General features: G+C 62.9%; 63 protein-coding genes, 1 tRNA gene and 1 pseudogene (1 of these 65 running past the window's edge). 10 read left to right on the top strand and 55 right to left on the bottom strand.

Annotated features, from left to right (window positions below; translation table 11 throughout):
- The 3 genes from secY to ACP16H_RS18235 all read right to left on the bottom strand — a co-directional run.
- A protein-coding gene (gene secY / locus ACP16H_RS18225; RefSeq protein WP_425073684.1) for a preprotein translocase subunit SecY crosses the window boundary here: on the bottom strand, nt 1-976 show its 5' portion. 392 nt of this gene lie to the left of the window's left edge; the window shows 976 of its 1,368 coding nt (coding positions 1-976); the start codon lies at nt 974-976; its stop codon lies beyond the left edge, outside the window.
- Nucleotides 977-1,112: 136 nt separating this feature from the next.
- Nucleotides 1,113-1,589, bottom strand: coding sequence for a 50S ribosomal protein L15 (gene rplO / locus ACP16H_RS18230; RefSeq protein WP_425073685.1), 477 nt, complete (start codon nt 1,587-1,589; stop codon nt 1,113-1,115).
- Between the two features lie 130 nt (nt 1,590-1,719).
- On the bottom strand, nt 1,720-2,478 hold the full coding sequence (locus ACP16H_RS18235) for a hypothetical protein (RefSeq protein WP_425073686.1): 759 nt from the start codon (nt 2,476-2,478) through the stop codon (nt 1,720-1,722).
- Between the two features lie 373 nt (nt 2,479-2,851).
- Between ACP16H_RS18235 and ACP16H_RS18240 the strand changes: the two genes are divergently transcribed.
- Nucleotides 2,852-4,168: a DEAD/DEAH box helicase gene (locus tag ACP16H_RS18240; RefSeq protein ID WP_425073687.1), complete on the top strand. Its 1,317-nt coding sequence runs from the start codon at nt 2,852-2,854 to the stop codon at nt 4,166-4,168.
- A 131-nt stretch (nt 4,169-4,299) separates the two neighbouring features.
- Here the strand turns inward: ACP16H_RS18240 and ACP16H_RS18245 are convergent, their stop codons facing one another.
- From ACP16H_RS18245 to rpmC, 15 genes and pseudogenes are all read right to left on the bottom strand, one after another.
- Entirely contained in the window at nt 4,300-5,442 is a 1,143-nt protein-coding gene (locus ACP16H_RS18245; protein ID WP_425073688.1) for a cytochrome P450, read from the bottom strand.
- Complete coding sequence (locus ACP16H_RS18250; protein WP_425073689.1) at nt 5,439-6,644, bottom strand: cytochrome P450; 1,206 nt, start codon at nt 6,642-6,644, stop codon at nt 5,439-5,441. Before ACP16H_RS18250 ends, ACP16H_RS18245 begins: the two co-directional genes overlap by 4 nt.
- Nucleotides 6,645-6,817: 173 nt before the next feature.
- On the bottom strand, nt 6,818-7,609 hold the full coding sequence (locus ACP16H_RS18255) for an MBL fold metallo-hydrolase (protein ID WP_425073690.1): 792 nt from the start codon (nt 7,607-7,609) through the stop codon (nt 6,818-6,820).
- A gap of 87 nt (nt 7,610-7,696) precedes the next feature.
- Nucleotides 7,697-8,212 carry a hypothetical protein gene (locus tag ACP16H_RS18260; protein ID WP_425073691.1) on the bottom strand — a complete coding sequence of 172 codons (516 nt, stop codon included), beginning with the start codon at nt 8,210-8,212 and terminating at the stop codon, nt 7,697-7,699.
- Between the two features lie 133 nt (nt 8,213-8,345).
- The gene (rpmD, locus tag ACP16H_RS18265; RefSeq protein ID WP_425073692.1) at nt 8,346-8,534 is read right to left on the bottom strand and encodes a 50S ribosomal protein L30; all 189 of its coding nucleotides are present in this window, start codon (nt 8,532-8,534) and stop codon (nt 8,346-8,348) included.
- Nucleotides 8,535-8,537: 3 nt separating this feature from the next.
- A complete protein-coding gene (gene rpsE, locus ACP16H_RS18270; protein WP_425073693.1) occupies nt 8,538-9,107 on the bottom strand; it encodes a 30S ribosomal protein S5 in 570 nt (189 codons plus the stop codon).
- Between the two features lie 171 nt (nt 9,108-9,278).
- The gene (gene rplR / locus ACP16H_RS18275) at nt 9,279-9,638 is read right to left on the bottom strand and encodes a 50S ribosomal protein L18 (protein WP_425073694.1); all 360 of its coding nucleotides are present in this window, start codon (nt 9,636-9,638) and stop codon (nt 9,279-9,281) included.
- Nucleotides 9,639-9,650: 12 nt separating this feature from the next.
- Nucleotides 9,651-10,184 carry a 50S ribosomal protein L6 gene (gene rplF, locus ACP16H_RS18280; RefSeq protein WP_425073695.1) on the bottom strand — a complete coding sequence of 178 codons (534 nt, stop codon included), beginning with the start codon at nt 10,182-10,184 and terminating at the stop codon, nt 9,651-9,653.
- A gap of 12 nt (nt 10,185-10,196) precedes the next feature.
- Nucleotides 10,197-10,589, bottom strand: coding sequence for a 30S ribosomal protein S8 (gene rpsH, locus ACP16H_RS18285; RefSeq protein ID WP_425073696.1), 393 nt, complete (start codon nt 10,587-10,589; stop codon nt 10,197-10,199).
- Nucleotides 10,590-10,602: 13 nt separating this feature from the next.
- Nucleotides 10,603-10,908 (bottom strand): 30S ribosomal protein S14, encoded by a 306-nt coding sequence (rpsN, locus tag ACP16H_RS18290; protein ID WP_425073697.1) that lies wholly within the window; start codon nt 10,906-10,908, stop codon nt 10,603-10,605.
- Between the two features lie 11 nt (nt 10,909-10,919).
- Nucleotides 10,920-11,501, bottom strand: coding sequence for a 50S ribosomal protein L5 (rplE, locus tag ACP16H_RS18295; protein ID WP_425073698.1), 582 nt, complete (start codon nt 11,499-11,501; stop codon nt 10,920-10,922).
- Nucleotides 11,501-11,806: a 50S ribosomal protein L24 gene (gene rplX, locus ACP16H_RS18300; RefSeq protein ID WP_425073699.1), complete on the bottom strand. Its 306-nt coding sequence runs from the start codon at nt 11,804-11,806 to the stop codon at nt 11,501-11,503. Before rplX ends, rplE begins: the two co-directional genes overlap by 1 nt.
- Nucleotides 11,806-12,174 carry a 50S ribosomal protein L14 gene (gene rplN / locus ACP16H_RS18305; protein ID WP_425073700.1) on the bottom strand — a complete coding sequence of 123 codons (369 nt, stop codon included), beginning with the start codon at nt 12,172-12,174 and terminating at the stop codon, nt 11,806-11,808. Before rplN ends, rplX begins: the two co-directional genes overlap by 1 nt.
- Nucleotides 12,175-12,354: 180 nt before the next feature.
- Nucleotides 12,355-12,576 (bottom strand): annotated as a pseudogene (gene rpsQ, locus ACP16H_RS18310) (30S ribosomal protein S17); the annotation flags it as partial.
- A gap of 4 nt (nt 12,577-12,580) precedes the next feature.
- Complete coding sequence (gene rpmC / locus ACP16H_RS18315) at nt 12,581-12,790, bottom strand: 50S ribosomal protein L29 (RefSeq protein WP_425073701.1); 210 nt, start codon at nt 12,788-12,790, stop codon at nt 12,581-12,583.
- Nucleotides 12,791-13,204: 414 nt separating this feature from the next.
- Between rpmC and ACP16H_RS18320 the strand changes: the two genes are divergently transcribed.
- Nucleotides 13,205-13,456 (top strand): hypothetical protein, encoded by a 252-nt coding sequence (locus ACP16H_RS18320; protein WP_425073702.1) that lies wholly within the window; start codon nt 13,205-13,207, stop codon nt 13,454-13,456.
- Here the strand turns inward: ACP16H_RS18320 and ACP16H_RS18325 are convergent.
- The 3 genes from ACP16H_RS18325 to ACP16H_RS18335 all read right to left on the bottom strand — a co-directional run bounded on the left by ACP16H_RS18325 (nt 13,453) and on the right by ACP16H_RS18335 (nt 15,241).
- Entirely contained in the window at nt 13,453-13,926 is a 474-nt protein-coding gene (locus tag ACP16H_RS18325; RefSeq protein ID WP_425073703.1) for an acyl-CoA thioesterase, read from the bottom strand. The genes ACP16H_RS18320 and ACP16H_RS18325 overlap by 4 nt on opposite strands.
- A gap of 64 nt (nt 13,927-13,990) precedes the next feature.
- Nucleotides 13,991-14,518 carry a hypothetical protein gene (locus ACP16H_RS18330; protein ID WP_425073704.1) on the bottom strand — a complete coding sequence of 176 codons (528 nt, stop codon included), beginning with the start codon at nt 14,516-14,518 and terminating at the stop codon, nt 13,991-13,993.
- 99 nt (nt 14,519-14,617) lie between these two features.
- Complete coding sequence (locus ACP16H_RS18335; protein WP_425073705.1) at nt 14,618-15,241, bottom strand: TIGR02466 family protein; 624 nt, start codon at nt 15,239-15,241, stop codon at nt 14,618-14,620.
- Between the two features lie 129 nt (nt 15,242-15,370).
- On the opposite strand from ACP16H_RS18335, the gene ACP16H_RS18340 reads away from it, so the two are divergent.
- Together ACP16H_RS18340 and ACP16H_RS18345 are read left to right on the top strand one after the other, a co-directional pair.
- Nucleotides 15,371-16,531: a calcium-binding protein gene (locus ACP16H_RS18340; RefSeq protein WP_425073706.1), complete on the top strand. Its 1,161-nt coding sequence runs from the start codon at nt 15,371-15,373 to the stop codon at nt 16,529-16,531.
- Nucleotides 16,532-16,594: 63 nt separating this feature from the next.
- Nucleotides 16,595-17,155: a hypothetical protein gene (locus ACP16H_RS18345; protein ID WP_425073707.1), complete on the top strand. Its 561-nt coding sequence runs from the start codon at nt 16,595-16,597 to the stop codon at nt 17,153-17,155.
- Nucleotides 17,156-17,244: 89 nt separating this feature from the next.
- Here the strand turns inward: ACP16H_RS18345 and rplP are convergent, their stop codons facing one another.
- From rplP to rpsL, 16 genes are all read right to left on the bottom strand, one after another.
- The gene (gene rplP / locus ACP16H_RS18350; protein WP_425073708.1) at nt 17,245-17,658 is read right to left on the bottom strand and encodes a 50S ribosomal protein L16; all 414 of its coding nucleotides are present in this window, start codon (nt 17,656-17,658) and stop codon (nt 17,245-17,247) included.
- 2 nt (nt 17,659-17,660) lie between these two features.
- Nucleotides 17,661-18,380 carry a 30S ribosomal protein S3 gene (gene rpsC, locus ACP16H_RS18355; protein ID WP_425073709.1) on the bottom strand — a complete coding sequence of 240 codons (720 nt, stop codon included), beginning with the start codon at nt 18,378-18,380 and terminating at the stop codon, nt 17,661-17,663.
- Entirely contained in the window at nt 18,380-18,760 is a 381-nt protein-coding gene (gene rplV / locus ACP16H_RS18360) for a 50S ribosomal protein L22 (protein WP_425073710.1), read from the bottom strand. Before rplV ends, rpsC begins: the two co-directional genes overlap by 1 nt.
- A 3-nt stretch (nt 18,761-18,763) precedes the next feature.
- The gene (rpsS, locus tag ACP16H_RS18365; RefSeq protein WP_425073711.1) at nt 18,764-19,042 is read right to left on the bottom strand and encodes a 30S ribosomal protein S19; all 279 of its coding nucleotides are present in this window, start codon (nt 19,040-19,042) and stop codon (nt 18,764-18,766) included.
- Nucleotides 19,043-19,045: 3 nt separating this feature from the next.
- Nucleotides 19,046-19,888: a 50S ribosomal protein L2 gene (rplB, locus tag ACP16H_RS18370; RefSeq protein ID WP_425073712.1), complete on the bottom strand. Its 843-nt coding sequence runs from the start codon at nt 19,886-19,888 to the stop codon at nt 19,046-19,048.
- A 279-nt stretch (nt 19,889-20,167) separates the two neighbouring features.
- Nucleotides 20,168-20,662, bottom strand: coding sequence for a hypothetical protein (locus tag ACP16H_RS18375; protein ID WP_425073713.1), 495 nt, complete (start codon nt 20,660-20,662; stop codon nt 20,168-20,170).
- A gap of 127 nt (nt 20,663-20,789) precedes the next feature.
- On the bottom strand, nt 20,790-21,104 hold the full coding sequence (locus tag ACP16H_RS18380; RefSeq protein WP_425073714.1) for a type II toxin-antitoxin system RelE/ParE family toxin: 315 nt from the start codon (nt 21,102-21,104) through the stop codon (nt 20,790-20,792).
- Entirely contained in the window at nt 21,094-21,318 is a 225-nt protein-coding gene (locus ACP16H_RS18385; RefSeq protein WP_425073715.1) for a type II toxin-antitoxin system ParD family antitoxin, read from the bottom strand. Before ACP16H_RS18385 ends, ACP16H_RS18380 begins: the two co-directional genes overlap by 11 nt.
- A 396-nt stretch (nt 21,319-21,714) precedes the next feature.
- Nucleotides 21,715-22,011, bottom strand: coding sequence for a 50S ribosomal protein L23 (locus tag ACP16H_RS18390; RefSeq protein WP_425073716.1), 297 nt, complete (start codon nt 22,009-22,011; stop codon nt 21,715-21,717).
- On the bottom strand, nt 22,008-22,625 hold the full coding sequence (rplD, locus tag ACP16H_RS18395; protein ID WP_425073717.1) for a 50S ribosomal protein L4: 618 nt from the start codon (nt 22,623-22,625) through the stop codon (nt 22,008-22,010). Before rplD ends, ACP16H_RS18390 begins: the two co-directional genes overlap by 4 nt.
- Nucleotides 22,622-23,344 (bottom strand): 50S ribosomal protein L3, encoded by a 723-nt coding sequence (gene rplC / locus ACP16H_RS18400; protein WP_425073718.1) that lies wholly within the window; start codon nt 23,342-23,344, stop codon nt 22,622-22,624. The genes rplD and rplC overlap by 4 nt, the downstream gene beginning before the upstream one ends.
- Nucleotides 23,345-23,353: 9 nt before the next feature.
- Nucleotides 23,354-23,659 (bottom strand): 30S ribosomal protein S10, encoded by a 306-nt coding sequence (gene rpsJ / locus ACP16H_RS18405; protein WP_017467315.1) that lies wholly within the window; start codon nt 23,657-23,659, stop codon nt 23,354-23,356.
- Between the two features lie 363 nt (nt 23,660-24,022).
- Nucleotides 24,023-25,198: an elongation factor Tu gene (tuf, locus tag ACP16H_RS18410; protein WP_425073719.1), complete on the bottom strand. Its 1,176-nt coding sequence runs from the start codon at nt 25,196-25,198 to the stop codon at nt 24,023-24,025.
- Between the two features lie 57 nt (nt 25,199-25,255).
- Entirely contained in the window at nt 25,256-27,373 is a 2,118-nt protein-coding gene (fusA, locus tag ACP16H_RS18415) for an elongation factor G (protein WP_425073720.1), read from the bottom strand.
- Nucleotides 27,374-27,551: 178 nt separating this feature from the next.
- On the bottom strand, nt 27,552-28,022 hold the full coding sequence (rpsG, locus tag ACP16H_RS18420) for a 30S ribosomal protein S7 (RefSeq protein ID WP_425073721.1): 471 nt from the start codon (nt 28,020-28,022) through the stop codon (nt 27,552-27,554).
- Between the two features lie 24 nt (nt 28,023-28,046).
- Complete coding sequence (gene rpsL, locus ACP16H_RS18425) at nt 28,047-28,418, bottom strand: 30S ribosomal protein S12 (RefSeq protein ID WP_005862801.1); 372 nt, start codon at nt 28,416-28,418, stop codon at nt 28,047-28,049.
- Nucleotides 28,419-28,779: 361 nt separating this feature from the next.
- Between rpsL and ACP16H_RS18430 the strand changes: the two genes are divergently transcribed.
- Nucleotides 28,780-29,346, top strand: coding sequence for a hypothetical protein (locus tag ACP16H_RS18430; RefSeq protein ID WP_425073722.1), 567 nt, complete (start codon nt 28,780-28,782; stop codon nt 29,344-29,346).
- A gap of 55 nt (nt 29,347-29,401) precedes the next feature.
- The gene (locus tag ACP16H_RS18435; protein WP_425073723.1) at nt 29,402-30,208 is read left to right on the top strand and encodes a putative rhamnosyl transferase; all 807 of its coding nucleotides are present in this window, start codon (nt 29,402-29,404) and stop codon (nt 30,206-30,208) included.
- Here the strand turns inward: ACP16H_RS18435 and ACP16H_RS18440 are convergent.
- From ACP16H_RS18440 to ACP16H_RS18475, 8 genes are all read right to left on the bottom strand, one after another.
- The gene (locus tag ACP16H_RS18440; RefSeq protein WP_425073724.1) at nt 30,178-31,101 is read right to left on the bottom strand and encodes a DMT family transporter; all 924 of its coding nucleotides are present in this window, start codon (nt 31,099-31,101) and stop codon (nt 30,178-30,180) included. The two genes, ACP16H_RS18435 and ACP16H_RS18440, sit on opposite strands and share 31 nt — an antisense overlap.
- Nucleotides 31,102-31,235: 134 nt before the next feature.
- Complete coding sequence (rpoC, locus tag ACP16H_RS18445; RefSeq protein ID WP_425073725.1) at nt 31,236-35,483, bottom strand: DNA-directed RNA polymerase subunit beta'; 4,248 nt, start codon at nt 35,481-35,483, stop codon at nt 31,236-31,238.
- 95 nt (nt 35,484-35,578) lie between these two features.
- Nucleotides 35,579-39,712, bottom strand: coding sequence for a DNA-directed RNA polymerase subunit beta (gene rpoB / locus ACP16H_RS18450; protein WP_425073726.1), 4,134 nt, complete (start codon nt 39,710-39,712; stop codon nt 35,579-35,581).
- 568 nt (nt 39,713-40,280) lie between these two features.
- Nucleotides 40,281-40,658 (bottom strand): 50S ribosomal protein L7/L12, encoded by a 378-nt coding sequence (gene rplL, locus ACP16H_RS18455; protein ID WP_425073727.1) that lies wholly within the window; start codon nt 40,656-40,658, stop codon nt 40,281-40,283.
- Nucleotides 40,659-40,730: 72 nt separating this feature from the next.
- A complete protein-coding gene (gene rplJ, locus ACP16H_RS18460; protein ID WP_425073728.1) occupies nt 40,731-41,243 on the bottom strand; it encodes a 50S ribosomal protein L10 in 513 nt (170 codons plus the stop codon).
- A 294-nt stretch (nt 41,244-41,537) separates the two neighbouring features.
- Nucleotides 41,538-42,386, bottom strand: coding sequence for a DUF4105 domain-containing protein (locus ACP16H_RS18465; protein WP_425073729.1), 849 nt, complete (start codon nt 42,384-42,386; stop codon nt 41,538-41,540).
- Between the two features lie 77 nt (nt 42,387-42,463).
- The gene (locus tag ACP16H_RS18470) at nt 42,464-42,781 is read right to left on the bottom strand and encodes a hypothetical protein (protein WP_425073730.1); all 318 of its coding nucleotides are present in this window, start codon (nt 42,779-42,781) and stop codon (nt 42,464-42,466) included.
- A 3-nt stretch (nt 42,782-42,784) separates the two neighbouring features.
- The gene (locus tag ACP16H_RS18475; protein WP_425073731.1) at nt 42,785-43,588 is read right to left on the bottom strand and encodes a hypothetical protein; all 804 of its coding nucleotides are present in this window, start codon (nt 43,586-43,588) and stop codon (nt 42,785-42,787) included.
- A gap of 508 nt (nt 43,589-44,096) precedes the next feature.
- On the opposite strand from ACP16H_RS18475, the gene ACP16H_RS18480 reads away from it, so the two are divergent.
- Both ACP16H_RS18480 and ACP16H_RS18485 read left to right on the top strand, forming a co-directional pair.
- Nucleotides 44,097-44,864 (top strand): hypothetical protein, encoded by a 768-nt coding sequence (locus ACP16H_RS18480; protein WP_425073732.1) that lies wholly within the window; start codon nt 44,097-44,099, stop codon nt 44,862-44,864.
- 218 nt (nt 44,865-45,082) lie between these two features.
- Nucleotides 45,083-45,304 (top strand): hypothetical protein, encoded by a 222-nt coding sequence (locus ACP16H_RS18485; protein ID WP_425073733.1) that lies wholly within the window; start codon nt 45,083-45,085, stop codon nt 45,302-45,304.
- Between the two features lie 296 nt (nt 45,305-45,600).
- On the opposite strand, the gene rplA is transcribed toward ACP16H_RS18485, so the two are convergent.
- The 8 genes from rplA to secE all read right to left on the bottom strand — a co-directional run bounded on the left by rplA (nt 45,601) and on the right by secE (nt 51,575).
- Nucleotides 45,601-46,299 (bottom strand): 50S ribosomal protein L1, encoded by a 699-nt coding sequence (gene rplA / locus ACP16H_RS18490; RefSeq protein ID WP_425073734.1) that lies wholly within the window; start codon nt 46,297-46,299, stop codon nt 45,601-45,603.
- A gap of 5 nt (nt 46,300-46,304) precedes the next feature.
- Nucleotides 46,305-46,757, bottom strand: a complete 453-nt coding sequence (gene rplK / locus ACP16H_RS18495; protein ID WP_425073735.1) for a 50S ribosomal protein L11 — start codon at nt 46,755-46,757, stop codon at nt 46,305-46,307.
- A gap of 243 nt (nt 46,758-47,000) precedes the next feature.
- Nucleotides 47,001-48,155 (bottom strand): winged helix-turn-helix domain-containing protein, encoded by a 1,155-nt coding sequence (locus ACP16H_RS18500; RefSeq protein ID WP_425073736.1) that lies wholly within the window; start codon nt 48,153-48,155, stop codon nt 47,001-47,003.
- A 115-nt stretch (nt 48,156-48,270) separates the two neighbouring features.
- Nucleotides 48,271-48,549: a hypothetical protein gene (locus tag ACP16H_RS18505; protein ID WP_425073737.1), complete on the bottom strand. Its 279-nt coding sequence runs from the start codon at nt 48,547-48,549 to the stop codon at nt 48,271-48,273.
- Nucleotides 48,546-49,313, bottom strand: a complete 768-nt coding sequence (locus ACP16H_RS18510) for a hypothetical protein (RefSeq protein ID WP_425073738.1) — start codon at nt 49,311-49,313, stop codon at nt 48,546-48,548. The genes ACP16H_RS18505 and ACP16H_RS18510 overlap by 4 nt, the downstream gene beginning before the upstream one ends.
- Before the next feature lie 176 nt (nt 49,314-49,489).
- Entirely contained in the window at nt 49,490-50,659 is a 1,170-nt protein-coding gene (locus tag ACP16H_RS18515) for a hypothetical protein (protein ID WP_425073739.1), read from the bottom strand.
- A 2-nt stretch (nt 50,660-50,661) separates the two neighbouring features.
- A complete protein-coding gene (gene nusG, locus ACP16H_RS18520; protein WP_425073740.1) occupies nt 50,662-51,195 on the bottom strand; it encodes a transcription termination/antitermination protein NusG in 534 nt (177 codons plus the stop codon).
- A 176-nt stretch (nt 51,196-51,371) separates the two neighbouring features.
- Nucleotides 51,372-51,575 (bottom strand): preprotein translocase subunit SecE, encoded by a 204-nt coding sequence (secE, locus tag ACP16H_RS18525; protein ID WP_425073741.1) that lies wholly within the window; start codon nt 51,573-51,575, stop codon nt 51,372-51,374.
- Between the two features lie 464 nt (nt 51,576-52,039).
- On the opposite strand from secE, the gene ACP16H_RS18530 reads away from it, so the two are divergent.
- Nucleotides 52,040-52,504, top strand: a complete 465-nt coding sequence (locus ACP16H_RS18530; protein ID WP_425073742.1) for a hypothetical protein — start codon at nt 52,040-52,042, stop codon at nt 52,502-52,504.
- Between the two features lie 116 nt (nt 52,505-52,620).
- On the opposite strand, the gene ACP16H_RS18535 is transcribed toward ACP16H_RS18530, so the two are convergent.
- Nucleotides 52,621-52,696, bottom strand: a tRNA-Trp gene (locus ACP16H_RS18535).
- A gap of 398 nt (nt 52,697-53,094) precedes the next feature.
- Between ACP16H_RS18535 and ACP16H_RS18540 the strand changes: the two genes are divergently transcribed.
- Nucleotides 53,095-53,319: a hypothetical protein gene (locus ACP16H_RS18540; protein ID WP_425073743.1), complete on the top strand. Its 225-nt coding sequence runs from the start codon at nt 53,095-53,097 to the stop codon at nt 53,317-53,319.
- Between the two features lie 76 nt (nt 53,320-53,395).
- Here the strand turns inward: ACP16H_RS18540 and ACP16H_RS18545 are convergent, their stop codons facing one another.
- Entirely contained in the window at nt 53,396-53,680 is a 285-nt protein-coding gene (locus tag ACP16H_RS18545; protein ID WP_425073744.1) for a hypothetical protein, read from the bottom strand.
- Between the last annotated feature and the right edge of the window lie 494 nt (nt 53,681-54,174).

Below are 54,174 nucleotides of genomic sequence, written 5' to 3' on the forward strand. Positions count from 1 at the left end.
TGATCATGGCCCCGAAGAACAGCAGGTACAGCGGCTGCCCCGGACCAAAGTAGGCGAGGATCGTCGACATCACCGGGCCGGTGGCATCCGACCCCGAGAAGGTCGAGATCGTGATCGGCAGCAGCAGCAGCGACGACGCAAAGATCGCCGGGATCACGCCCGCCGGGTTGACCTTCACCGGCAGGTGCGACTGCTGCGCCTCGGTCATCTTCATGCCGACCTGGCGGCGCGGATACTGGATGGTGATCTTGCGCAGCGCGCGTTCCATGAACACGACGAAAGCGATCAGGGCCGCAAGCCCGAGGATCACGCCCACCACCACGGCGGGGCTCAGCGCGCCCGATTGGCCAGAGGCAAAGAACTGCGCCAGCGCGGCGGGCAGTTCGGCCACGATGCCGACAAAGATGATCAGCGAAATGCCGTTGCCGATCCCGCGCGAGGTGATCTGCTCACCCAGCCACATCAGGAACATCGTACCGCCGACAAGGGTAATCACGCAGGAGGCGCGGAAGTACCAACCGGGATCGGTGACCATGTCGCCGCCTTCAAGGCTCGCCGCCAGACCATAGGCCTGCAAGGTCGCCAGCAGCACCGTGCCGTAGCGCGTGTACTGGTTGATCTTCTTGCGCCCGGCCTCGCCCTCTTTCTTCAGCTGTTCCAGCGACGGCACCATGGCCGTCAGCAGCTGGACCATGATCGAGGCCGAGATATACGGCATGATCCCCAGCGCGAAGATCCCCATGCGCCCCAGCGCGCCGCCGGTGAACATCGACACGATGCCCGCCACGCCGCTCGACGCCTGCTCGACAAAGTCGCGCAGCGCCGCACCGTCGATGCCCGGAACCGGGATGTAGGTGCCAAGGCGATAGACGATCAGAAGGCCGAGGGTGAAGAAGATGCGGTTGCGCAGGTCGGTTGCCTTGCCCAGGGCCGCCCAGCTGGTGTTGGCGGCCATCTGTTCTGCTGCGGATACCATGCGGATCTCTCTTTTCAGACAAACGCCGCCCGGAGCGTTTTCCAGCTCGGGCGGCGTGAAGGGAAAACTTAGCGCCTAGTTAAGCGGAGTAGCCTCCGCTCACAAGGCGCTTTCACTGTGCTTGGCACAGCTGTGATTATTCCGCTGCTGCCTCGGCCGGTGCCTTGACGGTCAGCGAACCGCCCGCCTTCGACACGGCTTCGACCGCCGACGCCGATGCGCCGGTCACGGTGATGGTCAGCGCGCGGGTCACGTCGCCCTTGTTCAGGACGCGGATGCCGTCCAGCTTGCGGCGCACCAGACCGGACGCGACCAGCGAGTCCTCGGTGATGTTGGCGGCGTCCAGCTTGCCGGCTTCGACGAACTTCTCGATCAGGCCGAGGTTCGTGACGGCGTAATGCAGCTTGTTCGGCTTGTTGAAGCCACGCTTGGGCAGGCGCTGGTACAGCGGCATCTGGCCGCCTTCGTAGCCATTGATGGCCACACCCGAACGCGACTTCTGACCCTTGATACCACGGCCAGCGGTCTTGCCCTTGCCCGAACCCGGGCCGCGCGCAACGCGCTTTTTCTTCTTGGTTGCGCCTTCGTTGTCGCGCAGTTCATGCAATTTCATGTCGCTTCTCCTTGCCGGATGTGACCCCCGAAGCGGTACTGGATCAACCACGGCTTTTCTTGGTTATGGAATCGAGCCCACCCCTGCGGGGCGGATCACCGGGCGCGTATAGCGGTGTGCCGTGCGCGGATCAAGCCTCGACTTCTACCCGGTACAGACCGGTTTCGTCGGCCACGTAAGGGCGCACCGGCCGTGATCCACCAGCCGGACGCGCCAACAGGCCGTCTGGCAGCGGCGCATCGGCTCCCCAAAGCGCCCGAATGCCCGCCCTGATCGCTTCGGCGTCCACGGCATCGTCGGTGGCAAAGGACGTCGGGACGAATCCCTGCGCCCGGTCGCGGTCGATGATGGCGGCCACCACGTCACGAGACGGATCATCCGCAATGCCTTGCGCCACGCCCGGGGCAAGAATGCGCAGCACATCCAGCGCCACCACGTCCGGGCAGGCTGGATGCTCCACCATGAAACGCGCCAAGCCATAGGCCTGCGGCAGATCCCAGTGCATCATGCCGCGTGCGGCGATCCAGATCTCTGGTGCGCGGTTCTCATCAAGGAAGGGCTGGATGGTCGCCCAGTCGGCCACCGGCTGCATTCTGTAAAACAGCCGGTGCTGCAGCGCGAAACCGATGCGGTCATCCGCGTCCTCGGGCAGGACAAGCGTCTCGGGGACCGCGTCGGCCTCTTGCGCCATGGCTGTCGCCGTTTGCGCGCGGCGTTCCAGCGCCTTCACGAAGCCCCATGACAGCAGACACAATACAACGGCGGCTGGAATACCCACCTTCAGGAACCCGATCTGGTCGCCCAGGCTCCACATGCGCATCTGCCTGTTCATCCAGATCGCACCGACCGTGATGGCGGCAACCGCCAAAAAGATGATAACCTTGACCATATTGCCACTCATCCAAAGGTCCCGAACACAGAGTTCACCATGTTTGCGGCGTCACTTTGGCGCGAGGGCCGTCGGGGGTGCGCAACGGCAGGACATGCGGCACAGCCTTGACTTTCCGCACCGCAGCGTCCATATGCCCCTCAGCCGCACCCGCCGCGTGAGCGGGCAGCCGGGCAATAAGTGCAGAAACCGCCTGCGCCCGAACGGCACACATCTCCCAACCGACCCCACATCACGCATGGGTTCAGATCCGCGACAGGGTTTCCGCATTCGGCGGGGGTCCGGTGTTCGTGGTCCCCTTGCGTCCGTGCCAATCGTGGCCGGGCCACATGCGCCCATCCGGCGCACGAAGGATATTCTTTTGGATTTCGACATGCTGGGACTGCCGTCCCGTCTTCAGGCGAACCTCGCCACAATGAAAATCACCGAACCGACCCCGATCCAGAAACAGGCCATCCCGCACGCCATGAATGGCCGTGACGTGATGGGCCTCGCGCAGACCGGCACTGGCAAGACAGCCGCTTTCGGCTTGCCGATCCTGTCTGCCCTGCTCCGAATGGAAGGCAAGCCCGCGCCCAAGACGGTGCGCGGCCTGATCCTCGCGCCGACGCGTGAACTGGCCAAGCAGATCGTTGACAACCTCCGCCTCTATGCCGAAGGGACGCAGGTCCGCATCGGTGTCGTTACCGGCGGCGTGTCGCTGTCGGGGCAGGAAAACCGCCTGTCGCGCGGCACCGACCTGCTGGTTGCCACGCCCGGTCGCCTCATCGACCTGATGGAGCGCCGCTCTGTCCGCCTGGACGAGACGAAGTTCCTCGTGCTGGACGAGGCCGACCAGATGCTCGACCTCGGGTTTATCCACGCGCTGCGCCAAATCGCCAAGGCCCTGCCGTCCGAGCGTCAGACCATGCTGTTCTCGGCCACCATGCCGAAACAGATGGCCGAGATCGCCGAGGCCTACCTCACCGACGCCATCCGCATAGAGGTCACCCCTCCGGGCAAGCCCGTCGACCGCATCGACCAGTCGGTGCACTTCGTCGAGCAGAAGGACAAGCTCGACCTGCTGATGAAGCACCTCGACGCGCACCGCACCGAGGCCGCGCTGGTTTTCTCGCGCACCAAGCACGGTGCCGAGAAGATGAAGAAGGTGCTCGAGGCGCGCGGTTTCGCCGCCGGTTCGATCCATGGCAACAAGAGCCAAGGCCAGCGCGACCGCGCCCTGACCGCCTTCCGCGAGGGCGAGCTGATGGTGCTGGTGGCGACGGATGTGGCCGCGCGCGGCATCGACATCCCGCTGGTGCGCCACGTCTACAACTACGACCTGCCGAACGTGCCGGACAACTACGTCCACCGCATCGGCCGCACGGCCCGCGCCGGGCGGGACGGCTCGGCCATCGCCTATTGCTCGCCCGACGAGATGGGCGAATTCAAGGCCATCGAAAAGCTGATGGGCCGCCAGATCGACGTCGCCGGGGGTGAGCCCTGGATCGACTTCAACGCCAAGAAACCCGCGCGCGGTGGCCGTGGCCGCTCGGGCGGCGGTGGCTTTGGCGGCGGTCAAGGCAAGGGTCAGGGCCGTGGCGAAGGCCGTGGTCCCGGTCGGGGTCATGGCAAACCCGCCGAGGGTGCGGCCAAGCCGTCGCGTCCCCGTCGCAACCGCGCCAAGGGGCGCGGGCGTCAGGCGGCCTGATCCGTCATATGGGTTTCGCTTGCCTGACGGCAAGCGACCCGCGCGGGCTGCGCCCGCGCTGACCGGGGGAAGCGCTGCTTCCCCCGAACCCCCATCGCGGTATTTTCGTCAAGATGAAGGTGAAAGGTGGCTTACCAAGTCACCGTCACGGATTTCGGGCCACGGAAGGCCCAGCCGGAAAAGATGACCTCGTCAGACAGGCGCATGTCCGGGAAGGTTTCGAACAGCATCGGCAGCGCGACTTCGGACACGAGGCATTTGGAGGCCGCTGCCCCGGCGCAGAAATGCGGTCCCGCGCCAAAGGAGATGCTCTTGCCTGTGTCCCGCGTCAGGTCGAACTGATCCGGGTGGTCAAATATTTCCGGGTCGCGGTTGCCGATCCCGAACATCAGGAACACCCGGTCGCCCTTGTGGAAGGTCACGCCGTCCACTGTATCCTCGACGGCCACTTCGCGCGGGGACATGCCGATGGGCGCCATCCAGCGGGCGTATTCGTTGAACACATCCTGCCATGAGGCTTGCCCTTTCCGCACCAGTGCCAGTTGGTCTGGGCGTTGCAGCAGCGTCGCGGCACAGCCTGCGATGACGTCGCGGGGTTCGTTCTGCCCGCCTGAAATGGCCAGCTTGATGTTTGCACGCACCGTCGCCTCGGGCAGACCCGCCGCCAGCTGGACGGCCAGCAAAGACGCCTCGGGCGGGTCGCTCCACGCGGCATCGATCGCCGCGTCGATCCGGGCGGTGGCAGCGTGGCAGCGCGCCTCCACCGCCGGGTCGCCGGTGTAATTGGCGATCCCGTCCATCATGCCCTGGCTGACCGCGTCCATCTCCTGCCAAGCCAGATCGTGCAGCCCGGTGATGGCCCGCAGCGCTTCGCCGGACACGCGCATCGCGTAGTCGCACACCAGATCGGCGCCGGGCGCCAGATCCGCCAGCGCCTCGGAACAGGCGGTTTCGAATTGCGCCTTCCAGCGCTGTTGCACCGTGCGCGGCGAAAACGCCGGAAAGCAGGCCTTGCGCTCTGCCTGATGGTCCGCCCCGCCCTTGCGCATCATGTTCTCGCCCATGAGCCGCGTCATCAGGCCGCCCGGCTGACGGGACGAAAACACCTCGATCCGCTTTTCCTGCGCAAAGATCGTGTCGCGGCGACAGATCAGCGTGGCATTCAGCTCTGGCACGAAGGCAATCGGTGTCTCGGCCTGCAACCGCATCAGCTGGGGATAGGGGTCAGCCACCAGCGCGGCCACATCCAGTGAGACACGGGGCGCGTTGCTCATACCGTCACCGGCAGCGTTCCCCAGCCGCGAAAGCGCGCCAGCGGGACGCGCTGACGGGTGCCGTTCGCCGCGATTTTCGGAAAGCGCCGGACGAGGCGACCGATGGCGATCCGCCCCTCGACCCGTGCGAGCGTCGCGCCCAGGCAGACGTGAATACCGGTGATAAAGGCGATATGCCGGTTCGGTTTCCGAGCAATATCAAACATATCCGGGTTCTCGAACACCGCCGGATCGCGGTTTGCCGCCGCAATCGAGGTGTGGATATAGGTCCCCTTCGGCAACACCCCGTCGTGCAAGACGATGTCCTCCCCCGCCAGCCGGTTGCCGATCTGCAAGGGGCTGTCAAAGCGCAGCACCTCCTCGACCGCCGTGTCGATCAGGCTAGGGTCGTCCAGAAGGCGTCGGTGCTGGTCCGGATGGTCGAGGAACAGGCCGACCGCATTCCCGACCAGACTGGTCGTCGTCTCATGGCCCGCGTTCAACAGGAAGATGCAGTTCTGGATCAGTTCGTCCTGCGTCAGCCGCCGCCCCTGATGCTCGCCGAAAATGAGCGATTCCAGCACCTCGCCCTGCATCGCGCCGCCGGGATTGGCGCGGCGATGGTCGATCAAATCCCCGAGGATCTCGCCGAACTCCTCCACCGCGCGGTTGCCTTCGGCAATCCGATCCTCCGGCACCACCGGGTCCAGCGCGCCGAGGATCGCCAGGGAATAGCCCCGCAGCCGCGCGCGATACTCTTCGGGAATGCCCAGCATGAAAGAGATGATCTCCGTCGGCAGCACCTTGGCGAAATCGTCGATCAGGTCCAGCGTGCCCAAATCCTCCACCCGGTCCAGCAAGCGGTCTACGATCCCCTCGATCAACGGCTCGAACTCCGCCAGTTTTCGGGGCGTGAACGCGCCCGAGATCAGCTTGCGCACCACCGTATGATAGGGCGGATCGTTGAAGATCAGCGAGGTCGTGTGATGCTTGTGCAGCGGACACTGGCCGAATTTCTCGCCAAAGGCCTCGGTCTTGTCCGACAGCATGTCCCGCGACTGGTAAACCTTCAGGCAGTCGTCATGCCGCGTCAGATAGACCGACCCGTCCGCATTGCGAAAGATCGGTCGCTCTGCGCGCAGTTGGTGCAACAGCGGATGCGGGTTTTCGATGAACCGCGCGTCGATGCGGTTCAGATCGAACGTCGAAACGTCCAGTGGCATGGCGGTGTCCTCCCGCCGACATGGTGCGTCAGCCCTGCGCGACCCGCAACACATTTCCGACCGGGCGGTCGGGCCAAATGCAATGAAAAGGGCCGCCTCGCAAGGCAGCCCGATCCGCGCGCAACTGGAAACTTCTAAAGTTTCCGGACCGAAGTCTTTTCAAGACTTCGGGGTCACCCCAATTCGCCGGGCTTGTACCAATCGGCGATCTTGACCTCGGACACGTCGCCGACCATCTCGGCGTAGGCGGCCGGATCCTGCGTGCCGCCGTCGCGCCCACGGAAGTGATAGGGGTACACGACCTTGGGCTGGAAAGCCTTGGTCGCCTCGGCGGCCTGCTCTGTGGTCATGGTGAACGGCAGGTTCATGCACAGGAAGGCCACGTCGATGCCCTCCAGCGCTTCCATCTCCGGGGTCGGCTCGGTGTCACCGGACACGTACAGGCGGAAGCCCTCCATCGACAGGACATACCCGTTGTCGCGCCCCTCGGGGTGGAAGTTCATCCGGTCCTCGGTGGTGTTATGCGCCGGAATCGCGTCGATGGTCAGATCGCCGAAAGCCTTGCTGTCGCCGTTCGCCATGGCCTCCGCCGAGGGCTTCAGGTCCTCGTTCAGCATGTCGAAGACCGCCGGGTTGGTGTAGATCGCCACCGGCTTGTCCGTGGGCTTCAGCGCCGACAGCGTCTCGGCGTTGTAGTGATCGCCGTGCTCGTGCGTGATGAGGATCAGGTCCGGCGCAGGCAGTCCCTCGTACTCCGCCGCATCGCCCACCGGGTCGACGTAGATCACACCGACCGGGCTTTCGATCACGATGGAGGCATGATGCACCGGGTGGATCGTCACCGGCCCGAGGTCGGTCTCGAAAGCGTCGCCCATATGCGCCTCGGCGCGGGCGGCGAATGGAATGAAGGTCACGGTGCCCACTGCTGCGGCAGTGTGCAGGAAAGTCCGGCGATTGATCGTCATGGTTGCGCTCCCTGGAATATCGGTGACCCAAGGGTAATCCGGCGCCGGGTTTTGGCAAGGTGACGAATTCGTGACCGGCTGACCGTCTCAGGCCACGCTCGCAGGCGGGCTCTCGCCGTGAAGGACGCGCAGCGCCCTTTGACGACAGGCGGGGCAGACCGAGTACCGCTGCCCCCTGGCATACCCACCTCTCGGAATGCGATGCGGGTGCCAACCGCCCCCCTGCTCCACATCGAGACATTGGGAACAGACCACCGCATCAGGGGCGGCCTCCGGCACGGGCAAATGCGGCTTGCGAACCATCTGGGAATGCGTGACCCGCAAAGCCCCGTTGCCGACCGGAGCGATATCCATGACGAAGCAGCGCCATTCGGTCGGCGAGTCGCACCGGTAAGGCCAGGACAGCAGTCGCCCCTCCACGCGGGCCGTGTAAAAGGAACTGTTCATGAAGGATTGCGTGTCGAGTCCGGCAATGAAATCCATGACGGACAGGTTCAACACCGCGCGCGAGATCAATCCCGGTGCGCCACACGCCCGCGCGGCGTTGTCCCATCGTTCCGAGACGGCGCGCAGGATATTCCGGTCATCCACCAGGTACCACATCACCGACTCCCTTCGGCAAACTCAGGGACGTGCGCGTGATAGCAAAAACAGGCCGAAAAATCCAGTTCCGCAACGCAGAACGCCGCCCCGGTCCGGGACGGCGTTTAGTTGTTTCGTCAACCGTCAGAGGCGCTTAGCCGCGCTCTTCGATGATCTTCACAAGGTGCGGGATCGAACGAACCATGCCGCGGACCGAGGGAGTATCCTCCAGCTCACGCTCGCGGTGCATCTTGTTCAGGCCCAGGCCGATCAGCGTCTGACGCTGGATCTTGGGGCGACGGATCGGCGAACCGACCTGCTTCACAACGATGGTCTTGGCCATGGATTACGCCTCCTCGGAGACTGCGTCAGCGCCTTCGCGCTTCGGCAGGATGTCTGCGACCTTCTTGCCACGACGCTGGGCCACCTGACGCGGAGAAGTCTCCTTGCCCAAGCCTTCCAGAGTGGCGCGGATCATGTTGTAGGGGTTCTGCGAGCCGGTCGACTTGGCGACCACGTCGTGCACGCCCAGCATCTCGAACACTGCGCGCATCGGACCACCGGCGATGATACCGGTACCCTGCGGCGCGGTGCGCATCACAACGCGGCCTGCGCCGTGACGACCTTCGATGTCGTGGTGCAGGGTGCGGCCTTCCTTCAGCGGCACGCGCATCATCTTGCGCTTTGCCTGCTCGGTGGCCTTGCGGATGGCCTCGGGGACCTCCTTCGCCTTGCCCTTGCCGAAACCAACGCGGCCCTTCTGATCGCCAACGACGACGAGCGCGGCAAAGCCAAAGCGCTTACCGCCCTTCACGGTCTTGGACACACGGTTGATCGCGACGAGACGATCGGCGAACTCGGGCGCCTGCTCTTCGCGGTCGCGGCGGTTGCCGCGGCGGTTTTCACGTTCTGCCATGAGGCATTCCTTCAATTGTGGGTCCAAGAGACCCGTTGGTCCAATCCTGGTGCACGTCCAAAAGGACGAAAGCCCGGATCATCGAGGCAGCTATGCCTGCAAAAGCGAAGGTGCGCCGAAGCGCACCCCGCCGGTATCTTGGGTAGGGCGGGTTTGCAACCCGCCGCGCCCTTAGATCTTCAGACCGCCTTCACGCGCGGCGTCGGCGAGGGCCTTCACCTTGCCGTGGAAGAGGAAGCCACCGCGGTCAAAATACGCCTCGGTGATGCCTGCTGCCTTGGCACGCTCGGCAATCGCTGCGCCGACCTTGGTCGCTGCTTCGATGTTGTTCTTGCCGACGATACCCAGTGCCGGCTCCATCGAGGACGCGGCTGCCAGCGTGCGGCCGGCGACGTCGTCGATGAGCTGAACCGAGATGTTCTTGTTGGAGCGGTGAACCGAAAGGCGAACGCGACCTGCGTTGACCTTGCGGAGCTTGTTCCGGACGCGCATACGGCGCTTGAGGAACAACGTGCGTTTGTTGTTTGCCATATCCTGTCGTCCTTACTTCTTCTTGCCTTCCTTCTGGAAGATGTACTCGCCCTTGTAGCGAATACCCTTCCCCTTGTACGGCTCCGGGCGGCGCCAGTCGCGGATGTTCGCGGCGACCTGGCCCACCTGCTGCACGTCGTGACCTTCGATGATGATCTCGGTCGGCTTCGGCAGCGTGACGGTGATGCCTGCGGGGATCGCGAAATCCACGTCGTGCGAGTAACCCAGGTTCAGCTTGAGGGTGTTCCCTGCAAGCGCGGCACGATAACCGACACCCTGGATTTCCAGCTCTTTCTTGAAGGTGTTCTGCACGCCATGCACCAGGTTGGCGACGACGGTGCGGGACATCCCCCACTGCTGGCGTGCACGCTTCGAGTTGCCGCGCGGCATGACCGACACAGCGTTTTCCTCGACGGTGATGGTCACGTCGTCAGTGGCGGTAAAGCTCTGGGTCCCTTTCGGACCCTTCACTTCGATGGTCTGGCCGGACACCGATGCAGAGACGCCCGAGGGCAGCTCGACCGGCTTCTTACCAATACGAGACATATTCAGGCCTCCTTAGAACACGGTGCAGAGCACTTCGCCGCCAACATTGGCCGCGCGTGCGTTTGCATCCGACATCACCCCCTTGGAGGTGGAGACAATCGACACACCCAGACCCTGACGGACCTGCGGGATGTCATTGACGCTCATGTAGACGCGGCGACCGGGCTTGGAGACCCGCTTCACTTCGCGAATGACAGGAGTGCCGTCGAAGTACTTCAGGCTGATCTCGAAGGCCGGGTGGCCGTTCACGTCCGTGGTGCTTTCGTAGCCACGGATGTAGCCTTCGTCCGCGAGCACGTCGAGGACCCAGCCGCGCAGCTTGGACGCCGGGGTCGAGGTGGTCGACTTGCCGCGCATCTGAGCGTTGCGGATACGGGTGAGCATATCGCCGATAGGATCGTTCATCTTATACCCTCCCTTACCAGCTGGATTTCACGACGCCGGGCAGCTTGCCGTTCGAGCCCAGCTCGCGCAGCATGATCCGCGAAATGCGGAGCTTGCGGTAATACGCGTGGGGACGACCAGTCAGCTGGCAGCGGTTGTGCAGACGCGACGGTGCGGAGTTGCGCGGCAGGGCGGCCAGTTTCAGGCGTGCCTTGAAGCGCTCTTCCATCGACTTCGACTCGTCGACTGCGATTTCTTTCAGTTCGGCGCGCTTGGCTGCATACTTTGCCACCAGGCGCTGGCGCTTCTTTTCGCGCTCGACCATGGATTTTTTCGCCATGTTCTCTCTCCTTACGCCTTGGTGAAGGGCATGTTGAATGCAGCCAGCAGGGCTTTCGCCTGCGCGTCCGCGGTGTGCTCGCCGAATTCCTTGGCGTTGGTGGTGATGATGATGTCCATCCCCCACACTTCGTCCACCTTGTCGAACTCGATCTCCGGGAACACGATGTGTTCCTTCAGGCCCATGGCAAAGTTGCCGCGGCCATCGAAAGAGGCCTTCACACCACGGAAGTCACGGATACGCGGCATCGCGATGGTGACCAGGCGGTCAAGGAATTCGTACATGCGCACGTCACGAAGGGTGACCTTCGCGCCGATAATCATGCCCTCACGCAGGCGGAACGCCGCGTTCGACTTCTTTGCCACGGTGCCGACGGCCTGCTGGCCGGCGATCTTCGACAGTTCCTCGACGGCGTTCTTCGCCTTCTTGGAATCGCGCACGGCCTCGGTGCCGCAGCCGATGTTCAGAACGATCTTTTCCAGACGCGGGATCTGCATGTCGTTCTTGTAACCGAACTGCTCTTTCATCGCGGCCCGGATGGTCTCACGGTACTGAGACTTCAGGCGCGGGGTGTAGTTCGCGGTATCCAGCATCAGATCACGTCTCCCGTGGTCTTGGCAAACCGGACCTTCTTGTCGCCTTCCATGCGGAAGCCAACACGGGTCGCCTTGCCGTTTGCATCGACGATGGCCAAGTTCGACAGGTCGATCGGCAGCGCCTTGGGCAGACGGCCGCCCTGCGAGGTCTGCGACTGGCGGGTGTGACGGATGGCGATGTTCACGCCGTCCACGACGGCCTTGCCGGCCTTCGGGTCAACGGAAACGATCTCGCCGGTCTTGCCCTTGTCCTTGCCGGTCAGGACGATGACCTTGTCACCTTTTTTCAGCTTGGCAGCCATTACAGCACCTCCGGAGCAAGCGACACGATCTTCATCATGCCCTTGGCGCGCAGTTCACGCACGACCGGGCCGAAGATACGCGTACCGACCGGCTCACCCGAGTTGTTCAGGATCACGGCGGCGTTGCGGTCGAAACGGATTGCGGTGCCGTCTTCACGACGGACTTCCTTTGCGGTGCGCACGACGACGGCCTTGCGGACGTCACCCTTTTTCACGCGACCACGCGGAATCGCCTCCTTCACCGACACCACGATGATGTCGCCGACAGAGGCATAACGGCGGTGCGAACCGCCCAGAACCTTGATGCACTGAACTCTCCGAGCACCGGAGTTGTCAGCGACATCCAGATTGGTCTGCATCTGGATCATGTCTAGTCTCCCGACGTCCCGGACCGCTCTGCAGAGAACATTGATCCGGGGGTTTCGAATAATCTCGGGGCCGCGAATACGGCCCCGAACCTGCCCTTAGTGGGCGGCAGCTTCCTGCTTCTGAGCTTCGGCAGCGGCCGCGGCGCGGGCTGCGTTGTGCTCTTCCAGCATGGTCTCGGTCATGACTTCCCAGCGCTTGGTCTTGGACTTCGGCGCGCATTCGCGGATCATGACGGTCTGGCCGACGTTGAACTGCTCGTGCTCGTCATGAGCGCGGTACTTCTTGGACTTCTTGATCGTCTTCTGAAGAACCGGGTGCTTGAAGCGACGCACGACCTGGACGGTCACGGTCTGCTTGTTCGCGGTGGAGGTGATGACGCCTTGCAGGATACGCTTGGGCATTGTCTTACGCCTCCACAGATGCGGCCGCGCGGGCCTTTTCGTTCAGGATGGTGTTGACGCGTGCAACTTCGCGGCGCACCTGACGGATGCGGGCGGGGTTTGCGACTTCGCCGGTTGCCATCTGGAAGCGCAGGTTGAACGCTTCTTTCTTCAGTTGGACAAGCTGATCCCGGAGCTGGTCCGGGGTCTTGTCACGGAGTTCTGCGGCGCTCATATGCGCTCTCCTTTTCAATCAACATCACTGGAGGGCCCCTGCCTGCCTTGGCTGCAAGGTCACCCTGATTCCAGTGGAGTCCGTGGATGAGCGGCCCCTATACGCGCGAATCCCCAACATGGCAAGGGCCTTGCGTGGCATGGTTTGCGGGACATTTGCCCCTGCGCGCTTTCCGGCCTGCTCCCGGGAAAAGACGCCCTCCGGCGCGGGGCGTTCTGCCCATTCCCGGGAATACCGTCAAGGACACGCCGGGCCGGTGGCCACGCTCAGCCCTACGCCGCGTGCTGTGTCCGCACTTGCCATACGACAGTCGCACGGCCTTCGGGATCCACGCTTCCCGGCCCGGCGTCCAAAGGCACGACGCACGCGCGAACAAGACTCCGAAAAACGCGAAAACCGTGCTATGCTCCGGCCATGCGCTACGTCATCGCTCTTGTCCTGAGCCTGCCCGGCCTCGCCTTCGCGGACGAGGCCCCTGCCGATTGCGCCTGCATCAACCGCAACGGGGCAAAGGTGCCGCTTGGCCAACTCGCCTGCCTCACGGTCGGGGACACATCCTTTACCGCACGCTGCGCCATGTCGCAGAATGTCCTGACCTGGCGCAAGGTGGCCGACGGCTGCCTCTCCGCCACGGTCCGTCCCATCACGCCGATCCCGCGCGGTTAACCTTCCGCTGCCTTCGCCAGTTCTTCCTCGAACTGCTTGCGCAGCTTCTTGCGGATCTGCGCCGCGCGCTGCCGCTTGGCCTCCACCTCGCTCAACACCTTCAACTCCGGCACCTCGGTGGATTTCCCGGCATCATCCACGGCGACCATGGTGAAGTAACACGAGTTCGTATGCCGCACCTTGCCGGACCGGATGTCCTCCGCCTCCACCCTTATGCCGATCTCCATCGACGTGCGCCCGGCGTAGTTCACCGCCGCACGAAAGGTCACCAACTCCCCCACATTGATCGGCTCGCGGAACACCACCTGATCCACCGACAAGGTCACCGCATAACGCCCAGAGAACCGCGAGGCGCAACTGAAGGCCACCCGGTCGAGAAGGTTCAGCAAGGCGCCGCCGTGGACCTTACCACTGAAGTTCGCCATATCCGGTGTCATCAGCACCGTCATTTCCAGTTTCCGCGAGTCCATGCCCTGCCCCATCCGTTACCTTCGGATCGGGGTAACCCATTCACGCCTCCCGCAAAAGCGTCCCTTACTTCTGCAACAGCGCCAAAGCGATGCTTGCCGAAGTATAGGTCATCTGCGCCGAAACGAACATCGCCGCACCCTGGTATCCCTGCGCCGCTGCGCCCACATCATCCGCGTCGCCATCACTCTCGGCAACCTCCGTGGCCTCCTCGGCGGAGGGTGCCATCGCCACATCCCCTGACGCTGGCGCAGCCACCACAACGTCATCGGCATCCCTGTCGTTCTCGGAAACCTCCGTGGCCTCGGCAGCCCAAGCCGCCGCCGGTTCCGCCGCATCACTCGCGCGCCCCGTCACCGAAACCGCCGCAAATGTCATGGTAAAGCTGACAAAGACCGCCGAGACCACGGCGGAGTAACTGTCACCCCCGTACTCCCGACCGCGGGCGATCCGCGATGCCGCATCGCCCTGCCGTTCGCCCTCCTGGCGTTCGACCTTCGCCCGATGCCCCACGGACTCGTCCGATCGTCCACGCACCTCATGGTCATGATGATGCCGGTGGACCGGTTGCTGTGTTGCGGACGATGCCTGCATGTCTCTACCCCTTCTTGCCCCGGCAAAAGCCTGCGCGACAGGAGTAAAGACATGTCTAAGATTGCCGAACGAACCCGGCCAATTCGAACCGAATGCGGCTCAGTCGCCCCATTTGTAGTTGAACGACACCGAAACCCGCTCGTCCTCGTCCGCCATGTTCAGCGGCACCTCGTGACGCAGCCAGCTTTCCCACAGCAGGATATCGCCCACCTCGGGCTGCACGTAGATGAACGGCCGCAGCTCCTCGCGCGCATCCTTGCGCCGCGCCGGGGCCGCCATCATCATCTGCAACCGCGGGTCCTCCAGCTTCAGCGCCGACGCGCCTTCGGGCATGGCCACGTAGGTCGTACCCGAAATCACCGAGTGCGGGTGGATGTGGCTGGAATGCGTCCCGCCCGGCGGCAGGATGTTGATCCAGATGTCCTCCAGCACGATCTCCTTGTCGCCCAGATCGAAATCCAGCTCGGCGACAAACGCCTTCACATGCTGGTCTATCACCTTCACCAGGTCCGCGAAGATCGGGAAGCGCCACGGCAGATCCGTCAGCGACGCATAGGACGTGTACCCCGGATACCCTTGGGTTTCACACCATTCCTGCCCCGCCTCGTCATCCTCGGCGATGGAAAAACAGGACGCCTCCAACTCCTCTGCATCCACCTGGCCATGATCGGCCAGTCGGGCATGATAAAGCGGCGTCGCGAAGAGGTTTCTGATCTGTGCCATGCCCGCCTCATACGCCATCCCGCAACCGGAGGCGAGACCGTTTCGCATCGGGAAACCTCGCCGATTCAGGGAAAATTGACGGGTTTGCCCCACAACACTCCGCAACAGTGAGTCGCCAGGAGCAATGTCATGTCCCCCCTCATCATCCTCGGCCTGATGACCGCAGGCCTGTTCGCCATTGCCCTCAACCAGATCGACTACACCACGAACGAGGATTACGGCGACGGGTCGGGCGGGGACAGCAGCGATCCCACCGACATCGGCAGCGTGGATGAAAGCCTGACCGGCGGCGTCACCGACAGCGGCAATACCGACAATGACATCCTGACCATTGCCGCCGGCGGCACCCTCACCGGCACCGAGGGCAACGATACCATCGAAATGGACGGCCCGGCGGGCGATCCGATCAGCGTGGACGCGCTGGAAGGCAACGACCGCATCGACCTTTATGAAGAGGACGCCGTCGCCAGCGATGCCGAGTTCCTCAACCAGCAACTGGTCGGGTCGACCATCGACGGTGGCTTTGGCAACGACCGTATCGACGCAGCTACCTTCAATTCGACTGTTTCCGGAAACTACGGCAACGACACGATCACTGGCACACATGACAATTCGCTGATCGACGCGGGCGTGGGCAATGACCGGGTCGAGATCGACAGCTTCGGGGAATCCGCCACCACGGTTCTGGGCGGCGACGGGGCGGACATCATCGACGCGCGCATCAACGGGGGCACCGTGGACGGCGGCGCAGGCAATGACGTCCTGCACGCCTATTCGGGGGGGACGGCGGTCACCTCGGTCAGCGGCGGTGCGGGGATCGACTTCTTCGATATCGACGCCACGGACCTGCCCGTTGCAGCCGGCGAGGTCGGTTTCAGCGTCACCGGCGGCGCGGGCGTCGATGTCTTTCAGGTGGCTGTGAACGAGGGCGTGCAGGATACGTCGTTCTGGCTGGGTGAAAACGTCTCTGTCACGCCCGAGGGCGCGCTGCGCGTCGACACCGGCGAGATCACCGACTTCACCCCGGGCGAGGACCTGCTGGTCATCGACGGCGCGCCCGCAGCAGGCGGCATCGCGCTGTCCTCCATCGACCTCGAAGAGGTCGCGCAGGCCGACGCCATTTCGACCCAAGTGACGCTGACCTACAGCTCGACCACACCGGGGGTGCTCACGCGCGAGGTGGTCTTTACCCTGAACGGGGCCTCGGGCCTGAGCGCGACCGACATTCAGTTGATCGGCACCGATCCCGGCGTGTTGGAGTTCGTCCCCCTCCCCGAGGCCGCCGCCTGATCTTGAGGGCGCGGTCCCAGCGCCCTACAGTTTCGGCAGAGGACCCCTTGTTCGTGGCCTGCCGTGCCCAAAGACCTGACACTCCCAGAGGCCGCCGCCCTGTTGCCACAGGTACGGCGCATCTGCGTCATCGGCACCTCCGGCGGAGGCAAATCCACCCTGTCCGCTGCTCTGTCCGCCCGGCTGGACCTCCCGCATATCCCCATGGATCGCGACATCCGTTGGCTGCCCGGCTGGCAGGTCCGCCCAAAGGCCGAACAGCGGACGCGCCTGTCGGCCCTTGTCGCCACGGACCGCTGGATCATCGACGGCACCTCGGTGTCCTCGCTGGACCTGCGCCTGCCGCGCACCGATCTGGTGATCTGGATGCGCCCGACGCGCCACACCGCCCTGTGGAACCTCGTCCGTCGCGTCGCGCGCCACCACGGGCAGACGCGCCCGGATATGGCCGAAGGGTGCGCCGAACATCTGCCCGACCGCGCCTTCCTCTCCTACATCTGGCAGTTCGAGCAACGCGAAAGCCCCCGGATCACCGCGGCCCTGGCGACCCACGGGCCGACCGTCCCCCTGCTGACCCTGCGCGGCCACCGGGACACCCGCGACCTGCTGTCGAGGCTCGCCTGACCCCGACCCACCAAAGAAAAGCCCCCGGCGCATCTCTGCACCGGGGGCTTTCGATTTCCGTAGGGTGGGTTTGAAACCCACCGACCGGCTTACCAGTCTTCGCGGACCACGACGCGGGTCTTGATCGGCAGCTTCATCGCGGCCAGGCGCAGCGCCTCGCGGGCGATGTCCTCACCGACGCCGTCGATCTCGAACATCACGCGACCGGGCTTCACCTTGCAGACCCAACGGTCCACGGAACCCTTACCTTTACCCATACGAACTTCGATGGGCTTCGCGGTCACCGGGGTGTCCGGGAAGATACGGATCCAGACGCGGCCCTGACGCTTCATGTGACGCGTCATGGCACGACGTGCGGCTTCGATCTGGCGTGCGGTGACGCGCTCCGGCTCGGTGGCCTTCAGGCCGTAGGTGCCGAAGTTGAGGTCGGAACCGCCCTTCGCTTCACCCTTGATCCGGCCTTTGAAGGCCTTGCGGAACTTCGTGCGTTTCGGCTGAAGCATTGTTACCTCCGGTCGTCACGACGGCCACCGGCGCCACGGGGGGCCGGACCGTCCTGAATTTCCTGGCTCTTGCGATCGCGGGCCTGGGGATCATGCTCCATGATCTCGCCCTTGAAGATCCAGGTCTTGATGCCGATGATGCCGTAGGGGGTCGAAGCCTCCACATGGGCATAATCGATGTCGGCGCGCAGCGTGTGCAGCGGCACGCGGCCTTCACGGTACCATTCGGTACGCGCGATTTCCGCACCACCCAGACGACCCGCAACGTTCACCCGGATACCCAGGGCGCCCATGCGCATCGCGTTCTGCACGGCCCGCTTCATCGCGCGGCGGAAGGAAACGCGGCGCTCCAGCTGCTGTGCGATGGACTCGCCAACCAGCTGTGCGTCGAGTTCCGGCTTGCGCACTTCGACGATGTTCAGGTGCAGTTCAGAAGCGGTCATGCGGGCGATCTTCTTGCGAAGAACCTCGATGTCCGCGCCTTTCTTGCCGATGATCACGCCCGGACGCGCGGTGTGAATGGTCACACGGCACTTCTTGTGGGGACGCTCGATGATCACGCGGGCAATACCGGCCTGCTTGCACTCTTCGTGGATGAAGTCACGGATGCGCAGGTCTTCCAGCAGCAGGTCGCCGTAATCCTTGGTGTCCGCGTACCAACGCGAATCCCAGGTACGGTTGATCTGCAGGCGCATGCCGATCGGATTGGTCTTGTTACCCATTAGGCTTGCTCCTCGACCTGGCGCACCTTGATGGTGATTTCCGAGAACGGCTTCATGATCTTGCCGAAACGGCCGCGGGCACGGGGACGGCCACGCTTCATGATGAGGTTCTTGCCCACATAAGCTTCGGCGACGATCAGCTCGTCAACGTCCAGCCCGTGGTTGTTCTCGGCGTTGGCGATTGCGGACTGAAGGCACTTCTTCACGTCCACCGCGATCCGCTTCTTCGAGAAGGTCAGGTCCGTGAGGGCCTTGTCCACCTTCTTGCCACGGATCAGCTGAGCGACGAGGTTCAGCTTCTGCGGCGAGGTACGCAGCATGCGCAGCTTCGCCATCGCTTCGTTGTCCGCCACGCGGCGCGGATTCTTATCCTTGCTCATGGCTTACTTCCTCTTGGCTTTCTTGTCCGCCGCGTGACCGTAGTAGGTCCGGGTCGGAGCATATTCACCGAACTTCTGGCCGATCATGTCCTCGGTCACGTTGACCGGGATGTGCTTCTGGCCGTTGTACACACCAAAGGTGAGCCCAACGAAGTGCGGCAGGATGGTGGAGCGGCGCGACCAGATCTTGATGACCTCGTTCTTGCCGGAGTCCTTGGCTTTTTCGGCCTTCTTCAACACATAAGCGTCGACGAAGGGGCCTTTCCAAACAGAGCGTGCCATATGTTAGCGACCCTTCTTCTTGGCGTGACGCGAGCGGATGATGAGCTTCGACGACGCCTTCTTCGGTGCGCGGGTCTTCTTGCCCTTGGTCGGCTTGCCCCACGGCGTCACCGGGTGACGACCACCGGAGGTCCGGCCTTCACCACCACCATGGGGGTGGTCGATCGGGTTCATGACGACACCGCGGACGGACGGACGGATGCCCTTGTGGCGCATGCGACCGGCTTTACCGAAGTTCTGGTTCGAATTGTCGGGGTTCGACACCGCGCCAACCGTGGCCATGCACTCCTGGCGGACCATGCGCAGTTCGCCCGAGGACAGGCGGATCTGTGCGTAGCCACCGTCGCGGCCAACGAACTGGGCGTAGGTGCCCGCGGCGCGTGCGATCTGGCCGCCCTTGCCGGGCTTCAGCTCGATGTTGTGGACGATCGTGCCGATCGGCATGCCGGAGAACGGCATTGCGTTGCCCGGCTTGATGTCGGCCTTTTCGGAGGCCACGACCTTGTCACCGATGCCAAGACGCTGCGGTGCGAGGATGTAGGCCTGCTCGCCGTCGTCATACTGGACGAGAGCGATGAATGCAGTACGGTTCGGGTCATATTCGATGCGGACCACGATGCCGTTGACATCGAATTTGTTCCGCTTGAAGTCCACGATCCGGTAGAGACGCTTTGCGCCACCGCCACGACGGCGGGAGGTGATACGTCCGGTGTTGTTCCGGCCGCCCGACTTCGTCAGACCCTCGGTGAGGGCCTTGACGGGGCGTCCTTTGTACAGCTCCGAACGGTCGATCAGCACCAGCCCGCGCTGGCCCGGCGTCGTCGGCTTGTACGACTTGAGTGCCATGCTTTCTGTCTTCCGTAAGCTAGCACCCCCTTGCGGGGGTTATGTAGGGTGGGTTTGCAACCCACCTCTGGGAAAGGCCCCTCGACCGATCGGTCCGCAGGTGCCCGGTGATGTAGGCCCCCGAAGGTGCCCGGTCATGCAGGGTTTTCACCCCGATTCGTTTCCGCATCACGCAAAAGCGAAGCCCCGGACGAATCCGGGGCCGTAGCGGATGGCGGCTTCTAGCAATGTCGCAGGGTCATGTCCATAGGAACTTCGCAACAGCTTCTGAGCCAATTTCTATTGACTGAATTGGATGTCGGCATTCCAGCCTTGGAGGTCCAAAAGTCGGGCGACCTCATCCTGAAAGTTGCGAGCCGCACCGAGAAAGGCTTCGGTGCGATCTCCCGTCTCCGCAGCTGGCAACATCTTATTGCCATGCGCCACGTTGTTTCGGAGTTGCGCGTAGTTCTTCAACGTTTGCAGCCAGCTTTGTTCCGCGGCGGAGAAATCGTGCCGTGCACTCCAACCTAATTGGCCCTCAACGCGAACCAACCAGCTCGGTGAATGCTCGGCCAAGAATCCGAACACTTTTGAATTTGCGTAGCCAACCGAAAACGGCTGCGCCGCTTCCAGCGCCTCGCTGACCGGTTCTACATCGTAGCCAACAACTTTCGTCGGATCTCCACGTGCCGTCCGCGCGAAACGCTGACAGTCACGCTGGACGATCGCGAACTCCAGCTTTGAGGCTCTCATCATGAAGCCTGCGATATCCTCTTCGGTGGGAACCTGCATGTGATCTCCGTGTAAATCCCAATGATGGTTTCGGGGAGGCCTTGATTTCATCAATTGCCGTAGAAGTAACTTTCTGCCAGGCCTACACGTCGCGAGCCTCAGTTAAGCACGTCTGTCCTCCGAACTTTCACCTCAACCGTGCCAACACGGCCCGCCAATTCTGGCGACCGCCCAAGACCCGGATCACTTCCAGCGCGTCACCCTTTACGTGATATACGACGACGTGCTCGCCGCTTGGATGCACCCTGACGGGCGGGCGGAACTCAGGGCGCTCGCGGGCTATCTCCGGCATGGCGCGCAGTGTCTCGAAGGTGGTGGCTAGCCCATCGACATAACGCTCGGCCTGATGCTCCGACCACAGGTCTGCCGTGTAGCGCCAGATATCTTCCAGATCGCCCAAGGCCGCCGGAGTCAGACGGACCTCGGACAGCTCAGCCGCCACGCATGCGCGCCCGGAAGGCGTCCTTGTCGAAGACTTCCGAAGGGCCACTGTCCAGACCGTCGTCGATGGCTGCCTGAAGCGTCGCCACAGCCTCCGCGCGATCCTGATCCTGCCGGATCAGGTGACGGACATAGTCCGACGTATTGGCAAAACGCCCATCCTTCAGACGGGCCTCTATCCAATCCTTCATCGGGTCCGGGAGTGATACATTCATCGTGGCCATGCCTGACGATACCACCAATGGCAAAGCTTGCCAAACTCAGAAATTCCCTCAACCTCACACATCCGTGTTCCGGCAACACCCAACGTCATGCCCTCACCCGGGGCCCCACGGGCCAAACCTGTCCAAAACACTCCGAATCCCCCAAAACACCCGTTAACCCCAATTACCAACCGGCCGGAAACCCCCGCCGAACCGGCCGGGACTCGGTATAATTTCCGGTTAACGCGGCCAGGTGAACGTGGGGCCCGCTGCCTTAACCTCCTGCGCCGCAAGGGTCTCCCCGGTCCGTTAATCCTCCGAATCCCGGCATTCCCTAACGAAAAAGGCCCCCGCGTTAAGCGAGGGCCTAATGATCGTTTACCCGTAGGGTGGGTTTTCAACCCACCTTCAGAGGCCGGTCGACACGTCGATGGTGTTGCCCTCTTCGAGCATCACGTAGGCCTTCTTCACGTCCCGGCGCTTGCCGATCTTGCCACGGAAACGCTTCACCTTGCCCTTGGTGATGGTCGTGTTCACGGCCTTCACCTTGACACCAAAGAGCGCCTCGACGGCGGCCTTGATGGCGGGCTTGTTTGCGTCGATGGCCACTTCAAAGACAACCGCGCCGTTCTCGGACGCCATGGTGGTCTTTTCGGTGATGATCGGCTTGCGGATCACGTCGTACTGAGCTGCAGTCGCGGTCATTTCAGTCGTGCCTCCAGTGCTTCGACGCCCGCCTTCGTGATCACCAGGGTGTCACGCTTGAGGATGTCATAAACGTTGGCACCGATGGTCGGCAGAACGTCCAGACCTTCGATGTTGCGCGCTGCCTTGGCGAAGTTCTCGTTCACCTCGGCACCGTCGATGATCAGCGCGCGCTTCCAGCCCAGCTTCGACACTTGGGCCGCCAGGGCCTTGGTCTTGGCTGCGCCGTCGATGGAATCGATCACGATCAGGGCGCCGTTGCGGGCCTTGTCGGACAGAGCCATCTTCAGGCCGAGTGCGCGGACCTTCTTGGGCAGGTCATGAGCGTGCGACCGCACGACCGGACCCTTGTAGATGCCACCCTTGCGGAAGATCGGCGCCTTGCGGGAGCCGTGGCGTGCGCCACCGGTGCCCTTCTGGCGGTAGATCTTCTTGGTCGAGTAAGACACTTCCGAGCGACCCTTGGTCTTGTGGGTGCCCTGCTGTGCCTTGTTGCGCTGCCAGCGCACCACGCGGTGCAGGATGTCAGCGCGCGGCTCAAGACCGAACAGGGCCTCGTCCAGCTCGACTTCGCCAGCGGAACCGCCATCGAGGTTGATTACATTGAGTTTCATGCCTCGGTTCCTTCTTCAGCGGTTGCCGCTTCAGCCGGAGCCGCGTTCGAACGCAGCGCGGCGGGCAGAACCAGGTTGTCCGGGGTCGGCTTCTTCACGGCGTCCTTGACGGTCACCCACGAGCCCTTCGGACCCGGGACGGCGCCCTTGATCATGATGACACCACGATCAGAGTCGGTGCGCACGACCTGCAGGTTCTGCGTGGTGACACGCACGGAACCCATGTGGCCGGCCATCTTCTTGCCCTTGAACACCTTGCCGGGGTTCTGACACTGACCGGTCGAACCGTGCGAACGGTGCGAGATGGACACGCCGTGCGAGGCACGCAGACCGCCGAAGTTGTGACGCTTCATGCCGCCGGCAAAGCCTTTACCGATGGTGATGCCGGAGACGTCCACGAACTGACCGTCGAGGTAGTGACCGGCAACGATCTCTGCACCGACTTCGATCAGGTTCTCGGGCGCCACGCGGAATTCCACAACCTTACGCTTCGGCTCGACACCGGCCTTGGCGAAGTGGCCACGCATTGCCTGCGAGGTACGCTTTGCCTTGGCAGCGCCACAGCCCAGCTGGACAGCGGTGTAACCGTTGGTTTCCTCAGTGCGCTGAGCAACCACCTGAAGGGTGTCGAGCTGCAGCACGGTTACGGGGATCTGCTTGCCGTCTTCCATGAAGAGACGGGTCATGCCGATCTTCTTGGCGATAACACCAGTACGCATGTGACCCCCTTATACCTTGATCTCGACGTCCACGCCGGCGGCGAGGTCGAGCTTCATCAGGGCGTCCACGGTCTGCGGGGTCGGGTCGACGATGTCCAGCAGGCGCTTGTGGGTACGGATCTCGAACTGGTCACGAGACTTCTTGTTCACGTGCGGGCCACGCAGAACGGTGAATTTCTCGATCTTGTTGGGCAGCGGGATCGGCCCGCGGACCTGGGCTCCGGTGCGCTTGGCGGTGTTGACGATCTCCTGGGTGGAGGCGTCCAGCACGCGATAGTCAAACGCTTTGAGCCGGATACGGATGTTCTGGTTCATCGAACAGTCCTATTTTGGCATTGAGGTTGAGAGGAGGATACGCGACCACCGCGCACCCTCGTCGAACCTAAAAGGCGGGGAATCACCCCGCCCTCCACGGCACGTTGGCCGTTGCGCGCGTATAGGCGGTTTGGAACGGTGGGGCAAGTGTTTGTTAGGCGATTGGCGGGATAGTCGGAGCCGCAGCCCACAACCCGTTAACGACCGCGCATCTTCTGCCCTGGCCAATACCCAAGACGCCCCCTAGCCCGGACCTCCCTGCCACCAAACCGCTCGGCGCTCGGCCAATGGAAAAGGGCGCCCCCGGTCGGAGGCGCCCTTCGTTTTTTGGTCCGAAGGTGGGTTACAAACCCACCCTACGGCTTACGCCAGGATCTTGGACACGACGCCCGAGCCGACGGTGCGGCCGCCTTCGCGGATTGCGAAGCGCAGGCCGTCTTCCATGGCGATCGGTGCGATCAGTTCAACGTTGAACTTCAGGTTGTCGCCCGGCATCACCATCTCGGTGCCCTCGGGCAGCTCAACCGTGCCGGTCACGTCGGTCGTGCGGAAGTAGAACTGCGGACGGTAGTTCTTGAAGAACGGCGTGTGACGGCCGCCTTCTTCCTTGGTCAGGATGTAGACCTCGCACTCGAACTTGGTGTGCGGCTTCACCGAACCCGGCTTGCACAGCACCTGGCCACGCTCGACCGCGTCACGGTCGATACCACGCAGCAGCGCGCCGATGTTGTCGCCGGCTTCCCCGCGGTCCAGCAGCTTGCGGAACATTTCCACGCCGGTGCAGGTCGTCTTGGTGGTGTCCTTGATGCCGACGATTTCCAGTTCGTCACCAACGTTCACCACGCCACGCTCGACACGCCCCGTAACAACCGTACCACGACCCGAGATCGAGAACACGTCTTCGATCGGCATCAGGAACGGCTGGTCGGTGGCGCGCGGCGGCTGCGGAATGTACTCGTCCACGGCGGCCATCAGTTCGCGGATCTTGTTCTCGCCGATTTCCGGGTCGCGGCCTTCCATTGCGGCCAGAGCCGAGCCTGCGATGATCGGAATGTCGTCGCCCGGGAAGTCGTAGGTCGACAGCAGTTCGCGGATTTCCATCTCGACGAGCTCGAGGAGCTCTTCGTCGTCGACCTGGTCAACCTTGTTCATGAACACGACCATGGCGGGGATACCCACCTGGCGGCCCAGCAGGATGTGCTCGCGCGTCTGCGGCATCGGGCCGTCAGCGGCGTTCACCACCAGGATCGCGCCGTCCATCTGCGCCGCACCGGTGATCATGTTCTTCACGTAGTCGGCGTGGCCGGGGCAGTCGACGTGCGCGTAGTGGCGCGCTTCGGTCTCGTATTCCACGTGCGCGGTCGAGATCGTGATACCACGGGCCTTCTCTTCCGGCGCGCCGTCGATCTGGTCGTAGGCCTTGAATTCGCCGAAGTACTTGGTGATTGCAGCCGTCAGCGTCGTCTTGCCGTGGTCAACGTGACCGATCGTGCCGATGTTGCAGTGCGGCTTGCTGCGTTCAAACTTACCTTTTGCCATGATGGCCTCCTTGTCTTGAGACCGGGGGCGGACACCCGCCCCCGGAAATTCCTGAAATTACGCGTACTTCGCCTGGATCTCGTCCGAGATGTTCTGCGGAACCGGATCGTAGTGGTCGAACTGCATGGTGAACTGCGCGCGGCCCGAGGACATGGAGCGCAGCGTGTTGATGTAGCCGAACATGTTGGCCAGCGGAACGAAGGCGTTGATCGCCACGGCGTTGCCGCGGGAATCCTGACCCGAAACCTGACCACGACGCGAGGTCAGGTCGCCGATGATGCCGCCGGTGTATTCTTCCGGGGTCACCACTTCGACCTTCATCATCGGTTCCAGCAGCTTTGCGCCGGCCTTCTTCAGACCTTCACGCATGCACATACGTGCCGCGATTTCGAAGGCCAGAACCGAGGAGTCGACGTCGTGGAACTTGCCGTCGATCAGCGACACCTTGAAGTCGATCACCGGGAAGCCTGCCAGCGGACCGGAGTCCATGACCGACTTGATGCCCTTTTCGACACCCGGGATGTATTCCTTCGGAACCGCACCACCGACGATCTTCGACTCGAAGGAGAAACCTTCGCCCGGCTCCGTCGGCTGGATGTCCAGCTTGACTTCTGCGTACTGACCCGAACCACCCGACTGCTTCTTGTGGGTGTAGGTGTGCTCGATCCCGTGAGAGATGGTCTCGCGGTAAGCCACCTGCGGTGCACCGATGTTTGCCTCGACCTTGAACTCGCGCTTGAGGCGGTCAACCAGGATGTCCAGGTGAAGTTCGCCCATGCCCTTCATGATGGTCTGACCGGACTCGAGGTCGGTCTCCACGCGGAAGGAGGGGTCTTCTGCTGCCAGACGGGCCAGACCCGCCGACATCTTTTCCTGGTCGCCCTTGGTCTTGGGCTCGACGGCGATCTCGATCACCGGCTCCGGGAAGGTCATGGTTTCGAGAACCACGAGCGCCTTCGGGTCGCACAGGGTGTCACCGGTCGTGGTGTCCTTCAGGCCGCCAAGCGCGATGATGTCGCCGGAACCGGCCCATTCGATCTCTTCGCGGTTGTTCGAGTGCATCATCATCATACGACCGACGCGCTCTTTCTTGCCCTTGGTCGAGTTCTGCATGTTGTCGCCCTTGGCGAGCGTACCCGAGTAGATGCGCACGAAGGTCAGCGAGCCCACGAAGGGGTCGTTCATGATCTTGAACGCGAGGCCTGAGAACGGCATGGCGTCGTCTGCACGGCGCGCGATGTTACGCTCTTCGGTTTCGTCATCGGGGGCAAAGCCCATGTAGTCGACAACGTCCAACGGGGACGGCAGGTAGTCGATGACGGCGTTCAGCAGGGGCTGCACGCCCTTGTTCTTGAACGCGGAACCACCCAGCATCGGGACGAACGCCATATCGAGGCAGCCCTTGCGCAGCAGTTTGCGCAGGGTCGGCACGTCGGGCTCTTCGCCTTCGAGGTAGGCTTCCATCGCGTCGTCGTCCATTTCGACGGCCGCTTCGATCATCTTGCCGCGCCACTCTTCCAGCTGGTCCTGCAGCTCGGGACGCACGTCCTCGAGCACCCAGGTCGCGCCGAGGTCGTCGCCCTTCCAGAGCCATTCCTTCTGGATCACGAGGTCCAGCAGGCCTTCCAGCTCGTTCTCGGCACCGATCGGAATCGCAACCGGAACGGCGCGCGCGCCGGTGCGGTCTTCGATCATGCGGTGGCAGTTGAAGAAGTCTGCGCCGATCTTGTCCATCTTGTTGACGAACACGATGCGCGGAACCTTGTAGCGGTCAGCCTGACGCCACACGGTTTCGGTCTGCGGTTCCACACCTGCGTTGGCGTCCAGAACGGCAACGGCACCGTCGAGAACGGCCAGCGAACGCTCGACTTCGATGGTGAAGTCCACGTGTCCGGGGGTGTCGATGATGTTGAAGCGGTGCTTCTCGGTCTGCGCATCGGTCCCGTTCTCGGTGCGCTCCCAGAAGGTGGTCGTCGCAGCGGAGGTAATGGTGATGCCGCGTTCCTGCTCCTGCTCCATCCAGTCCATGGTGGCTGCACCGTCGTGCACCTCACCGATGTTGTGGGACTTGCCGGTATAGTACAGGATGCGCTCGGAGCAGGTGGTCTTGCCTGCGTCGATGTGCGCCATGATCCCGAAGTTGCGGTAGCGATCGAGGGGATATTCGCGTGCCATGGGTCTGTGATCCTTGTGGGATAATCTCTGCGCGGGCGATTAACCCTCGCTACGGATAAGTTCAAGCAGTGCAACGCCCCTCGTCGCCGTGAACGGCGCTATGGCGCCGAATGGCAACGTCATGGAAACGTCATCAAAGCATCTGGGCGGCCGGGTGTCCCAGCCGCCCGAAGGGGTCTTACCAGCGGTAGTGGCTGAATGCCTTGTTGGCGTCGGCCATCTTGTGGGTGTCTTCGCGCTTCTTCACGGCGGCACCACGGGACTGGACGGCATCGATCAGCTCACCGGCCAGACGCTCTTCCATGGTGTTTTCGTTGCGGTTGCGCGATGCGGTGATGAGCCAGCGGATGGCCAGCGCTTCGCGGCGCTCCGGGCGAACTTCGACCGGAACCTGGTAGGTCGCACCACCGACGCGGCGCGAGCGCACTTCGACGGACGGTTTGATGTTGTCCAGGGCCTCGTGGAAGATTTCCACCGGGGCGCGCTTCACCTTGGCTTCGACGCGGTCGAGAGCCGAGTACACGATGCGCTCGGCAACCGACTTCTTGCCGTCGATCATCAGGTTGTTCATGAACTTGGTCAGAACGCGGTCGCCGTACTTGGCGTCGGGCAGAACTTCGCGTTTTTCAGCGGCGTGACGACGGGACATATCCGTATCCTCTTATGGGTGTGCTTACTTGGGACGCTTCGCGCCGTACTTCGAACGACGCTGCTTACGATCCTTGACGCCCTGGGTATCCAGAACACCGCGCAGGATGTGGTAACGCACACCGGGAAGGTCTTTTACACGGCCGCCACGGATCAGAACCACAGAGTGCTCCTGAAGGTTGTGGCTTTCACCGGGAATGTAGGAGATCACCTCGTAGCCGTTGGTCAGGCGGACCTTCGCAACTTTCCGCATAGCGGAGTTCGGCTTCTTCGGGGTGGTGGTGTAGACGCGCGTGCAGACGCCGCGCTTCTGGGGGCACTGCTCCAGGTGCTGGGACTTGGAGCGCTTGACTTTGGGCTGACGCGGCTTGCGGATCAGCTGCTGGATCGTGGGCATGTGGACGTTATCCCCGTGCTTCTCTCAATCGTGCCGAATGGTAAGTCCGGCGGTTCAGGTCTGGCGCACCATCCTGCCTCGAAAGGCGGGGGTTTGCCGGTGATGGCGCGCCTGCCACCGGGCGAAAGGCCCAGGCACAAACGACTTTTGGTCCGCATCAGACCCCTTACCGGAGGGCCTACGCGGGGGCGTTCCAGAGGACCGGGGCTTGCATCGCCCACGGTCTTGAGCGCAATCTCGTCATGAAAACGAAACGCCCGAGATCTCCCGGGCGCAACGGATTAGCGGGCGTATACGCAGAGTCGCTCTCGCTGTCAACAGCGCGGCGGGCATTGCGTCGGCTCCATACAGGGAGCGGCAGTTGGAACTGGATCACATCGCCTGGACAGGGCCCGCCATAGACGATCCAGACCTGTTGGACCAGTTGCCCGCCCAACTGGTCGGCCTGCTGCAACAGGTGAACGGCTTCATCCAGTATGGCGGCGGCCTGCACGTCCGGGGCGCCTGTGTTGCACCGGCCTGGCACGCCCTGCGCCCCCCCCTTGAAGGACCGCGGGCTTTGCATCGGCGTTACCCGTCCGTCGCGCCCGACTGGATTCCCTTTGCGCAGGATTGCGTTGGCGATCAGTTCCTCTTGGCCGATGGCGCGGTTCTGCACTTGCAGGCCGAAACCGGCGATATCGAGGCGCTGGACCCGACGTTGACGGCTTTCTTCAAAAGGGTGGCCGCCGACCCTGTTGACGCCCTGGCAATGCAACCGCTGCAAAAGCTCTGGGCAGAGGGCGGGCACTTGGCACCGGGTCAGCTGCTAAGCGTCTACCCGCCCTTCTGCACCGCCGAATCCGCAGGCGGCGTTTCCGTCCGTCCCGTGTCTTCCCTGGAACGCCAGGACTGGTTGGCTGATTTCGCCCGGACCATCGCTCCCTGACCGCTGGACAGGCACGCAGCCGCCTGCCACTCTGATTGGAAAACCCGAGGCCCCCATGCAGACCATCGGCTTTTGCCGTTTTTCCTACCCCGCCGAGGGCGGCTTTCAGGTCGAGCATCCGACCCTCGCCGACCGCCTGTCCTACCTCTACGCGCCCGAGCGCCTCGACGAACGCTTTCGGCATTTCGAAACGATCTGCCTGCCCTCCATCGCGGCGCAGACCGATCCCGATTTCACCTTCCTCATCCTCACCGGCGACAGCCTGCCCGAGCCTTGGGCCAGCCGCCTGATCGACCTCACCGCCGACGTGCCGCAGGCCCGCATCGTTGCCAAGGCCCCCGGCCCGCATCGCAAGGTCTGTCAGCAGACGCTCAATCAGGCCCGCGACATGGCGATGCCCTGCCTGCAATTCCGTCACGATGACGATGACGCCATTGCCCTGACCTTCGTCGAGACGCTGAAACAGACCGCCCGGGATGTGAAACCGCTTCTCGACCGGCACCGCTTCGTCGGGTTCGACTGGAATCGCGGCTACGTCGCCCGCCCCGACGCCGAAGGCTTCTGTGGCGAGGTGCAGGTCACCCCCTTCTGGGGCGTGGCTCAGGCGATGTACGTCCAACCCGGCACCCGGCAGACCATCATGAACTTCGGCCACCAGAAGCTGCCGCAGTATATGCCCTGCCTGACCTTTACCGATGAAATCATGTACCTGCGCGGTCACAACGACTTCAACGATTCACGGCAGAAGAAGCACGTCAAACCCGCCGCCCTGCCCCGTCTGGAGGCCGGGGAAGAGGCGGAAATCAAACGCCTCTTCAACATCGACGCCGATCAGGTCCGCAGGGTCTTTGCCCGGACCTGACGACCACGGGTCTCGCGCCACAGGGTGAACAGCCCGGTCGCCACGATCAGCGCCGCGCCCATCAGCGACCAGACCATCGGCCATTCATCGAACACCGCCCAGCCGATCAGCAGAGCCAGTACGAGGCTGGTATAGCGGAACGGCGAGACGAACCCGACATCGCCCACGCGCATCACCATGACGCCAAAGATATAGCCGCCAATGATGAAGCCCGCCGCCGCGACGACCAAGGCGCCTTCGCGTAATCCCATGGGCTGCCAGTCCTGAAACGGCGACCAGATCGCCGCCGTGGCAACGACCACCAGCGACGTGACGAACGTCGCCAGCAGCGACGGCACCTCGGGCGAGAACTTGCGTGTCACCAGATCGCGGACCGTCAGCCAGAACACGCTGGCCAGGGCCGACAGCGAGAAGGTGTTGAACCCCTCGGTTCCCGGTCGGACGATCATCAGCATCCCGACGAAACCGGCGGCAATCGCCGTCCAACGCCGCCAGCCAACCGGCTCGCGGAACACCAGCGCCGAGCCCAGCGTGATCGTCAAAGGCATCATCTGGATCAGGGCGGAGACGTTGGCAAAAGGCATGTTGAACAGCGCGATGAAGAAGAACACCGCGCCCATCGCCTCGCCCACGCCGCGCAGCACCACCAGGCCGGTGTCGCGCCGCGACATGCGCCGGAACGCCCCCGCCTTCCACGCCCAGATGCCGATCAGGGTCGATGCCAGAACGCCTCGCAACAGCATGTATTGCGAAATCGGGATCGACCCGCTCAGCATCTTCGCGCAGGTGTCGCCCAGCGTGAAGGCGGCCATGCACAGGACCATGAGGATGACGCCGCGCATGTTGTCGGACATGCCGGGGGCCGGTGACAGGGGATCGGAAATCGCGCTCATGCCCCGCGCCTAACATGTCCTGCCCCGGCACAATTGCATGTTAGCGACACGTATTGCCGCTCCCGCCCACCGGACATGAAAAAGGCCCTCCCCGTCACCGGGAAGGGCCTCTGTCTTTGCTCAGAGCGTGCGAATTATTCGCGGCTCTCCGGAGTATCCACCACGAGCGTGTCGTAGTCGTCGCCACCGACCACATCGTCCATCATGGACGGTGCGGCCAGAGCAGCGGCGGCCTCGGCCTCCTCGCGGCGTGCCTCGATCACGACGTTGTCGCGGTCGGTGGCGATCTTGCGGACCTTCATGGTCGCGCCGCCGGTGCCCGCCGGGATCAGACGGCCCACGATGACGTTCTCCTTGAGACCGATCAGCGTGTCCTTCTTGCCCTGCACGGACGCCTCGGTCAGCACGCGGGTCGTCTCCTGGAACGAGGCCGCCGAGATGAACGACCGCGTCTGCAGCGACGCCTTGGTGATGCCCAGAAGGATCGGTTCGCCCTTGGCGGGGCGGCCACCCTTCTTCTCGGCCTTCGCGTTGGCTTCGTCGAACTCCATCTTGTCGACGTGCTCGCCCTTCAGCAGCGTGGTGTCGCCGCTGTCGAGGATCTCCCACTTCTGCAGCATCTGGCGAACGATGACCTCGACGTGCTTGTCGTTGATCTTCACGCCCTGCAGTCGGTAGACGTCCTGCACTTCGTCAATCATGTAGTTCGCCAGCGCCTCGATCCCCATGATCGAGAGGATGTCGTGCGGCGCCGGGTTGCCGTCCATGATATAGTCACCCTTCTGGACGAAGTCGCCTTCGACCACCGGGATGTGCTTGCCCTTCGGGATCATGTACTCGCGCGGCTCCATCGACTCGTCGACCGGCTCGATGGTGATGCGGCGCTTGTTCTTGTAGTCCTTCCCGAAGCGGACGTAGCCGTCGATTTCCGCGATGATCGCGTGATCCTTCGGACGACGCGCTTCAAAGAGTTCGGCCACACGCGGCAGACCACCGGTGATGTCCTTCGTCTTTGCACCTTCGCGCGGGATACGTGCCACGACGTCACCGGCCTTCACGTCCTGACCATCTTCACACGAAAGAATGGCGTCCACGGACATCGGGTAGGTGATCGGGTTGCCCGCATCGTTGCGCACCGGCTGGCCATCGGTATCCACGAGGATGATTTCCGGCTTCAGCTCGTTGCCCTTGGGGGCCGCGCGCCAGTCGACCACGATCTTCTGGGTCATGCCGGTGGCATCGTCCGTCTCTTCGCGCACGGCAAGGCCGTTCACGAGGTCGACGTGCTTTGCCACACCGTCCTTCTCGGCGATGATCGGCAGGGTGTAGGGGTCCCACTCGAACAGCTTCTCGCCGCGCTTGATGTCCTGACCGTCGGTCACGAACAGCTTGGAGCCGTAGCCCACCTTGTGCGACGCGATTTCCTCGCCCTGCTCGTTGACGATCATGACCTGCATATTGCGGTTCATGACGATCAATTCGCCGTTGGCGTTGGTCAGCGTCGACGGGTTCACGAACTGGATCTTGCCGTTCTGCGAGGCTTCGAGGAACGAACGCGACGAACCCTGTGCAACACCGCCCATGTGGAAGGTCCGCATGGTCAGCTGCGTGCCCGGTTCACCGATCGACTGCGCCGCGATGATGCCCACGGCTTCGCCGGTGTTCACCTTCGTACCACGTGCAAGGTCACGACCGTAGCAGGTGGCGCAGACGCCTTCCTCGGCTTCACAGGTCAGCGGCGAGCGGATGCGCGCCTGCTGCAGGCCCGAGTCCTCGACCATGTCGGCCATGCGCTCGTCGATCAGCTCGCCATGGCGGACCATGATTTCGCCCGACACAGGATGAACCAGGTCCTCGGCCGCGGTACGGCCCAGGATGCGCTCGCCCAGCGAGGATACGACTTCGCCGTCGTTCACAGCCGCAACAGCCGTGATCGCCATGTCGGTGCCGCAGTCATCCAGACGGATGATGCAGTCCTGCGCCACGTCCACCAGACGACGGGTCAGGTAACCCGAGTTCGCCGTCTTCAGAGCGGTATCGGACAGACCCTTGCGGGCGCCGTGCGTCGAGTTGAAGTATTCAAGAACGGTCAGACCTTCCTTGAAGTTCGAGATGATCGGCGTTTCGATGATGTCGCCGTTCGGCTTCGCCATCAGGCCGCGCATCGCGCCCAGCTGCTTCATCTGCGTGACAGAGCCACGGGCCTTCGAGTGGGCCATCATGTAAACCGAGTTCGGTTCCAGTTCGGCGCCATTCTCGTCGTACCGCTTGGCGGAGATGGTGTTCATCATCGCCTCGGTGACCTTGTCGTTACACTTCGACCAGGCGTCCACGACCTTGTTGTACTTTTCGCCCTGGGTAATCAGGCCGTCCATGTACTGCTGTTCAAAGTCCTTCACCTGATCGCGGGTTTCCTCGACCAGATCCCACTTGTTGTCGGGGATGACCATGTCGTCCTTGCCGAACGAAATGCCCGCCTTGAACGCTTCGACAAAGCCCATGCGCATGATCTGGTCACAGAAGATCACCGATTCCTTCTGACCGCAGTAACGGTAGACGGTGTCGATGACGGTCTGCACGTCGCCCTTGCGCAGGAGACGGTTCACCAGTTCGAACGGTGCCTTTGCGTTCAGCGGCAGCAGGCCACCCAGACGGACACGGCCGGGCGTGGTGTCGAACCGCTGCCAGACTTCGTTGCCCTCTTCGTCGATCTGCTTGACGCGGCACTTCACGTTGGCGTGCAGGTGCACTTCGCCAGCGGTCAGCGCGTGTTCCACTTCCTCCGGCGAGGCAAAGACCATGCCTTCGCCCTTCATGCCTTCGCGGGCAATCGAGACATAGTAGAGGCCAAGGATCATGTCCTGCGACGGAACGATGATCGGCGAGCCGTTTGCCGGGGACAGAACGTTGTTCGTCGACATCATCAGGACGCGCGCTTCCAGCTGCGCTTCAAGCGACAGCGGAACGTGAACGGCCATCTGGTCACCGTCAAAGTCGGCGTTGAACGCCGAGCACACGAGCGGGTGCAGCTGGATTGCCTTGCCTTCGATCAGCGTGGGTTCGAACGCCTGAATGCCCAGACGGTGCAGCGTCGGCGCGCGGTTCAGCAGAACCGGGTGCTCGCGGATCACCTCGTCGAGGATGTCCCAGACCTCCGGACGCTCTTTCTCCACCAGCTTCTTCGCCTGCTTCACGGTGCTGGACAGGCCCTTGGCCTCCAGACGCGAGTAGATGAAGGGCTTGAACAGCTCGAGCGCCATCTTCTTCGGCAGGCCGCACTGGTGCAGCTTCAGTTCCGGGCCGGTCACGATGACCGAACGACCGGAGAAGTCGACGCGCTTGCCCAGAAGGTTCTGACGGAAGCGACCCTGCTTGCCCTTCAGCATGTCGGAGAGCGACTTCAGCGGACGCTTGTTGGCGCCGGTGATGACGCGGCCACGACGACCGTTGTCGAACAGCGCGTCCACGGATTCCTGCAGCATCCGCTTTTCGTTGCGGACGATGATGTCCGGCGCGCGCAGTTCGATCAGGCGCTTCAGACGGTTGTTCCGGTTGATGACGCGGCGGTACAGGTCGTTCAGGTCGGAGGTCGCAAAGCGGCCACCGTCCAGCGGCACCAGCGGACGCAGTTCCGGCGGAATGACCGGGATCACGGTCAGGACCATCCACTCCGGACGGTTGCCGGATTCCAGGAAGGATTCCACGACCTTCAGACGCTTGATGATCTTCTTCGGCTTCAGTTCGCCGGTCGCTTCCTTGAGGTCGGCGCGCAGGTTCTCGGCCTCGGACTCGAGGTCGATGGCGGCCAGCATCTCGCGGATGGCTTCTGCACCGATGTTCGCCGTGAAGGCGTCCATGCCGTACTGGTCCTGCGCGTCGAGGAATTCCTCCTCGGTCAGCATCTGACCATAGGTCAGGTCGGTCAGGCCGGGCTCGATCACCACGTAGTTTTCAAAGTACAGCACGCGCTCGAGATCACGCAGCGTCATGTCCAGCATCAGGCCGATGCGCGAGGGCAGCGACTTGAGGAACCAGATATGCGCGCAGGGCGCGGCCAGTTCGATGTGGCCCATGCGCTCGCGGCGGACCTTCTGCAGCGTGACTTCGACACCGCACTTTTCGCAGACGACGCCGCGATACTTCATGCGCTTGTACTTGCCGCAGAGGCATTCGTAATCCTTGATCGGGCCAAAGATACGCGCGCAGAACAGGCCGTCACGCTCGGGCTTGAACGTGCGGTAGTTGATGGTTTCCGGCTTCTTGATCTCACCGAAGGACCACGAGAGGATCCGTTCCGGCGACGCCAGCGACACCTTGATCTCGTCAAAGACCTTGGGCGGGGTCAGCGGGTTGAACGGGTTGTTGGTCAGTTCCTGGTTCATGTGTTCCTCACAAATTCAGAGGGAAGCGGGGGAGGCCAAGGTCTTTCGACGAAAGACCTTGGTGTGCGCAAAGCCTTCGTCGAAGGCTTTGCGGATCACTCCTCCTCCGCGTCCAGGAGTTCCATGTTGAGGCCGAGGCCGCGCACTTCCTTGACGAGAACGTTGAACGATTCCGGCACGCCGGCTTCGAAGTTGTCCTCGCCCTTGACGATCGACTCGTAAACCTTGGTCCGGCCCGCCACGTCGTCCGACTTGACGGTGAGCATCTCCTGCAGCGTGTAGGCTGCGCCGTATGCTTCCAGAGCCCAGACCTCCATCTCCCCGAAGCGCTGGCCACCGAACTGCGCCTTACCACCCAGCGGCTGCTGCGTGACGAGCGAGTACGGTCCAGTCGAACGGGCGTGGATCTTGTCGTCAACCAGGTGGTGCAGTTTCAGCAGGTACTTCACACCCACTGTCACCTGACGCGAGAACTCTTCGCCGGTGCGGCCGTCGAACAGGCGGGACTGACCGCTCGTGTCGAAACCGGCACGCATCAGCGCGTCATTCACGTCTGCTTCCTTGGCACCGTCGAAGACCGGCGTCGCGATCGGGACACCGCGTGTCACGTTGCCCGCCATCTCGATCAGCTCGTCCTCTTCCGCGTCGGCAAAGCCCTCGTTGTAGACCTCGTCGCCGTAGACGATCTTCAGCGCGTCACGCACCGGCGTCAGGTCGCCCGAACGCTTGTACTCCTGCAGCGCCTCGTCCACTTGGATACCCAGCGCGCGTGCGGCCCAGCCCATGTGGGTTTCGAGGATCTGACCGACGTTCATGCGCGACGGCACGCCCAGCGGGTTCAGACAGAAGTCGACCGGCGTCCCATCGGCGAGAAACGGCATGTCCTCCTGCGGCACCACGCGCGAAACCACGCCCTTGTTGCCGTGACGGCCTGCCATCTTGTCGCCCGGCTGAAGCTTGCGCTTCACCGCGATGAAGACCTTGACCATCTTCATCACACCCGGGGGCAGGTCGTCGCCGCGACGGACCTTCTCGACCTTGTCCTCGAAACGGGCGTCCAGCGCACGCTTCTGGATCTCGTACTGCTCGTGCAGCGCCTCGACGTGCTTGGCACCCTCTTCTTCGGCGAGCGCCAGCTGCCACCACTGACCACGGGTCAGCGTCGACAGCAGCTCCTCGTCGATCTCCGAGTTCGCCTTCACGCCCTTCGGACCCTTCACCGCGACCTTGCCGAGGATCATGCCCTTGAGACGCGCGTAGATGTTGCGGTCGAGGATCGCCAGCTCGTCGTCCCGGTCGCGGGCGAGGGCTTCGATCTCTTCACGCTCGATCTGCAGCGCACGTTCGTCCTTTTCGACGCCGTGGCGGTTGAAGACGCGCACTTCGACGACAGTCCCGTAATCGCCCGGCTTCACGCGCAGCGAGGTGTCGCGCACGTCAGATGCCTTCTCGCCAAAGATGGCGCGCAGCAGCTTCTCTTCCGGAGTCATCGGGCTTTCGCCCTTCGGGGTGATCTTGCCGACGAGGATATCGCCCGGCTCCACGTCCGCACCGATGTAGACGATGCCAGCCTCGTCGAGGTTGCGCAGCGCTTCCTCACCGACGTTCGGGATGTCGCGGGTGATCTCTTCCGGTCCAAGCTTCGTGTCGCGCGCCGCCACTTCGAATTCTTCGATGTGGACAGAGGTGAACACGTCATCCTTGGCGATCCGCTCGGAGATCAGGATGGAGTCCTCGTAGTTGTAGCCGTTCCACGGCATGAAGGCCACGATGACGTTCTTGCCGAGCGCCAGTTCCCCCATGTCGGTCGACGGACCATCCGCGATGACCTCGCCCTTGCGGACCGTGTCACCCACCTTCACCAGAGGCTTCTGGTTGATACAGGTGTTCTGGTTGGACCGCTGGAACTTGCGCATCCGGTAGATGTCGACGCCCGCGTCACCCAGCTCCAGGTCTTCGGTCGCGCGGATAACGATACGCTGCGCGTCCACCTGGTCGATGATGCCGGCACGCTTGGCCATGACGGCCGCGCCGGAGTCGCGTGCGACCACTTCCTCGATGCCCGTACCCACCAGCGGCGCCTCGGCGCGCAGGGTCGGAACGGCCTGACGTTGCATGTTCGACCCCATCAGGGCGCGGTTCGCGTCGTCGTTTTCCAGGAACGGGATCAGCGAGGCCGCGACCGACACCAACTGCTTCGGCGACACGTCGATGAGGTCGACGGTTTCCGACGGCGCCAGCGTGTAGTCACCGGACTTGCGGGTCGAGACCAGCTCGTTGGTGAACTTGCCGTTTTCATCCAGCGAGGCATTCGCCTGCGCCACGGTGTGACGCATTTCCTCGGTCGCGGACATGTAGTGCACTTCGTCGGTGACCTGACCGTCCTTCACGACACGGTAGGGGGTCTCGATGAAGCCATATTTGTTCACGCGGGCAAAGGTCGCCAGCGAGTTGATAAGACCGATGTTCGGACCTTCCGGCGTTTCAATCGGGCACATCCGGCCATAGTGGGTCGGGTGAACGTCGCGGACTTCGAAGCCCGCGCGCTCGCGGGTCAGACCGCCCGGTCCAAGCGCCGAAAGACGACGCTTGTGCGTCACTTCGGACAGCGGGTTGGTCTGGTCCATGAACTGCGACAGCTGCGAAGAGCCAAAGAACTCGCGCACCGCAGCCGCTGCCGGCTTGGCGTTGATGAGGTCCTGCGGCATCACCGTGTCGATCTCGACCGAGGACATACGCTCCTTGATCGCGCGCTCCATGCGGAGCAGGCCGACGCGGTACTGGTTTTCCATCAGTTCGCCGACCGAGCGCACACGACGGTTGCCGAGGTGGTCGATGTCGTCGATGTCGCCCTTGCCGTCGCGCAGGTCCACCAGCGCCTTGATGCAGGCCACGATGTCGTCGCGGTCCAGCGTGCGCTGGGTGTCCGGCTTGTCGAGCGCAAGACGCATGTTCATCTTCACGCGGCCCACGGCGGACAGGTCATAACGCTCGCTGTCAAAGAACAGCGTGTCGAACAGGTTCGACGCGGCTTCGACGGTCGGCGGCTCGCCCGGACGCATGACGCGGTAGATGTCCAGAAGCGCGGTGTCGCGCCCCATGTTCTTGTCCGCTTCCATGGTGTTGCGGATGTACGGGCCGACGTTGATGTTGTCGATGTCCAGAACCGGGATCTCGGTGATGCCCGCGTCCAGCAGTTCCTTCAGGGAACCGCCCGACACTTCGCCGTCCTTGTCCACGGTCCAGGTCAGCTCGTCACCGGCCTCGACGTAGATCGCGCCGGTTTCCTCGTTGATGATGTCCTTGGCGACGTACTTGCCGACGATGTGCTCGAAGGGCACCAGCAACTGCTTCACCTTGCCTTCGTCGATCAGCTTCTTCACCGCGCGCGGGGTCACCTTCTTGGTGGCCTCGGCGATGATCTCGCCGGTGTCTGCGTCGACAAGGTCAAAGGTCGGGCGGGTGCCGCGCACGCGCTCCGGGAAGAACTTCGTCGCCCAGCCTTCGCCGCGGCGGTACTCGAAGTCCACCGTGTCGTAATAAGCGTCGCAGATCGCTTCCTGGTCCAGGCCCAGGGCATACAGCAGCGTCGTCACCGGCAGTTTGCGGCGACGGTCGATACGCGCGAACACGATGTCCTTGGCGTCGAATTCGAAATCCAGCCAGGACCCGCGGTACGGAATGATGCGGCAGGCGAACAGCAGCTTGCCCGAGCTGTGCGTCTTGCCCTTGTCGTGGTCAAAGAACACGCCCGGCGAACGGTGCATCTGGGAAACGATGACGCGCTCGGTGCCGTTCACGATGAACGTGCCGTTCGGGGTCATCAGGGGCATGTCGCCCATGAAGACGTCCTGTTCCTTGATGTCCTTCACGGACTTGGCACCGGTGTCCTCGTCCACATCGAACACGATCAGACGCAGCGTCACCTTCAGCGGCGCGCTGTAGGTCATGTCGCGCTGCATGCATTCCTCGACGTCGTACTTCGGCTTTTCCAGCTCGTAGTCGACGAATTCGAGAACCGCAGTCTCGTTGAAATCCTTGATCGGGAAGACGGACTGGAAGACGCCCTTGATGCCTTCGCCGTCCAGCGGCTTCTTCTGGTCGCCGGACTTGAGGAACAGCTCGTAGCTGGACTTCTGAACCTCGATGAGGTTCGGCATCTCAAGCACTTCGCGGATTTTGCCGTAATAGCGGCGGAGGCGTTTCTGACCGAGGAAACTTTGCGCCATGAGGGGAGCACCCTTTCGATTTTTCTCTGCCCGAATGCACACGCTGCCGGGGGCACAGCGGACATTCACGTCAGTGACGGATGGTCTGGGATCCATTCTCGGCGCGCGTCCCACCGCGTGCCACTCGATCCGGTTGACCGGCCTTGGGAAACCCCTTCACAGGGGCTTGCCAAGACGGGTGCGCCACGCTCAGGCCATGCGCCTGACGGATGGAACCATTGCCGATTTCCGGGGTTGAGGACCGGATATGGGGGCATTTTCAGGAGTTTCAATCTTTTGGGTGCCACCTCATGTTCCGGAACAGACGCACAACGGGTTCGAATCGCTCGAACCCGCAGGAGACTTCCGAATATTCGGTAAAGCGCACGTGCGCAACCCCCGTGTCTCGGGATTTGCGCTCCATTCGTTCGAGAGAGAATGCCAAAACTCGACCCTGCCGTCAAGGAGTCCGGCCCAAACAAGGTTATCCCGCGAGGGACGACATTGACCTGATCGCGCAGTCAGACATGCACAAAAGCAAACAGGCGCCCCAAAGGAGCGCCTGTCCGTAAATCCGGATGAACCGAAATTACTTGAGCTCGATCTCGGCGCCAGCTTCTTCCAGCTGCTTCTTGATCGTTTCTGCTTCGTCCTTCGAGCAGCCTTCCTTGACAGCCTTGCCACCGGCTTCCACCAGTTCCTTGGCTTCTTTCAGGCCCAGGCCGGTGATGGCGCGGACTTCCTTGATCACGTTGATCTTCTTGTCGCCTGCGGACTTGAGGATCACGTCGAACTCGGTCTTTTCTTCTTCGGCTTCAGCTGCTGCTGCTGCCGGGCCGGCCATCATGACTGCGCCGCCGGCTGCGGGCTCGATGCCGTACTCATCCTTGAGGATGGTCTTCAGTTCCTGTGCTTCCAGGAGGGTCAGGCCAACGATTTGTTCGGCCAGTGCTTTGAGATCTGCCATTTTGAGACTCTTTCCGATATAGATGTGTGTTTCCAGCGCGCGGGACGATCCCTACGCGGGCATTCAGGTTGCTTACGCCGCCTTTTCCTCGATCGTGGTGAGGATGGAAGCGATGTTCGAAGCAGGCGCGCCGATCGCACCAGCGATGTTCGAAGCGGGTGCGCCGATGCAGCCGACGATCGAAGCAATGAGCTCCTCGCGCGACGGCATTTTCGACACGGCCTCGACACCGGCACGGTCCAGCGTGGTGCCACCCATTGCGCCGCCGAGGATGACAATCTTCTTGTTGTCCTTGGCGAAGTCTTCGACGACCTTGGCCGCTGCGACCGGGTCTTCGGAGAAGGTGAGCACCGTCATGCCGTCCAGGTACTCGGTGATCCCTTCAGCAGGGGTCCCTTTCACGGCAATCTTGGCCAGCTTGTTCTTGGCGACACGAACCGTTGCTTCCGCACCACGGGCGCGGTTACGCAGGTCGGTCATCTCTGCAACCGTGAGACCCTCGTAGCGGGCAACCACCACGACGCCAGAGCTTTCGAAGATCTGGCCGAGTTCCTCGACCAATTTCTCTTTCTGGGCTCTATCCACAGTTTCACTCCAGTTGTTGGAGGGCGGACCCTCCGGCTCTCAGTCGACGGGATTGCTCCCGCCACAAAGTCCGAAGAAGGGTCGACGCACACTGTGTCCCGCGCGATTGCGACAGGGCAAAGAATGTCTCTTCCCGTCTCGGGCAGGAATTATTGGATGTGTTCCGCGGAACGCTTCCAACCCGCCGTCTCGGACGAAATGCACAGGCCCACACGAATCGCGCGGGCCGTTGCAAGGCCGTCATCTACCATCTTCAGCACAGATGTGAAGGGGTTTTCTGCACGGCAGCGCGGATTACCGCGCGTCCATCGCCGCGCGCAGCGCGGTCGAAAACGCCGCCGGGTCCTGCTCTTCGTACAGCTCGCGGATCAGCGGCGAAATGAACGCCTTCTCCTGCGTCGCCGCGAATCCGCCCTTGTCCACGATCATCCCGTTCTCGAACAGGAAATCATCCGCATAGCCCGTCAGCACCCAGGCCTTGCTCATCGGCACCGCGCCCGGGCTCAGCCTGTTAACCGTCCGCGCCAGCACGTTGGTGCAGTTGGAAAACAGCGTGTTGTACCAGCGCGGCTCGGCTTGCACTTCGGCGGTTTCGCGCAGCATTGCCTCCAGCACCGCCCGCTGCTGCTCCAGCGGGATCGCCAGCGGGTACATATACAGCCGGTCATCCGCCCAGAACTCGGAGTTCCCGAACATGTCGCGCTCGGTCGTCCAGACAAAGAGGTATTCAAAGATCGGCAGCACGGCGGCCTTCGGGGCGTTGTAGACCTCCCCCTCCTCGCGCCGCGCCTCGACCGAGGCGACATAGGCACTGCCGTCCTCGAAGCGGAAGGACATCATCGTATGCGCAATCGCGGCGTTGGAGGCGAAAGGCTCGACGATGAAATAGGCCTGCTCAAGCTGGGCGGGCACGATCTGCACCGTCTCCCAGGCCTCGCGCGCGATGGTGCCGTCCTCGGCGTAGTCCCAGTTGCGGACATCCTCGACCGTCCACAGCCCGTCCACCTCTGCCACCTTCGGCACCCTGCTGTGATCGGCGCGCCAGTTACGCTCGTGCGAGGGAATCGCAAGCTGCCAGTTCACCCACAAGCCGCCCGCGACCACCACGAACAGGCCCACGACCCACATCAGGAAACGCTTCATCCGCCCCCTCCTCTACCGCACAAAGAAAAACGGCGCGCCCCGACCGGGACGCGCCGCCTAATTCCGAACCGTTCGGCTCAGACGAAGTATGCCGTCAGAAACGCCAGCACGGCCGGCGAAACGGTCTGTGTCGAATTGATGTTGCCACCACCGGCCAGACGCGCCTGGATCGAGTTCACGATGCCACGCACCTGCGGCGGCAGGTTGTTGACGTTGACCGTGGTGCCGTTGACCGTGATGCTCGATCCGGCCGCCGGAACCACGACGATCACCGGCGCAATGGACACCGACGGTGCGGTGACCAGCGTGACGGTTGCTTCCGGACCCGCAACAGCAGCGGACCCCAGGGCGAGCGAGAGAGCCGCGGCAGCGGCGAAGGATTTGATCATGCGCATGGCTTACTTCCCGAACTTCATGGAGTACGCCACCGACAGGGCGGTCTGCGTACGGTTGGTGTTGTTGGTGATGTCGTACTGACCCAGCGACATGCTCAGACCGTCGACGCCCGGGATACGGAAGCCAAGGCCAAAGTTCGCCTGGTTCTCGGTGCCCGACATCGACACGCTCATGAAATCGGTCGCGCCGACGCCGAACGCCCAGAAGAACCCGTCTTCCTTGGTCGAGGTGCCGTTACCGACGTACTTGGCGTCCTGGCCGTAGCCAAGGGTCCACATGACCGGCAGGGTCTTGCCGCCCATGTCGTAGAAACGCATCTGGGTCACGTAGGCCGATGCGCGCTCGTTGTTCTTCTGCGAACCCCAGCCACCCAGACCGGAACCGGTGATCGCACCAAAGGTCACCGAGTTCGGGCCAGCGTGCAGCATACGGCTCAGCGTCAGGCTGAAGGAGCCGGAGTCACCAAAATCCTTGTCCGCCTTGACCGAGGTGATGTCCATGCCCAGCATGACACCCACGCCGCTGACCGGGTTGCCCAGCGTGTAGCCAAAGGAGATGTCGCCATCCTTGTCGCTGCCCTTGATGCCGCCGCGCGGATCGACCAGCTGGGCGGCCACGAAACCGGTGTTCTTCGGAGCGATGATCGCCGAAGGTGCGCCGAACTGGGTTGCGAACAGACCGCCACCGGCGCTCTGGGTCGAAACGGCCATCGGATCGAGGGTATAGGTCTGATCCGCCAGTGCAGCAGTTGCGCCACCTGCCAGCATCGCCACCGCCGCGATGGAATTCTTCAGATGCTTCTTCATGTGTTTTATCTTCCCCTCAGCCTACGCCGCACCAACCAAGAGGTCCGGGGCGCCAGGTCGGTTTTTCCGAAATATTCGCCCTTAGATGTACATTTCAACAATTTTTGCTGCAAACTCAGATTTGGACAATCAAAAGTGCGGCGCCACATTGTTGCCCTTTCACATCACTTTTCTGCTAAAATTCGGTTAAGCCCAACTGGGCTCAAGGGGAATACGGAAATCCTCCCAAGCGCCTGCCGCCCAAGCAGGCCGCCCGCGACTTCCAACCAAGGGGTCTCGCCCTCCCCCATTCGACTCACCCGCCCCGGTCAACCCGCCCCTGCGCAATTCCATTCAGCGATTTTTAACCTTTCCACCGTCCTGTTGCCGCGACACGCGGGGCCATCGGGCACGCCTCCACCCTGCGTTGTGCCGTAGCCACAGATGGGCGCAAAAATTGTCAGACCACGGGACGCCGATGCAACCCGTGCTAACAATGCGCCCAAGACCCGCAGCAAGGAGCCGCGCAATGAGCCGAATGATCCGCGTCCAGTCCATCCTGACCGGCATCACGGCCGCCTGCCTTTTCGTGACCTCGGCGCAGGCACAAGAGGAGTCGGCCCTCGCCTTCCCCTCTACTTTCGGCGCTCCCAGCGCGATCGCGGGGGCTGGCGGGTCCGGGTTCATCGGCCTGACGCTTGTCTACCCACGTCGCGACGTGCCCAGCAACGCCTCCACCAAGGACAAACTCGATGGCGACATCGTGGTGGGCTATACCGTCGGCAACCCGATCGACAATATCAGCCTGACCTTCAGCGCCGCCATAACCAGCCTGACCAACACGTTCGGCGACAGTGGGGCCCTGGCGATCGACCTGTCCCGCGCGCTGTACGTGACCGATGACACGCTGACCTTCATCGGAGCCACGGCCAGCAATCTGGCCGCCTGGGGCGACGCCAGGATCGACCCCGAGGCCTACTCCATCTACGTCTCACACCTGTTTTCGCTGTCCGGGCCGCGCGCCGAGATCCCGATGCAGATCACCGTCGGATACGGTGACCAGTCCACCTATGATGACTGGGGAATCAACGTCGAGGAGGGATGGTTCTACGGCATCGGCGTGGGCCTGACACCGAATCTCTCGGCCAGCCTCTCCGGTACACGCAACCAGCTGAACATCGGAGCGAACGCCTCCCTGCCCTTCCTGCCCGACTGGGGCATCTCGGCCGGTGTCTATGACGTCACCGACAATGTCGACCGCCGCCAGTTCGCCATAAGCATTTCCCGAGCATTCTGAACAGCTTCCGGCAGCCGCCGACAAAGCCCCGCAGTGCGCCCAGCCTCTGCGCGCATTCAATCTTGCGCACTCAATCGAGGATTAACCATTTATTAGTTTTTGTGACGAATTCTCGCCGCATTTCGGCTACATTCCAGACACACTGATTGAGCCTCGGGACCTGTCAAATATTACTCCAGAGTTCGATCAAAAAGTTCAATCTTTAATGGAGACGTCACATGTCCCTCAAAGCACTTGCACTCAGCTTTTCCGTAATCGCCCTCGCTGGCGGCGCTGCATTCGCTGGCGGTTCCTCCACCCCGACCACCCCTCCGGGGCATCAGATGCACCAGCATAACCACGACAACGGCAAGGGAAAAAAGCTCGGCCACGTCAAGCACCATGCCTCTTACGCCAAGGGCTCCTACGCCCGCCGCGTGGCCGCAGGCTATCGCCGCTAAGCCCGGATCGCTCAGCGGGCATTGGGCTCCTGACCACACCAAACCTACGAGACGCCTCGGTTCCACCGGGGCGTTTTCTTTTGGACGTCGGCCAATTTCAAGACGCCCCAAGGCATCGGCGCGCCGAATTCAACACCACGATTTATTAAGATTTATGACCATGCTGATAAAACAATTGCCAACGGATTGTTAATAAGTCTGAACAGACCCAGGGCAATCATTAACGAAATCCACTCCCGCAAACGAAAAGAGGCGACCCAAGGGCCGCCTCTTCACTATTTCGGAACGTCCGCGTCTCAGCGTGCGTTCGCATCGTCCACCGACACGGAAACGCCCGGGCCCATCGAGGAAGACAGCGAGATCTTCTTCATGTATGCGCCCTTGGCACCCGACGGCTTGGCCGCGGAAACGGCATTCACGAACGCCTTGATGTTCTCGACCAGCTTGTCCTGGTCAAAGGACACCTTGCCAACACCTGCGTGCACGACACCGGCCTTCTCGGCCTTGAACTGAACCTGGCCACCCTTCGCGTCCTTGACCGCCTGAGCGACGTCCATGGTCACGGTGCCGACCTTCGGGTTCGGCATCAGGTTGCGCGGGCCCAGCACCTTGCCCAGACGGCCGACGATCGGCATCATGTCCGGGGTCGCGATGCAACGGTCGAACTCGATGGTGCCGCCCTGGATGGTTTCCATCAGGTCTTCTGCACCGACGATCTCCGCACCGGCTTCCTTGGCTTCGTCAGCCTTGGCGCCACGGGCGAACACGGCCACGCGCACGGTCTTGCCGGTGCCGTTCGGCAGGCCGACAACGCCGCGGACCATCTGGTCGGCGTGACGCGGGTCGACACCCAGGTTCATCGCGATCTCGACGGTCTCGTCGAACTTCGCGTTTGCGTTTGCCTTGATCAGGGAGACAGCTTCTTCGACCGACAGGTTTTCCTTGCCTTCGAAGGCCTCGCGCGCGGCGCGGGTACGCTTACCAATCTTTGCCATGATAATTAGCCCTTCACCTCGATGCCCATCGACCGGGCGGAGCCCAGGATGATCTGCATTGCTGCCTCGACGTCGTTGGCGGACAGGTCCTTCATCTTGGCTTCGGCGATTTCACGCACCTGGGCCACGGTCACGGTCGCGATCACTTCGCGGCCCGGCTTCACGGCACCCTTGGGGCGGTTACGCTTGCCGACCGGCTTCAGACCAGCGGCCTTCTTCAGGTAATAAGACGCGGGCGGCGTCTTGATGTCCATGGTGAAGGACTTGTCCTGATAGTAGGTGATCACGGTCGGGCACGGCGCGCCGGGCTCCATTTCCTGCGTCTTGGCGTTGAACGCCTTGCAGAATTCCATGATGTTGATGCCGCGCTGACCCAGCGCCGGACCAACGGGCGGGGAGGGGTTGGCTTTGCCTGCAGGGATCTGCAGCTTCATCTTGCCGGCGAGCTTCTTTGCCATCGGCTAATCTCCTGTTCCATCTCCCTGCGACGCGTCGCAGAGAACTGTGTGGCGTGGTCAGGGTTGACGGTCGCGACCGCCGCGCCTCCCACGATGAACACGCCGCACCCGAGTCGCCCCGGAACGGCATGAAGCGCCCCTCTAGACCAGCATCGCTCCTTTGGCAAGCCACATCCCCACGCGCGCCAAACGAAGTCTTTTAAAGACTTCGCTCCGGAAACCGTCAAGGTTTCCGCCACCCGCTCAGACCGCAGGACAAAGCCACTCCACCCGCTCCAGCACCGCCAGCCGACACAGCCGCCCCAGCTCGGCCTCCAGCCGCGCCACCCGCGCCGTGGACTGCCGGACGCCCGGCTCCCACCACAGATTTTCCACCCGCAGGACACCGGCCTTGCGGTCCCCCTTGGCCTCCACCCGCCCGACGAAACGGTCGCCCTCCAGCAGCGGATACACGTAGTACCCCCACACCCGCTGCGCCTCTGGCACGAACATCTCGACCGTGTAGTCAAAGCCGAACAGCCGTTTCAGCCGTACCCGGTCGCGGATCGCGGGATCAAACGGGTTGAGCACCCGCAAGCGCCCCGTCGGCGCGGGAACCTCGGCCAGCCGCGCCTCGATGTCCGGGCAAGCGACACCCTTGGTCCAGCGTCCGTCCGCGCCTTGGATGCTCACGGGGACCAGATCCGCCCGCTCGGCCCACGCCGCCACCTCGGGCACATCCGCCGCGTCCCAGAACTTGCGCACCTCGCCCAAGGTGCCGAACCCCAGCCGGTCCAGCGCCTCCCGGCACAACCCGTCCACCTGCGCGGCGTCCGACAAGCCCTCGACCTCGGGAAACACCCGCTCCGCCAGATCGTAATACTTCACCACGCCGTCACGGTGACAGGTCGCAAGCACGCCCGCGTACCACAGGTAATCCAGCGCCTTCTTGTGCGGTGGGCGGTGCCACATGGCGTCCGTCTCGCGCACCGTGTCAAAGTCCCGCGTACACAGCGGCCCCTCGTCGCGGATGCGTCCGAGGATCTCTTCCGTCAGCGCATCGGACGCGATGCCCACGTACCACGACCCGCCGACCTTCTGCTTCATCCGGTCGAACTGCCTTTGCCACAGCGGCAGCATGTCCATCGGCAGGACCGAGGCATCATGCGTGAAATGCTCGAACACCTGCCGCCCGCGCAGAAGCTTGTCCAGCACGGGTTCCCGGTAGGACTGGCAACGGCTCCAGAGGATATGGTGATGCGCGCGACTGACGACCTGTATGGTGTCCAACTGCACGAACCCGAGGTCGCGAATGATCCCCATGGGGTCGCCCCCCACCGGCGGCGCGCCCAGCCCATGCGATGCCAGCCACAGCCGCCGTGCATCGGCGTTCGAAATCCTGAGAGGTGCGCGCGTCATGGTGGCCATGCTTGCGCCAACGCCAGACAGCTTGCAACGGCTGACACGAAAAAGGCGCGCCATCCCGTGGTGACGCGCCCCCGATTTCAGACCAACAGCCTTTCGGCCACCAGCGTCAGTTCAGACTGATCAGCAAATTCCGGTTGTACGAAGGAAGATTGGTTACAATGTTGCCGAACCGCTGCGCGACGGCTGCGGGCATCTGAACCTGAATCTGACGGCTAAACTCGCGGCTGGTCCCCGCGAAATGAATAACGGTGATCGAAACCGTCACCATGTTCGTAGCAGGCATGACACTCCCGCCGCCAACCGTCGTCGGCGGTCCGGCAAAGGTGGCGCCTGCCGACAGGCTGACAACAGCCGCAGTCACGGCCAGAATTTTGCGGAGGCTCATTTGAACAGCCCTTTCGTGTCGATACCGTACCCGATGGTGATGGATTTCTGCTCGCGATGCACGCGGCCACCGACGTCATAGACCCCGGCAGCGATGCTCACGCCCGGCGCGAAGGGCAGCCCGACGACCACGCCCGCGTTCGTCTGCGTCTCCGTACCGCTGATGCCAAGGCTCACGTTGGGGATGACACCCAGACCAAAGGCATAGCTCGCGCCGTCCTTCAGCTGGCCGGTCGTCGCGGTCGTCGTCTTGGAGTCCCAGACGACATCCTGACCATAGCCGATGGACGCGATGTAGGGGATCTCTCCCGCGCCGATGACGCCGGTGTTGGTGACGGCAACCTGCGCCTTGCGATCCGCGCGGCTTGCCGCGTTCGGCCCCCACGACCCCAGACCCGATGCCGAAGCACCCACGAAGGTCAGGGACTTCTCGCTGACGTGCACCAGGCGGCTGGCGTTCAGGGTAAAGCTGCCCGCATCGCCAAAGGGCTTCGTCGTGCCGGTGATGCTGGCACCGACAGTGACCGACACGTTGCGCACGGCGCTGCCGAACGAGTAGGTGACACCGATTTCGCCGTCCGCATCGCTGCCCTTGATGCCGCCACGGGGGTCCGCGTAGGTCGCCGCGATGGTCGCCAGACCATCCGGGGATGCCATTGCGCTGGGGCCACCAAAGGACGCGGCAAAGCGCCCATCCTGTGCCACAGCCATCGTCGTGACCAGCGAGAGTGCAACCGCACCCGCGAGGGAAAACGTCTTGATCATGTGATATCGCCTGCGTTTTTCGTATCGTTTTTGTTTCCGCAGCGTTCACACAGATCACGCGACCGGTGTAGCCCCCGATCCTCACGCCGTTAACTTTCGTTAACGGACGTGACCCGAAAGACTCACCTCCCTCAACCACAAGGACTTTCCGCGCCCGACGCACACGACCGAGGTCGCTACCGCGCCCCCTGACCCGTGCCCTCCAAGGCGGCCAGCCGCGCCAGAACCGGCGCCATCCCGCTGTCCTCCACCGGCCCCTCGGTGGCACACATCTGCGCCTCCCACAGGTGCCCCTCGTCGATCAGCCGCATCGCGAAATCGGGCCGGTTCCAGTAGTGTTCGTGTACGGGAAACCAGAAGGCCTGCGCGCTCGGCAGGTAGGGTTCTGGCTGCCCGTCGGCGAGGACACGCAGCACCCAGTCGTCCACCGCGAACCCCGGCACTGCCTCATGGATCATAGGAAAGGGGTCGTCGACATCGGCATAGCCATTCAGAAAGCCACCCGTTGCAACCCGGCGATTGGCGGGCAAACCGGCCAGATGGTCCAGCATCTCGCCCAAACCCCAAGGCACCCCTTGGGTAAACCGGCCCTCCGGAAAGGCATAGATGCTCCCCAGAAACCTGCCGATGGCCGCCGCGACAAGGGGATGCTCCCGCGCCATCTGCGGCAGGAACGCGCCCTCCACGTTTGCCCAGCTGACCCGCTGCGCGCCCTCCATCGCCATCTGGACAAAGCCCCGCGCCCGGTCCAGCGACCGCAAGTGCGGGCCGACGCCAAAACCGCGCCGGTCCATATCCGCCAGCCAGTCGCGGAACACGCCATGAAACGGCGGCAAGGGATACTGCATGACGTCCCAGCACAGCTTCAGGTGCCGGAACGGAGCCTCTGCCATGCCGCGCTCCAGATGCGCCAGGTAAGGCGCGGCCAGCTCTGCCGCCTCCTCGGGCATGACGCTTACGTTGTAATGCGGGATGTAATAGGCACGCCCGCGCTCCGTTGCCTCGTCCTTCATCGCCAGGTGCCACAACGCCCCCCGGTCAATCCAGTCGCGCTTGTCCCGCCCCCGGTCAAAGAAGGTCTCTTCGATCAGCGTCCCGCAGAACCATCCGACACGCGGCACACCATGGCGGTCATCACCGCGCGGCAGCACCTCGGGCGCGCCTGTCACCCCGTTGTAAGCGTAACAGACGTCGAGAAACAGCCGCAGCACCTCCGGCGCCATCACCAGCGGCCTCTGGTCCGTGACCACACGAAAAAGCCCGCACACCTCGTCGGCGTAGCGGGCTTTGGCAGTCAACAATTCCGACAGGCGGGTCAGGGCATCGTCGAACCCCATCCCCGCCATGGTCAGCCGACCTTGGAGACCTGGGTGAACTCCAGCTCGACCGGCGTTTCGCGGCCGAAGATCGACACCGACACGCGCAGGCGCTGGTTGTCGTCGTCCACACCCTCGACCATGCCGTCGAAGCCTTCGAACGGGCCGTCGTTGACCTTGACCTTCTCGCCGATCTCGAAGTGGATCACCAGCTTCGGCTGGTCCTCGTTCTCCTGCACGCGGCCCATGATGGTCGCGACCTCGGCGTCACGCATGGGCATCGGGCGCCCCTGCGGACCCAGGAAGCCCGTCACGCGGTTGATGTTGTTCACCAGGTGGAACCCCCGGTCCGACATCTCCATGTGCACCAGCACGTAGCCCGGCATGAAGCGACGCTCGGTCGTGACCTTCTTGCCGCGGCGCACCTCGATGACCTCCTCGGTCGGCACCAGAACCTCGTCGATCTGGTCCTCGAGCCCCTGCTCGGCGACCGCCGTCCGGATCTGCTCGGCAATCTTCTTCTCGAAGTTCGAGAGGACGCTTACCGAATACCACCGCTTTGCCATGTCTGTGACCTCGATCCTTTTGCCCCCTTACGGGGCGCACCTTGTCCGTTTCACGCGCATCCGCGCGCCACAAATGAAACGGCGCGCGAGCCTGTTACAGCCGCGCGCCCAAATCTGAGCCTGTCCGATACACTGTCCCGCGCAAGATGGCAAGACCACCCGCGCCGCCAGCGCCGTCAGTTCGTGCCGAAGAACGCCAGCACCCCGGTCAGGCCGGACCGGATCGCCAGGTCGACGAGGGCAAAGAAGATGCCGACGAGGCTGGCCATGATGAAGACCATGACCGAGGTCAGCACCACTTCGCGGCGGGTCGGCCACACGATCTTGGCGGTTTCCGCGCGGACCTGCTGGATGAACTGGAGCGGGTTGGTCGTCGCCATGTCTGAATTTCCCGTAACACATCTGTCTGCCGCACCGGGCGGGTTCAGGCGCACATACGCGTGCAAGGCCGCGAACGCAAGGCTTCAGACTCCCGCACAGCCCTCGCAACAGCGTGAGGATTGGTGCGGAACCGATCCCGCCCGTCATGTGTTTGCCCGCAACGACAGACGATGAAAGAGGATTGCGCACCGCAACGCGCCCCCGAAACGGGCTCAGGCTGCGGGCAATCGACCGGACAGGGACAGGGGCGCGACGCCCACCACCCGCCCGCTCTTTCAGGATCGCTCCGATACCTTGCGGGCTGCCACTTTGGCGGCCCATTCGCCGTTTCCCTCACGGAATCGCGATCATAAGAATCTGAAAATAATCGACATTTTCCGGGAACGAATTTTCGCCTCCCGCAGTTTACTCCTCAGAAAGCGACGGCATCGCCCCTCGCTAACCGACTTAAGGAGTAACAGTCATGAAACGCATTCTGACCGCAACCGCCCTGATGACCTCGATTGCAACCGGTGCCTTTGCTGCCGACGCATACACCACCAACACCATCAACCAGTATGTTCCGGACGTGAACGTCTCGACCCTGAGCGACCAGCAGGTCGGTGCCCTGATGTCGATTGCCGGCTCCGCTGACGAAGCCGACAAAGAGCAGAAGATGCGCGCTTACCTGAAGGACTTCTCGGACGTCACCACGACCACCGTGACCGTCGTCCCGGCTGACTCGGTTGCCGTGACCACGACCGAGCCGGTCGAAGAGATGGATGACGCATACTATGCCAACACCATCGCCAGCTACCTGCCGGAAGTCGACTTCGACTCGCTGAATGACGAACAGCGCGCCGCACTGATCTCGATCGCGACCAAGTCCGGCAACGAAGCCGACAAGGCGGACGAGATGCGCGCTTATCTGGACGCATCGGCCGGCTAATCGGACCGTTGAACAGTCTTCAAGGGGTTGCCTTCGGGCAGCCCCTTTTTCGTGCGCGCACGCAAAATGCCGAACCCCGGCACATCATGCGTCAAGACTCACCAATGTCAGGAAAATGGCAGGGGCAGCAGGGTTCGAACCCGCGACCTACGGTTTTGGAGACCGTCGCTCTACCAGCTGAGCTATACCCCTATCGTGGCCATCATCTGGCCGTGATGCGCGAGGTACACGGGCCTGCGGGTGAAATCAAGAGGTTCGGACAAGGAAATCTCGGCCTTTCTGCCGAACGCCCTCCCGATCCCCGAAACGACCGCACAGACCCTGTGCAATGTCCCCTTTGAACAGCCCGGCCACCCCCTGCCCGCACACCGTTCACGCGACGGAAACCACGTTTCCCTCAGCAATCGCGCAGCCACGCAGCCACCGTCACTCCCGGCCATCTCTTCAAGCCTACATTTGCGTGACAGATCGGGGATTGTTCCGTGATTTCAAAGCCTGAGCCAGCCGCCCTAAGTGTGTCTCAGCCGGGCAGCACAGTCCGGAACCACCCCGCCGGACGCAAACACCCGGCCATCCCAAAGGAAAGTCACATGAAAACGCTTCTCGCTTCCGCGCTTGCCGCAACCGTCATTCTCTCCGGCGTTGCCGCTCAGGCCGCCACGCAGCAGCATGTCTCGCCCGACATCAACTTCATCCTGCCGAACGCCGATCTTTCGGGCCTCAGCAACCGCCAGATCGCCGCGATCAACAGCGTGCTGTATTCGGACAACACCCGCCTGTCGAAGGAATCCCAGATCCGGGCCATCCTGAACTGACCCGCCTCCGCTCCTCCCAAACGCAGAAGCCGCCCCGAAAGGGCGGCTTCTCTCGTTTCCGGCATCTGTGCCGGTATCAGAACGGAATGCGCAGGCCGATGGACAGCGCGTGGCCGGTCAGGTCAAAGTTCAGACCCTTCGAGGCAGCCGCTCCGTTGTCGGACACCGGCGTCGTCCCGCCCGAGACGCTGCCAAAATCAAAGTACGGGTAGGACACGTCCACGAACATCGGACGACCCATCGCGGCCATCTCGTAGGCCACGCCGATCCCGGCGGTCCAGGCAGCCATCGGGGCTGCCATCGCGCCTGCCAGCATCGCGGCGGCAATCGTTGCGGCGAAACGGTTCGTCATCTTGCTCATGGTGATCCCATTCGTTTTCCGGCATGGCACCGGCCCCAGTTGACGTAAGGATACCACTGTGCCGCCGGGCGCTTAGATGCTGCGGGCCCAAGCGGATCGCGCCGACGGCCCGCTTGTTTCAAATTTGCCGCGCATCGCGCCGCGCCACCTCGCCTTGGCACGATTCCGCGCCCAATCCGTCAGCAGGACACCGCGTCTGGCGCCTTATCGTCGCGCCGCCCGTCCGCCCGAAACCTCGAAAATCCCGCCCCAAACGCCGCTATTTCAGTCCGCGCAAAAATGCACTCGAACTGTTCATCACCCCGTTTTTGCCACGCCTGCACGACCTTCGTGACCAGACGTCAACAAACTTCCCACGAATTCCTTCGAAAACACGCCGACTGGGGCGTGCCGAAAAGTTTTCAAGCACACAAACGCGCGAGCAGGTCGAGATTTTTCCGTGATTTCACAACGGCTTCGACCGCCCCTACTTCAGTCTCAGCCGGACGGAAAGT

The sequence above is a fragment of the Sagittula sp. S175 genome, assembly GCF_049800975.1.
Classification (GTDB): Bacteria; Pseudomonadota; Alphaproteobacteria; order Rhodobacterales; family Rhodobacteraceae; genus Sagittula.

Excerpts from the sequence above, each read along its gene's own strand:
- ACP16H_RS18375 (WP_425073713.1), bottom strand. The coding sequence starts at position 20,662 with ATGCAGGTTCCCACCGAAGAGGATATCGCAGGCTTCATGATGAGAGCC.
- rplR (WP_425073694.1), bottom strand. The coding sequence starts at position 9,638 with ATGGCAAACAACAAACGCACGTTGTTCCTCAAGCGCCGTATGCGCGTC.
- rplD (WP_425073717.1), bottom strand. The coding sequence starts at position 22,625 with ATGAAACTCAATGTAATCAACCTCGATGGCGGTTCCGCTGGCGAAGTC.
- ACP16H_RS18320 (WP_425073702.1), top strand. The coding sequence starts at position 13,205 with ATGCGCTACGTCATCGCTCTTGTCCTGAGCCTGCCCGGCCTCGCCTTC.
- rplN (WP_425073700.1), bottom strand. The coding sequence starts at position 12,174 with ATGATCCAGATGCAGACCAATCTGGATGTCGCTGACAACTCCGGTGCT.
- ACP16H_RS18470 (WP_425073730.1), bottom strand. The coding sequence starts at position 42,781 with ATGCGCATGATCAAATCCTTCGCCGCTGCCGCGGCTCTCTCGCTCGCC.
- ACP16H_RS18485 (WP_425073733.1), top strand. The coding sequence starts at position 45,083 with ATGTCCCTCAAAGCACTTGCACTCAGCTTTTCCGTAATCGCCCTCGCT.
- rpsC (WP_425073709.1), bottom strand. The coding sequence starts at position 18,380 with ATGGGTAACAAGACCAATCCGATCGGCATGCGCCTGCAGATCAACCGT.
- rplA (WP_425073734.1), bottom strand. The coding sequence starts at position 46,299 with ATGGCAAAGATTGGTAAGCGTACCCGCGCCGCGCGCGAGGCCTTCGAA.
- rpsJ (WP_017467315.1), bottom strand. The coding sequence starts at position 23,659 with ATGAACCAGAACATCCGTATCCGGCTCAAAGCGTTTGACTATCGCGTG.
- rplL (WP_425073727.1), bottom strand. The coding sequence starts at position 40,658 with ATGGCAGATCTCAAAGCACTGGCCGAACAAATCGTTGGCCTGACCCTC.
- tuf (WP_425073719.1), bottom strand. The coding sequence starts at position 25,198 with ATGGCAAAAGGTAAGTTTGAACGCAGCAAGCCGCACTGCAACATCGGC.
- rplK (WP_425073735.1), bottom strand. The coding sequence starts at position 46,757 with ATGGCAAAGAAGCTCGCCGGCAAGATGAAGCTGCAGATCCCTGCAGGC.
- ACP16H_RS18255 (WP_425073690.1), bottom strand. The coding sequence starts at position 7,609 with ATGACGATCAATCGCCGGACTTTCCTGCACACTGCCGCAGCAGTGGGC.
- ACP16H_RS18540 (WP_425073743.1), top strand. The coding sequence starts at position 53,095 with ATGAAAACGCTTCTCGCTTCCGCGCTTGCCGCAACCGTCATTCTCTCC.
- rpmC (WP_425073701.1), bottom strand. The coding sequence starts at position 12,790 with ATGAGCGCCGCAGAACTCCGTGACAAGACCCCGGACCAGCTCCGGGAT.
- ACP16H_RS18480 (WP_425073732.1), top strand. The coding sequence starts at position 44,097 with ATGAGCCGAATGATCCGCGTCCAGTCCATCCTGACCGGCATCACGGCC.
- ACP16H_RS18325 (WP_425073703.1), bottom strand. The coding sequence starts at position 13,926 with ATGGACTCGCGGAAACTGGAAATGACGGTGCTGATGACACCGGATATG.
- rpsH (WP_425073696.1), bottom strand. The coding sequence starts at position 10,589 with ATGAACGATCCTATCGGCGATATGCTCACCCGTATCCGCAACGCTCAG.
- ACP16H_RS18440 (WP_425073724.1), bottom strand. The coding sequence starts at position 31,101 with ATGAGCGCGATTTCCGATCCCCTGTCACCGGCCCCCGGCATGTCCGAC.
- ACP16H_RS18330 (WP_425073704.1), bottom strand. The coding sequence starts at position 14,518 with ATGCAGGCATCGTCCGCAACACAGCAACCGGTCCACCGGCATCATCAT.
- ACP16H_RS18505 (WP_425073737.1), bottom strand. The coding sequence starts at position 48,549 with ATGAGCCTCCGCAAAATTCTGGCCGTGACTGCGGCTGTTGTCAGCCTG.
- ACP16H_RS18515 (WP_425073739.1), bottom strand. The coding sequence starts at position 50,659 with ATGGCGGGGATGGGGTTCGACGATGCCCTGACCCGCCTGTCGGAATTG.
- rpsG (WP_425073721.1), bottom strand. The coding sequence starts at position 28,022 with ATGTCCCGTCGTCACGCCGCTGAAAAACGCGAAGTTCTGCCCGACGCC.
- rpmD (WP_425073692.1), bottom strand. The coding sequence starts at position 8,534 with ATGGCCAAGACCATCGTTGTGAAGCAGGTCGGTTCGCCGATCCGTCGC.
- ACP16H_RS18335 (WP_425073705.1), bottom strand. The coding sequence starts at position 15,241 with ATGGCACAGATCAGAAACCTCTTCGCGACGCCGCTTTATCATGCCCGA.
- rplE (WP_425073698.1), bottom strand. The coding sequence starts at position 11,501 with ATGCTGGATACCGCGAACTACACCCCGCGCCTGAAGTCTCAGTACCGT.
- ACP16H_RS18500 (WP_425073736.1), bottom strand. The coding sequence starts at position 48,155 with ATGACGCGCGCACCTCTCAGGATTTCGAACGCCGATGCACGGCGGCTG.
- ACP16H_RS18385 (WP_425073715.1), bottom strand. The coding sequence starts at position 21,318 with ATGAATGTATCACTCCCGGACCCGATGAAGGATTGGATAGAGGCCCGT.
- secE (WP_425073741.1), bottom strand. The coding sequence starts at position 51,575 with ATGGCGACGACCAACCCGCTCCAGTTCATCCAGCAGGTCCGCGCGGAA.
- nusG (WP_425073740.1), bottom strand. The coding sequence starts at position 51,195 with ATGGCAAAGCGGTGGTATTCGGTAAGCGTCCTCTCGAACTTCGAGAAG.
- rplF (WP_425073695.1), bottom strand. The coding sequence starts at position 10,184 with ATGTCTCGTATTGGTAAGAAGCCGGTCGAGCTGCCCTCGGGCGTCTCT.
- ACP16H_RS18530 (WP_425073742.1), top strand. The coding sequence starts at position 52,040 with ATGAAACGCATTCTGACCGCAACCGCCCTGATGACCTCGATTGCAACC.
- rplC (WP_425073718.1), bottom strand. The coding sequence starts at position 23,344 with ATGCGTACTGGTGTTATCGCCAAGAAGATCGGCATGACCCGTCTCTTC.
- rpsE (WP_425073693.1), bottom strand. The coding sequence starts at position 9,107 with ATGGCAGAACGTGAAAACCGCCGCGGCAACCGCCGCGACCGCGAAGAG.
- ACP16H_RS18240 (WP_425073687.1), top strand. The coding sequence starts at position 2,852 with ATGCTGGGACTGCCGTCCCGTCTTCAGGCGAACCTCGCCACAATGAAA.
- rplV (WP_425073710.1), bottom strand. The coding sequence starts at position 18,760 with ATGAGCAAGGATAAGAATCCGCGCCGCGTGGCGGACAACGAAGCGATG.
- rplP (WP_425073708.1), bottom strand. The coding sequence starts at position 17,658 with ATGCTTCAGCCGAAACGCACGAAGTTCCGCAAGGCCTTCAAAGGCCGG.
- rpsL (WP_005862801.1), bottom strand. The coding sequence starts at position 28,418 with ATGCCCACGATCCAGCAGCTGATCCGCAAGCCGCGTCAGCCCAAAGTC.
- rpsN (WP_425073697.1), bottom strand. The coding sequence starts at position 10,908 with ATGGCGAAAAAATCCATGGTCGAGCGCGAAAAGAAGCGCCAGCGCCTG.
- ACP16H_RS18510 (WP_425073738.1), bottom strand. The coding sequence starts at position 49,313 with ATGATCAAGACGTTTTCCCTCGCGGGTGCGGTTGCACTCTCGCTGGTC.
- ACP16H_RS18245 (WP_425073688.1), bottom strand. The coding sequence starts at position 5,442 with ATGAGCAACGCGCCCCGTGTCTCACTGGATGTGGCCGCGCTGGTGGCT.
- rplO (WP_425073685.1), bottom strand. The coding sequence starts at position 1,589 with ATGAAATTGCATGAACTGCGCGACAACGAAGGCGCAACCAAGAAGAAA.
- rpsS (WP_425073711.1), bottom strand. The coding sequence starts at position 19,042 with ATGGCACGCTCTGTTTGGAAAGGCCCCTTCGTCGACGCTTATGTGTTG.
- rpoB (WP_425073726.1), bottom strand. The coding sequence starts at position 39,712 with ATGGCGCAAAGTTTCCTCGGTCAGAAACGCCTCCGCCGCTATTACGGC.
- fusA (WP_425073720.1), bottom strand. The coding sequence starts at position 27,373 with ATGGCACGCGAATATCCCCTCGATCGCTACCGCAACTTCGGGATCATG.
- ACP16H_RS18340 (WP_425073706.1), top strand. The coding sequence starts at position 15,371 with ATGTCCCCCCTCATCATCCTCGGCCTGATGACCGCAGGCCTGTTCGCC.
- ACP16H_RS18235 (WP_425073686.1), bottom strand. The coding sequence starts at position 2,478 with ATGGTCAAGGTTATCATCTTTTTGGCGGTTGCCGCCATCACGGTCGGT.
- ACP16H_RS18545 (WP_425073744.1), bottom strand. The coding sequence starts at position 53,680 with ATGAGCAAGATGACGAACCGTTTCGCCGCAACGATTGCCGCCGCGATG.
- ACP16H_RS18260 (WP_425073691.1), bottom strand. The coding sequence starts at position 8,212 with ATGTGGTACCTGGTGGATGACCGGAATATCCTGCGCGCCGTCTCGGAA.
- rplX (WP_425073699.1), bottom strand. The coding sequence starts at position 11,806 with ATGGCTGCCAAGCTGAAAAAAGGTGACAAGGTCATCGTCCTGACCGGC.
- ACP16H_RS18435 (WP_425073723.1), top strand. The coding sequence starts at position 29,402 with ATGCAGACCATCGGCTTTTGCCGTTTTTCCTACCCCGCCGAGGGCGGC.
- ACP16H_RS18465 (WP_425073729.1), bottom strand. The coding sequence starts at position 42,386 with ATGAAGCGTTTCCTGATGTGGGTCGTGGGCCTGTTCGTGGTGGTCGCG.
- rplB (WP_425073712.1), bottom strand. The coding sequence starts at position 19,888 with ATGGCACTCAAGTCGTACAAGCCGACGACGCCGGGCCAGCGCGGGCTG.
- ACP16H_RS18250 (WP_425073689.1), bottom strand. The coding sequence starts at position 6,644 with ATGCCACTGGACGTTTCGACGTTCGATCTGAACCGCATCGACGCGCGG.
- ACP16H_RS18475 (WP_425073731.1), bottom strand. The coding sequence starts at position 43,588 with ATGAAGAAGCATCTGAAGAATTCCATCGCGGCGGTGGCGATGCTGGCA.
- rpoC (WP_425073725.1), bottom strand. The coding sequence starts at position 35,483 with ATGAACCAGGAACTGACCAACAACCCGTTCAACCCGCTGACCCCGCCC.
- ACP16H_RS18390 (WP_425073716.1), bottom strand. The coding sequence starts at position 22,011 with ATGACCGCGACTGCAGCTCAGTACGACGTGATCCGCAAGCCGATCATC.